At 65.2% G+C, this 57,411-nt stretch carries 52 protein-coding genes and 1 tRNA gene (1 of these 53 only partly in view); 31 read left to right on the top strand and 22 right to left on the bottom strand.

From position 1 onward, the window contains the following. Both V7P99_RS07270 and V7P99_RS07275 read left to right on the top strand, forming a co-directional pair. Nucleotides 1-251 (top strand): hypothetical protein (locus V7P99_RS07270; RefSeq protein WP_333794135.1); only part of this gene is annotated, 251 nt, incomplete at its 5' end. 119 nt (nt 252-370) lie between these two features. Next, nucleotides 371-697, top strand: coding sequence for a DUF1476 domain-containing protein (locus tag V7P99_RS07275; RefSeq protein WP_333794136.1), 327 nt, complete (start codon nt 371-373; stop codon nt 695-697). Between the two features lie 209 nt (nt 698-906). Here the strand turns inward: V7P99_RS07275 and V7P99_RS07280 are convergent, their stop codons facing one another. Next, on the bottom strand, nt 907-3,642 hold the full coding sequence (locus V7P99_RS07280) for a DUF3772 domain-containing protein (protein WP_333794137.1): 2,736 nt from the start codon (nt 3,640-3,642) through the stop codon (nt 907-909). Nucleotides 3,643-3,793: 151 nt separating this feature from the next. Further along, nucleotides 3,794-4,150 carry a hypothetical protein gene (locus V7P99_RS07285; RefSeq protein WP_333794138.1) on the bottom strand — a complete coding sequence of 119 codons (357 nt, stop codon included), beginning with the start codon at nt 4,148-4,150 and terminating at the stop codon, nt 3,794-3,796. Between the two features lie 307 nt (nt 4,151-4,457). On the opposite strand from V7P99_RS07285, the gene V7P99_RS07290 reads away from it, so the two are divergent. Then, nucleotides 4,458-6,929 (top strand): response regulator, encoded by a 2,472-nt coding sequence (locus V7P99_RS07290; protein WP_333794139.1) that lies wholly within the window; start codon nt 4,458-4,460, stop codon nt 6,927-6,929. Between the two features lie 233 nt (nt 6,930-7,162). Here V7P99_RS07290 and V7P99_RS07295 read toward each other — a convergent pair whose 3' ends face one another. The 3 genes from V7P99_RS07295 to V7P99_RS07305 form a co-directional block, all read right to left on the bottom strand. Then, nucleotides 7,163-8,176: a lipid A oxidase gene (locus V7P99_RS07295; RefSeq protein WP_333794140.1), complete on the bottom strand. Its 1,014-nt coding sequence runs from the start codon at nt 8,174-8,176 to the stop codon at nt 7,163-7,165. A 128-nt stretch (nt 8,177-8,304) separates the two neighbouring features. After that, entirely contained in the window at nt 8,305-9,843 is a 1,539-nt protein-coding gene (locus V7P99_RS07300) for a class I adenylate-forming enzyme family protein (protein WP_333794141.1), read from the bottom strand. A gap of 27 nt (nt 9,844-9,870) precedes the next feature. Then, on the bottom strand, nt 9,871-11,670 hold the full coding sequence (locus V7P99_RS07305) for an extracellular solute-binding protein (RefSeq protein ID WP_442909884.1): 1,800 nt from the start codon (nt 11,668-11,670) through the stop codon (nt 9,871-9,873). Nucleotides 11,671-12,010: 340 nt separating this feature from the next. Here V7P99_RS07305 and V7P99_RS07310 point away from each other — a divergent pair, with 340 nt between their 5' ends. Beyond that, the gene (locus tag V7P99_RS07310; protein ID WP_333794142.1) at nt 12,011-12,862 is read left to right on the top strand and encodes an invasion associated locus B family protein; all 852 of its coding nucleotides are present in this window, start codon (nt 12,011-12,013) and stop codon (nt 12,860-12,862) included. Between the two features lie 117 nt (nt 12,863-12,979). On the opposite strand, the gene hspQ is transcribed toward V7P99_RS07310, so the two are convergent. From hspQ to V7P99_RS07330, 4 genes are all read right to left on the bottom strand, one after another. Further along, nucleotides 12,980-13,372 (bottom strand): heat shock protein HspQ, encoded by a 393-nt coding sequence (gene hspQ / locus V7P99_RS07315; RefSeq protein ID WP_333794143.1) that lies wholly within the window; start codon nt 13,370-13,372, stop codon nt 12,980-12,982. An 85-nt stretch (nt 13,373-13,457) separates the two neighbouring features. After that, a complete protein-coding gene (locus V7P99_RS07320; protein ID WP_333794144.1) occupies nt 13,458-14,519 on the bottom strand; it encodes an HpcH/HpaI aldolase/citrate lyase family protein in 1,062 nt (353 codons plus the stop codon). 114 nt (nt 14,520-14,633) lie between these two features. Then, complete coding sequence (locus tag V7P99_RS07325; protein ID WP_333794145.1) at nt 14,634-15,998, bottom strand: polyhydroxyalkanoate depolymerase; 1,365 nt, start codon at nt 15,996-15,998, stop codon at nt 14,634-14,636. 228 nt (nt 15,999-16,226) lie between these two features. Then, nucleotides 16,227-16,664 (bottom strand): universal stress protein, encoded by a 438-nt coding sequence (locus V7P99_RS07330; RefSeq protein ID WP_333794146.1) that lies wholly within the window; start codon nt 16,662-16,664, stop codon nt 16,227-16,229. Between the two features lie 224 nt (nt 16,665-16,888). Between V7P99_RS07330 and V7P99_RS07335 the strand changes: the two genes are divergently transcribed. Then, nucleotides 16,889-16,963: transfer RNA gene (locus V7P99_RS07335), tRNA-Thr, on the top strand. Nucleotides 16,964-17,119: 156 nt separating this feature from the next. Here V7P99_RS07335 and V7P99_RS07340 read toward each other — a convergent pair. Further along, on the bottom strand, nt 17,120-17,539 hold the full coding sequence (locus tag V7P99_RS07340; protein ID WP_333794147.1) for a hypothetical protein: 420 nt from the start codon (nt 17,537-17,539) through the stop codon (nt 17,120-17,122). Between the two features lie 280 nt (nt 17,540-17,819). Between V7P99_RS07340 and V7P99_RS07345 the strand changes: the two genes are divergently transcribed. Next, nucleotides 17,820-18,962 carry a ceramide glucosyltransferase gene (locus V7P99_RS07345; RefSeq protein WP_333794148.1) on the top strand — a complete coding sequence of 381 codons (1,143 nt, stop codon included), beginning with the start codon at nt 17,820-17,822 and terminating at the stop codon, nt 18,960-18,962. Nucleotides 18,963-19,002: 40 nt separating this feature from the next. Here the strand turns inward: V7P99_RS07345 and queF are convergent, their stop codons facing one another. The 3 genes from queF to queE form a co-directional block, all read right to left on the bottom strand. Further along, a complete protein-coding gene (gene queF, locus V7P99_RS07350; RefSeq protein ID WP_333794149.1) occupies nt 19,003-19,464 on the bottom strand; it encodes a preQ(1) synthase in 462 nt (153 codons plus the stop codon). 17 nt (nt 19,465-19,481) lie between these two features. Then, nucleotides 19,482-19,865 carry a 6-pyruvoyl trahydropterin synthase family protein gene (locus V7P99_RS07355; protein ID WP_333794150.1) on the bottom strand — a complete coding sequence of 128 codons (384 nt, stop codon included), beginning with the start codon at nt 19,863-19,865 and terminating at the stop codon, nt 19,482-19,484. Between the two features lie 99 nt (nt 19,866-19,964). Next, nucleotides 19,965-20,594, bottom strand: a complete 630-nt coding sequence (queE, locus tag V7P99_RS07360) for a 7-carboxy-7-deazaguanine synthase (protein WP_333794151.1) — start codon at nt 20,592-20,594, stop codon at nt 19,965-19,967. A gap of 135 nt (nt 20,595-20,729) precedes the next feature. Here queE and V7P99_RS07365 point away from each other — a divergent pair, with 135 nt between their 5' ends. Then, the gene (locus V7P99_RS07365; RefSeq protein WP_333794152.1) at nt 20,730-20,951 is read left to right on the top strand and encodes a hypothetical protein; all 222 of its coding nucleotides are present in this window, start codon (nt 20,730-20,732) and stop codon (nt 20,949-20,951) included. 124 nt (nt 20,952-21,075) lie between these two features. On the opposite strand, the gene V7P99_RS07370 is transcribed toward V7P99_RS07365, so the two are convergent. From V7P99_RS07370 to V7P99_RS07380, 3 genes are all read right to left on the bottom strand, one after another. Next, the gene (locus V7P99_RS07370; protein WP_333794153.1) at nt 21,076-21,603 is read right to left on the bottom strand and encodes a Dps family protein; all 528 of its coding nucleotides are present in this window, start codon (nt 21,601-21,603) and stop codon (nt 21,076-21,078) included. A 101-nt stretch (nt 21,604-21,704) separates the two neighbouring features. Then, entirely contained in the window at nt 21,705-22,442 is a 738-nt protein-coding gene (gene queC, locus V7P99_RS07375) for a 7-cyano-7-deazaguanine synthase QueC (RefSeq protein WP_333794154.1), read from the bottom strand. Beyond that, nucleotides 22,426-22,788 carry a GFA family protein gene (locus V7P99_RS07380; protein ID WP_333794155.1) on the bottom strand — a complete coding sequence of 121 codons (363 nt, stop codon included), beginning with the start codon at nt 22,786-22,788 and terminating at the stop codon, nt 22,426-22,428. The genes queC and V7P99_RS07380 overlap by 17 nt, the downstream gene beginning before the upstream one ends. Nucleotides 22,789-22,957: 169 nt before the next feature. On the opposite strand from V7P99_RS07380, the gene eno reads away from it, so the two are divergent. The 9 genes from eno to V7P99_RS07425 all read left to right on the top strand — a co-directional run bounded on the left by eno (nt 22,958) and on the right by V7P99_RS07425 (nt 30,878). Beyond that, complete coding sequence (eno, locus tag V7P99_RS07385; protein ID WP_333794156.1) at nt 22,958-24,247, top strand: phosphopyruvate hydratase; 1,290 nt, start codon at nt 22,958-22,960, stop codon at nt 24,245-24,247. A gap of 187 nt (nt 24,248-24,434) precedes the next feature. Further along, a complete protein-coding gene (locus V7P99_RS07390) occupies nt 24,435-24,716 on the top strand; it encodes an FtsB family cell division protein (protein ID WP_333794157.1) in 282 nt (93 codons plus the stop codon). A 459-nt stretch (nt 24,717-25,175) separates the two neighbouring features. After that, a complete protein-coding gene (locus tag V7P99_RS07395; RefSeq protein ID WP_333794158.1) occupies nt 25,176-26,174 on the top strand; it encodes a thiamine pyrophosphate-dependent enzyme in 999 nt (332 codons plus the stop codon). A gap of 3 nt (nt 26,175-26,177) precedes the next feature. Beyond that, complete coding sequence (locus V7P99_RS07400) at nt 26,178-27,482, top strand: transketolase C-terminal domain-containing protein (protein WP_333794159.1); 1,305 nt, start codon at nt 26,178-26,180, stop codon at nt 27,480-27,482. 219 nt (nt 27,483-27,701) lie between these two features. Beyond that, nucleotides 27,702-28,136, top strand: coding sequence for a hypothetical protein (locus tag V7P99_RS07405; RefSeq protein ID WP_333794160.1), 435 nt, complete (start codon nt 27,702-27,704; stop codon nt 28,134-28,136). Between the two features lie 136 nt (nt 28,137-28,272). Further along, nucleotides 28,273-28,608, top strand: coding sequence for a hypothetical protein (locus V7P99_RS07410; protein WP_333794161.1), 336 nt, complete (start codon nt 28,273-28,275; stop codon nt 28,606-28,608). Nucleotides 28,609-29,012: 404 nt separating this feature from the next. Then, on the top strand, nt 29,013-29,300 hold the full coding sequence (locus V7P99_RS07415) for a GlsB/YeaQ/YmgE family stress response membrane protein (protein ID WP_333794162.1): 288 nt from the start codon (nt 29,013-29,015) through the stop codon (nt 29,298-29,300). A gap of 151 nt (nt 29,301-29,451) precedes the next feature. Next, on the top strand, nt 29,452-30,408 hold the full coding sequence (gene lipA / locus V7P99_RS07420; RefSeq protein WP_333794163.1) for a lipoyl synthase: 957 nt from the start codon (nt 29,452-29,454) through the stop codon (nt 30,406-30,408). Nucleotides 30,409-30,419: 11 nt separating this feature from the next. Next, nucleotides 30,420-30,878, top strand: a complete 459-nt coding sequence (locus tag V7P99_RS07425; protein ID WP_333794164.1) for a type II toxin-antitoxin system RatA family toxin — start codon at nt 30,420-30,422, stop codon at nt 30,876-30,878. A 31-nt stretch (nt 30,879-30,909) separates the two neighbouring features. Here the strand turns inward: V7P99_RS07425 and V7P99_RS07430 are convergent, their stop codons facing one another. The 4 genes from V7P99_RS07430 to V7P99_RS07445 all read right to left on the bottom strand — a co-directional run bounded on the left by V7P99_RS07430 (nt 30,910) and on the right by V7P99_RS07445 (nt 34,346). Further along, complete coding sequence (locus tag V7P99_RS07430) at nt 30,910-31,719, bottom strand: pentapeptide repeat-containing protein (protein WP_333794165.1); 810 nt, start codon at nt 31,717-31,719, stop codon at nt 30,910-30,912. Nucleotides 31,720-31,878: 159 nt separating this feature from the next. Then, nucleotides 31,879-32,388 carry a CinA family protein gene (locus tag V7P99_RS07435; RefSeq protein WP_333794166.1) on the bottom strand — a complete coding sequence of 170 codons (510 nt, stop codon included), beginning with the start codon at nt 32,386-32,388 and terminating at the stop codon, nt 31,879-31,881. Between the two features lie 128 nt (nt 32,389-32,516). Next, complete coding sequence (locus tag V7P99_RS07440) at nt 32,517-33,017, bottom strand: MarR family winged helix-turn-helix transcriptional regulator (RefSeq protein WP_333794167.1); 501 nt, start codon at nt 33,015-33,017, stop codon at nt 32,517-32,519. A 123-nt stretch (nt 33,018-33,140) separates the two neighbouring features. Continuing rightward, on the bottom strand, nt 33,141-34,346 hold the full coding sequence (locus V7P99_RS07445; protein WP_333794168.1) for a bifunctional 2-C-methyl-D-erythritol 4-phosphate cytidylyltransferase/2-C-methyl-D-erythritol 2,4-cyclodiphosphate synthase: 1,206 nt from the start codon (nt 34,344-34,346) through the stop codon (nt 33,141-33,143). Between the two features lie 183 nt (nt 34,347-34,529). On the opposite strand from V7P99_RS07445, the gene dusB reads away from it, so the two are divergent. From dusB to V7P99_RS07495, 10 genes are all read left to right on the top strand, one after another. Then, nucleotides 34,530-35,561, top strand: a complete 1,032-nt coding sequence (gene dusB, locus V7P99_RS07450; protein WP_333794169.1) for a tRNA dihydrouridine synthase DusB — start codon at nt 34,530-34,532, stop codon at nt 35,559-35,561. Beyond that, the gene (locus V7P99_RS07455; protein WP_333794170.1) at nt 35,558-36,730 is read left to right on the top strand and encodes a two-component system sensor histidine kinase NtrB; all 1,173 of its coding nucleotides are present in this window, start codon (nt 35,558-35,560) and stop codon (nt 36,728-36,730) included. The genes dusB and V7P99_RS07455 overlap by 4 nt, the downstream gene beginning before the upstream one ends. 8 nt (nt 36,731-36,738) lie before the next feature. Further along, nucleotides 36,739-38,184, top strand: coding sequence for a nitrogen regulation protein NR(I) (gene ntrC / locus V7P99_RS07460; RefSeq protein WP_333794171.1), 1,446 nt, complete (start codon nt 36,739-36,741; stop codon nt 38,182-38,184). A 243-nt stretch (nt 38,185-38,427) separates the two neighbouring features. After that, nucleotides 38,428-40,722, top strand: a complete 2,295-nt coding sequence (locus V7P99_RS07465) for a sensor histidine kinase NtrY-like (protein ID WP_333794172.1) — start codon at nt 38,428-38,430, stop codon at nt 40,720-40,722. A gap of 44 nt (nt 40,723-40,766) precedes the next feature. Next, nucleotides 40,767-42,161 (top strand): nitrogen assimilation response regulator NtrX, encoded by a 1,395-nt coding sequence (ntrX, locus tag V7P99_RS07470; protein WP_333794173.1) that lies wholly within the window; start codon nt 40,767-40,769, stop codon nt 42,159-42,161. A 237-nt stretch (nt 42,162-42,398) separates the two neighbouring features. Continuing rightward, nucleotides 42,399-43,274 carry a D-amino-acid transaminase gene (locus V7P99_RS07475; protein ID WP_333794174.1) on the top strand — a complete coding sequence of 292 codons (876 nt, stop codon included), beginning with the start codon at nt 42,399-42,401 and terminating at the stop codon, nt 43,272-43,274. A gap of 165 nt (nt 43,275-43,439) precedes the next feature. Next, on the top strand, nt 43,440-43,691 hold the full coding sequence (gene hfq / locus V7P99_RS07480; RefSeq protein WP_329647836.1) for an RNA chaperone Hfq: 252 nt from the start codon (nt 43,440-43,442) through the stop codon (nt 43,689-43,691). Nucleotides 43,692-43,811: 120 nt separating this feature from the next. After that, complete coding sequence (gene hflX, locus V7P99_RS07485; RefSeq protein WP_442909885.1) at nt 43,812-45,134, top strand: GTPase HflX; 1,323 nt, start codon at nt 43,812-43,814, stop codon at nt 45,132-45,134. A gap of 34 nt (nt 45,135-45,168) precedes the next feature. Next, nucleotides 45,169-46,413 (top strand): FAD-dependent oxidoreductase, encoded by a 1,245-nt coding sequence (locus tag V7P99_RS07490; RefSeq protein WP_333794175.1) that lies wholly within the window; start codon nt 45,169-45,171, stop codon nt 46,411-46,413. Between the two features lie 260 nt (nt 46,414-46,673). Next, on the top strand, nt 46,674-47,597 hold the full coding sequence (locus V7P99_RS07495; protein WP_442909883.1) for a DUF7946 domain-containing protein: 924 nt from the start codon (nt 46,674-46,676) through the stop codon (nt 47,595-47,597). A gap of 167 nt (nt 47,598-47,764) precedes the next feature. Here the strand turns inward: V7P99_RS07495 and mazG are convergent, their stop codons facing one another. Further along, nucleotides 47,765-48,661 carry a nucleoside triphosphate pyrophosphohydrolase gene (gene mazG / locus V7P99_RS07500; protein WP_333794177.1) on the bottom strand — a complete coding sequence of 299 codons (897 nt, stop codon included), beginning with the start codon at nt 48,659-48,661 and terminating at the stop codon, nt 47,765-47,767. A 295-nt stretch (nt 48,662-48,956) separates the two neighbouring features. On the opposite strand from mazG, the gene V7P99_RS07505 reads away from it, so the two are divergent. Further along, nucleotides 48,957-49,712, top strand: a complete 756-nt coding sequence (locus V7P99_RS07505) for a hypothetical protein (protein ID WP_333794178.1) — start codon at nt 48,957-48,959, stop codon at nt 49,710-49,712. A 380-nt stretch (nt 49,713-50,092) separates the two neighbouring features. Here V7P99_RS07505 and V7P99_RS07510 read toward each other — a convergent pair whose 3' ends face one another. After that, nucleotides 50,093-51,658: a leucyl aminopeptidase gene (locus V7P99_RS07510; protein WP_333794179.1), complete on the bottom strand. Its 1,566-nt coding sequence runs from the start codon at nt 51,656-51,658 to the stop codon at nt 50,093-50,095. Between the two features lie 480 nt (nt 51,659-52,138). Here V7P99_RS07510 and lptF point away from each other — a divergent pair, with 480 nt between their 5' ends. The 4 genes from lptF to V7P99_RS07530 all read left to right on the top strand — a co-directional run. Beyond that, on the top strand, nt 52,139-53,371 hold the full coding sequence (gene lptF, locus V7P99_RS07515) for an LPS export ABC transporter permease LptF (RefSeq protein ID WP_333794180.1): 1,233 nt from the start codon (nt 52,139-52,141) through the stop codon (nt 53,369-53,371). A 6-nt stretch (nt 53,372-53,377) separates the two neighbouring features. Beyond that, the gene (gene lptG, locus V7P99_RS07520; protein ID WP_333794181.1) at nt 53,378-54,472 is read left to right on the top strand and encodes an LPS export ABC transporter permease LptG; all 1,095 of its coding nucleotides are present in this window, start codon (nt 53,378-53,380) and stop codon (nt 54,470-54,472) included. A 93-nt stretch (nt 54,473-54,565) separates the two neighbouring features. After that, nucleotides 54,566-56,947 carry an LPS-assembly protein LptD gene (locus V7P99_RS07525; protein ID WP_333794182.1) on the top strand — a complete coding sequence of 794 codons (2,382 nt, stop codon included), beginning with the start codon at nt 54,566-54,568 and terminating at the stop codon, nt 56,945-56,947. 250 nt (nt 56,948-57,197) lie between these two features. After that, a protein-coding gene (locus tag V7P99_RS07530; protein WP_333794183.1) for a peptidylprolyl isomerase crosses the window boundary here: on the top strand, nt 57,198-57,411 show its 5' portion. 992 nt of this gene lie beyond the right edge of the window; only the first 214 of its 1,206 coding nucleotides appear in the window; the start codon lies at nt 57,198-57,200; the stop codon falls past the right edge of the window.

Below are 57,411 nucleotides of genomic sequence, written 5' to 3' on the forward strand. Positions count from 1 at the left end.
GACGCCGCTTGTTCATCGATCCTGGTCCCTTGACGATCACGCTCATGCTCAATCTATCTTTGATAACGCCGAACCTCTCCAACGGGAGCCGACCCATTGATCTTACAGCGAGATTTTTGGGAGTTCTCGTCTTGCTTGGGCCGGCCCAACGCACAGAAATCATGATCTGGACACTAGCTGAAGCAGGGGGCAGAAACAATCTAAACGAGGTGTCGCAGGTGGCCCGCGCCGTGCAGCAAGCAAGCCGTTGATTTGTCAGCACGGTCGCGGTACCGCTCGAGGGCGAGGGGTAAACTCTGGCGCACATGCAACCTTCTGTCTCTGAGAACAAAGCTGGAACATCCGGCACACCATCCTGGCGGAGATCATCATGACCACGTTCGACGATAGAGAGAAAAGCTACGAGAAGAAGTTTGCGCTCGACCAGGATCTCAAGTTCCGAGCGGAAAGCCGGCGCAACAAGAGGCTTGCCGAGTGGGCGGCGGTGAAGCTCGGCATCACTGGCTCTGACGTCGAGGAGTACATCAAGGCCGTGCGCAAGGCGGACCTGGCCGAGGCGGGCGATGCGGACGTGGTGCGCAAGGTGAAGCAGGACTTCGACGACAAAGGGATCGCGGTGGATGAGGCTGAGATCCGAGCCAAGCTCGCCGAGTTTCTCGCCCAGGCCGTGAGTGAGGTCGAGGCCGACAGGTCGTAACGGCGGACACGCGGCGAGAGGGGGGCTCGCGGCCGCAAGGGCCGGCGCGCATCTCTCTCGATCCGTTGCCACAGCTAGAGCCGTTCCGATTTAAGTGGAATCGGGGAACGGCTCTAAGCTTTTGTTCGATCGTGCTTCTCTTCGGAAAACCGGTTCCCCACTTTTCCGGAAGCACTCTAGATCGGCAGCGCGCGGGGCGCGCGCAGGGTTCATCCCCCCGTGCGTGCTCTTTCTTCCGCCATACGGGCTAAGAGCGTGTGGACGGCGTCGAGATCGCGGACGCGCACATCGCGGCGGGGATGAGAGATCTCAATGCCGGCTTCGCGGAACGCTTTCACGATCCGCATGCGCAGGTCCGAACGGGCATCGCCGAGCTTGCCGATGTCGGACACGACGGCGATCAGGATGAACTCCAGGCCGTCCGCGGCGAAGTTGTCGAGGCCCGACCAAGCCGGCGGGTGCTTCTGGACGAGGGGGCAATCCTCGGCGACCTTGAGAAGGGTCTGATGCACGAGCTCCGGGTCCGAGCTATGGGCCACGGTGACCTTGATCAACGCGCGGCCTAGGGCGTTGCGGTGCGTCCAGTTGGTCAGCGTGGTGGTGATGAACTCCGAGTTCGGCACGATCAAGCTCGCGCGATCGAAGGTCTCGATCTCGGTCGAGCGCACGGAGATGCGGCGCACGAAGCCGTCCTGGCCGTTGACCGTCACGCGGTCGCCGACCTTGATCGGGCGCTCGACGAGCAGGATGAGGCCGGACACGAAGTTGTTGATGATCGATTGCAGGCCGAAACCGATACCGACCGAGAGCGCACCGGCGACGATGGCGATGTTCGTGATGTCGAGCCCGCCGTAGGAGATCGCCGCCAGCGTCGCCACGATGAAGCCTGTGTATCCGACGGCCGTGTGGATCGAGTTGGCAATGCCCTGATCCATGCGCTTCGAATGCGATATGCCGCGATCGATCCAGCGCTGAACGATGCGGGTCACGAAGACGAGCAGAAGGAAGAGCCCGGCCGCAAGCAGGATGCGCGCCAGCGAGATGCGGAACTCGCCGATCTGAAAACCGAAGACGGCCTGGCGCATCCAGTACAACGCTTCTTGGCTCGAATACCCCCAAATGATGAGGATCACGGGCACGGCCGAGAGCACCAGCGCCGCGTTGAGCATCACGTAGAGCGTGCGGGAAAGCAGGCCGCTCTGGCCCGCCTCAAGGCCGAGCCGTTCCTGCAGCACGTCATCGAACGGCTTGACGCCGCTCCCAGGGGCGCCGAACAGCGCGCGGATCGCCAGGTGGAAAATCAGGAACACCGCGATAGCGCTGCCGGTAAGGATTACCTGCTGGGTGACGAAGCGGCCGAGACCGACATAGCCGAGGAGAGAGGCGCCGAGAATAATCAGGGCGGCGACCAGGAGCGGCAGCTTGATCAGGTAGGGGCGCAGGCGCGAGCGGGCAATGTTGCCGGCAATTCCTTCCTCATGGACGTTTTGCCCCTGCACCGGGGTCAGCGCGCCTGGCTGGAACGGCGTGCGCACCAGCTTGAGCATCAAAATGCCGATCGCGATGCTGGCGAGCGCGGCCTCCATGATGTTGACGGAGAATGGGAGGAAGAGGCGTCGCACCATCTCCTGCAGGATGATGTCGGCCGCGAAGACCGCGGCGATGAGCGTGATGATGCGCGTGAGCGTTCGCGCCGCTGGCGTCGATAGATCGACCAGGCGCCATGCCGGCCGGCGCGGCTGTAGGATGGCCCGCGCCAGCGCCGCCACGCCGATGAAGACATTGAGGGCCGGGTAGACCTTCTCGGCGATCTGCCCGATCTCCCAGGTCAGCAGCTTGAACTGGTCGAGCCCCATGCCGAGGACCTGAAGGGCCGTCAACGCGGGCAGCGCCAAGAGCGGGGCCACCCAGCCGGCGGTGGCGGCCCGCACGAAGAAGCTCGGGGGCTCGTCCCGCGGCCTGTCGAGGCGCCAGGCGAGGATGCGGTGCGCGAGCCCGCGCAGCAGGACGAACAGCAGCACGACGGCGAGGACCAGCCCCGCCACATCGGTCCACTTCCGCTGGGCGAGCGACATCCAGGTGGAGAAGGTATCGGTGATCTGTCGGCCCGCAGCCGGCGCGTCGCTGATGAGCCGCGTCCATATCGTGGGTGCGACGGGCGACAGCGTGCGCCTGAAGAGCTGATTGGCGAACAGCTCCTGGCGCGCAGTCTGCAGCGTCACCCGAAGCTGGCGGGCGCGCACGAAAAGCAGTTCGGTGTTCTTCAATGCGCCGTCGAACTCGCTCGCCATCGTCTTGAGGCGAGTGCGCTCGGCCGCAACCTCGCTCGATTCAGTCGCGTCCTTCTCCGGTGGCGGGCCGAGCTTCTCGATCTGCTGGGCGATGGCTTCAGATTTGGGCTGTAGGGCGTCGCGTGTCGCCGCCGCGCTGCGGAACACCTCGATGAGATCGCCGCGCAGGCGGGCCAACGCCTCGTCGTCCTCCTTGCTGTGCTCGACCGCCTTCTCCAACCGTTCCAGGTCGGACTTGATCTTCGCGATCGGGCGCACCGCCTCTTCAATCTCCCTCTGTTCGGCGGGCGTCAGCACGGGAGGGGGAGGTGGCGCTGGCTCGGCGGGAGGCGCGGTTTCACCGGCTGAGGGCGCAGCCGGCTGTTGCGGGGCGACGCCGTTCACCGCCGCAGGAGCTTGAACCGGCGGCGCTTGCTGGGCCTGTGGGGCCTGTTCAGGAGACTGGGGAGCCTGCGCACCGGGCGGCGCTGCATTCTGCGCCGGTGCCGCCGGAGCAGGCGCCGCCTGGACGGGTGCAGCTTGTGCCGGAGGAGGCTGTGTCGGCTGCGGTTGGGCCTGACCCCAGGCCGCGGAGCTGCCCACGAAGGCCGCAAACGCGAGGAACGCCGTCTTACGCAACGCCGTCCAGCGAAGTGAGAGCCCATCCGCAATCATCAGTCGTCCCCACGCATCGATCGTTGGTGATCCTCCTGCGGCGCGGGTGCACGCCGCAGGCTGGAAAATGGAATATCATCTGTGCCCACCCCCGACGCCTGGAGCTCGGCCACGCCATTCCGCGAAGCGGATGTCGACGGAAGAGCCCGCCTCACGCGAGCGTCGGATCCACGCGCGGAGCGGCGGTCGCCGCCGGCGCGGGCATGCTTTCGTTGGGCAGCGCGCCGTGCGGCACGGCGATGCCGGTTTCGACCACGAGGTCCACGGGCCCACCCGTCATGATCAGGTGCTCTACGTCGTCACGGCGGACGAGAATGAGGCGGCGCCGATTGTCGAGATTGAATTGCTCGCTAATCGCAAGCCGTCGCACGGGCTTCTGCCTGAACAGCGAGCCGACGGCTCCGGCCGGGTTCGCTCCGCCGAGATAGGTGCGCAGCGCAAAGGCGCCGCCGATCATTGCGACCGCGAGAAACAGCACGATCGCGAGGTAGTAGAGCATATCCCACATGAAATCGTGCCGGGTTGCCCCGCGCCTCCTCTGGAACCGACATCGAAGGCCCGTATAGCGCGGAATTCATGCCATTTTAACCCTATTGATCGAACTGTGGACGCCATGGCGCAGGCGGGGGATACGGCTCCCGGCCTTGCCACTCCCTCACACGGACATAGCGTAGCGTATGAGTATCCGAGCTCCGATGCAGATATCCGAGGCGGCTCCTTCGGAGAATCAGATAGCTTTCGCCTTCATGAGCGAAAGCGAGGCCCGCCACTCAAGATCAGGCCCGATCCCATCCAATACGAAAGACGTCCCGATCGTGAGCGGGGCCCGCGAAACCGGCGCGGGGCCAGTTATCGCGGTGGCGCTGGCGGTGGGTGTGGTGGTGCTGGCGCTCGTCGCTTCGCCTTCACGTGAGCCGCTTCTCCTGACGCTGCTCTCACTGCTCGCCATGATGGGCCTCTTCACCGCCTTCGGCTACGCAGCGGGCCATGTGCGTATCGGTGAGCGTGTGCGCGATGACGATCTTGTGCGCGCCTTTGCCGACAGCCTCGACGACGGCCTGCTCGTTACACGCCGCGACGGCCGGCCTCTCTACGCGAACCGCGCTCTCTCCGACATGGTGGGGGTGACAGCAGCGGGCGAGATCAAGGCGCTCGAAAGCCTCTTCGCCGGCGATCCGCGCGCCGCCGCCGCCTATTTCCGCCTCGAGCGTGCCGCCTCGCGCCGCGAACCGTGGCGCGAGGAGATCGAGATCCGGGCCGATGGGCGCGCGCCTCAGATCTTCCGCGTCGCTCAGCGCCCGTGCTTCGTGCGCGGCCACGACCGCGAGCTCGGGCCGATGTCGCTCTGGACCGTCACCGACGTCACGGCCGAGCGGGCGCGGCAGGTGAGTGCCGTCACCTCGCTCGAGGCGGCGCTCGAGCGTATGGACAGCGTGCCTGCGGGCCTGCTCGAGGTCGATGCGCGCGGCAACGTCCGCCGGCTCAACGCCACGCTGTTGCGCTGGCTCGGGATCGAGCCGCAAAGCTCGACGCAGAAAGCGCTCAAGCTTACGGATATCGTCTCGACAGAGGGGGCGGAGCTGATCGCCAATGCCGCCGCGGCCTTCTACACGACGGGTGAGGGCGTCGACCTCGACGTTCCCGTCGAGAAGGGCGCCTCGGTGCCGCTGCGGTTCTTCGCCCGCCGCGACAACCAGGGCGGATTGCTGATCGCAGTCTTCAGGCGCGCCACTGTCGCGGGAGAGGACGGTCCGGCCGCCGCCGAGATCCGTTTCGCTCGCATCTTCCAGTCGTCGCCGTTCGGTATTGCGACCATTGGGAGCGACGGCCGCCTCGCCAGCACCAACGCTGCCTTCGCGCGCATGATCCCGGATGGCCCCTCCGCGATTGGCGTTCCGGCCGCCGACGTATTGTGCCGCTCGGCTGACGCGGATACGCGCGCGGCGGTCGACGCTGCCATCGCCCGGGTCATTTCGGGCACCGTGAGCACGACGCCGATCGACATCACGGTCGGCGCCGAAAGCGAGTTCTCCCGCCGGCTCTATCTCGCGCCCTTGACCCAGGCTCAGGATGCGCGCGAGGCGGCAATCCTCTACCTGATCGATGCAACCGAGCAGAAGGCGCTGGAAGCCAAGTTCGCGCAGTCGTCCAAGATGGAGGCGGTAGGCAAGCTCGCCGGCGGTATCGCGCACGACTTCAACAACGTGCTGACGGCCATCATCGGCTTCTCGGATCTCCTGCTGCAAACGCACCGGCCGACCGACCCCGCGCACAAGGACATCATGAACATCCGCTCGAGCGCCACGCGCGCGGCGGGTCTCGTGGCCAAGCTGCTCGCGTTCTCGCGCCGGCAGACGCTGCAGACGGAGCCTCTGCAACTTGGCGAAGTTCTCGGCGATCTCGCGCCACTGCTCAAGCGCTCGATCGGCGAGACCATCGAGCTCAAGACGCCGACGGGGCGCGATCTTTGGTACGTCAAGACCGACCGCACGCAGTTCGAACAGGTGGTCATCAATCTGGCGGTCAATGCGCGCGACGCAATGCCGGAGGGTGGAACGCTCTCAATCGCCACGCGCAATGTGACCGAGCGCGAGAGCCAGCGGCTCGGTCTCCATGGCATGCCGGTCGGCGAGTATGTGCTGGTCGAGGTGACCGACACCGGCTCCGGTATGCCGCCCGACGTCATGGCCAAGATCTTCGAGCCGTTCTTCACGACCAAGGGTGTCGGCAAAGGCACGGGGCTCGGCCTTGCGACCGTCTACGGCATCGTCAAGCAGTCTGGCGGCTTCATCTATGCGGACAGCACGCTCGGCAGCGGCACCACGTTCCGCGTGTACATGCCACGCTATATGCCCGACGACGAGGAGGCGCTCGCCACACAGAAGGCGGCGAAGAAGGAGCGCCCGCAGGATCTCACGGGCAGCGGCCGCGTGCTTCTGGTCGAGGACGAGGATGTGGTGCGTTCGTTCGCGGTGCGCGCGCTCAAGCGGCAGGGCTATGAGGTGGTTGAGGCATCCACCGGTATCGAAGCGCTCGAGATGATGGACCTTCACGAGGATCGTATCGATATCGTGGTGTCTGACGTGGTGATGCCGGAGATGGATGGCCCGACGCTGCTCAAGGAGCTGCGCAAGCGGAACCCGGATCTCAAGATCATCTTCGTTTCCGGCTACCCGCACGAGGCGTTCGAGACCAGCCTCGACAAGAACGAGCAGTTCGCATTCCTACCGAAGCCCTTCTCGCTGCCGCAGCTGGCCGCCAAGGTGAAGGAGCAACTCGGGCGATAGCGCCTGATCGGTGGGCGATGCGAGTACTCAGCTCGCGGGATGTGAAACGGTCTCTCAGGGAAAAGCCGGTGCTGACGGCCGCTGGCCGCGCTCGTTCCTCCCCCCTTGTGGGGGAGGTTAGGAGGGGCGGTTTCCAGACCGTCTGCTTTCAGGGCTTCCCCCCACCCCTAAACCCTCCCCACAAGGGGGAGGGGAAGCAATGGCTTCCGATTGGTAGAAGGGTTGGTTCCGGCTCAGGGAGCCGGGGCGGCGCGGCGCGCCTGCCACCAGTAGCCGGCGCCGAAGGCGGCCTGGTGGGCGGTGAGCGTCGTCTCGACGGTGCCGTGGCGCGGAACCTCGCCGCGCCACCAGCGGCCAAGCTGGCGAAGAAGGTCGCCCGGCATGTTGAAGTTCTTCCACGATTCATCGCCGGTCAAAGCGGCCGAGATGTGCGCCCAGCTGAGCTTGTATTCGAGGAAGTAGGAAACCTTGCCGACGCGGAACTCGAGCCCGGCGACGGCCTGCGCGGCGGGGCCGGCGAACTGGTATTCGTTGGTTCGGTCATCCTGGACACCGCCCGGGAACCAGACCTCGACGTGGGGCAGCGCAAAGCCGGCTCCGAGACCGAGATAGGGGCGGATCCGCGACGTGACGGCGACCGGGCGGAGAAGGCCCGTGAACAGCAGCACGTTGTGGCCATGCGTGAACTCGAGGCGCTCGAAAACGTCGGTCAGCTTGACGCGCGGCGCGATGGGCTCGCCGGCCAGCGTGCCCTCGGCATCGACGTCCTCGATCACCGGGTTGGCGAGCTTGCGCCCATGGGCACCTTTGCCGAGCCGGGCCACCGCCTTGTTGTGCAGGAAGTCGATCATGACGCCGACCGAGCCCCACCACTCCATGCTGCGCACGCCGCCATCGATCGGGAAGCGCCACGCGTCGCCGTCCCAGCCGAGCTGCTTGAGCGTGGTGTCAGTGCCGTCCGGGCGCGTGAGGTGCACGTCGCTGCGGCGGTAGAACGGCTGAGACATATAGCCGGCGATCAGGATCTCGCGGCCCGGCCGTGCTTTTTTTGCCTCGGCAGGCGATGCCTCGCTCGCGACGGCAGGCGGTGCCTCATCGGGTGCCGTATCGGTGTTCTCGGAATTGAGGACGGCGACGGAGGCAAGAGCTGCAATGGCCGCGAGGCTCCCGCCCTTGTCGAGGATCGCTCGCCAAGGCGTGTCTATTCCGGTGCGGCGAGGCCATGCCCCCCAAGTCCCGACCTGCATAATGTACCCCGTCCTTTCGCATTGCGCGCGCCTTGTGCTCTATCCCGTCCGGGAGCCATCCGCCAGACTGTGCGATCAAGTCGCGGCGAGGGCGTGGCATCGATGCCGCTTGATCCTCACGCCAGATATCAGGAGTGGAGCAAGAGGCGCGAACGCTGGACCTTGCCGTTTGCGGTGCGCGGAAGCGCGTCCAGAAAGCGCACCTCGCGCGGGCATTTGTAAGCCGCCAACCGCTCGCCGGCGAAGGCGAGAATGGCTTCCCTGTCGCGGGCAGCGCCTGGTCTCGCGACCACGAATGCGCCGACGATGTGCACACCAGGGCGCACGGCGACCTCGGCGCAAGCTACCTCCACGACATCGGGATGGGCGGCCAATACTGTTTCCACTTCGAGCGGAGAGACGCGATAGCCGAGCGCCTTGATGATCTCGTTGCTCCGGCCCGTGTGGGACACGTAGCCATCGGCGTCCATGTGGCCGAGATCGCCACCGACGAACCACTCGCCGCGCACCACGTCCGCCTGTTCCGCCGGGCGGTTCCAGTAACCGAGCATGAGGCCCGGGTCCGAGCGGTGGACGGCGATCCAGCCTTCGTGGCCGGGCTCTACCGGCGCATGCGGGCCCTCGACCGCGAGGATGGCGACGCGCCGGCCGGGCTGCGCCTTGCCGATGGCGCCAGCGCGGCGGGGCACGCTCGGGGCGGTCGAGACATAGGTCGAGATCTCGCTCATCCCGAAGCCCTCGTGAATGTGGCTGCCGGTGCGGACGGCCCAATCCTCGAAGAGGCCGGGGGGCGGCGCCTCTCCGGCGATCAGGCTATGGCGCAGCGTCGGCATCGCCGAAGGTGAGAGGTCGGCATATTTCAGGATCTGGCGCATCAGCCCCGGTACGCCAGCGAAGATCGTCGCGCCCGTGGCGGAGATGAGGCGCGGCCAGATCGTGGGATCCTTCTCGCCGATATGGACGACGGCGGTGGCGCCGTTCGCCCACGGGTCGGTAAGGCCGACACCGAGGGTGAAGGTCCAATTGAAGGCGCCGGCGTGGAGCACGCGGTCGGCGGCCGAGATCTCGAACCAGCCCGGATACATGGGCCTGCGTCCGAGCGTTGCACGTTGGGCATGCAGCACGCCTTTGGGATGCGCCGTGGTGCCGGACGTGTAGATCAGGAAGGCGGGATCCTCGGCACGCGTCGCCGCATAGTCGAGGCGCGGGCCTTCGCGCATCATGCGCGCGACGTCGTCTGGCGAGAGCACGTGAGGAGCACGCGAGAGGCCCGATGTGTCGAGATGCGTCGCGCAGGCGATGGCCGCCGCGCCGCTGTCCTCGAGCAGAAACAGCGCCTCGCGGTCGGTGAGCTGGCTCGAAGCGGGGAGCGCCACGAGCCCCGCGGCCACGGCGCCGAAGAAGAGGATGGCGTAGGCGCTCGTATTGTCGAGGCGGATCATCAGGCGATCGCCCTGGGAAAGCCCCATGGCACGAAGCGCGCCCGCCGTGCGCAGCACCGCGTCTTCGAGATCCGCGTATGTCCACACTTCCGTCGGGCTCGCGCCGGGATCCGCGACGATGAGGAGTGCCGGCTTGTCCCGCGTCGCCGCGGCCGCACGCCCGATGCAGTAGCGGGCCATGTTGAAGGGCGGATTGTCGGCAGGCGTGAAGAGCGGCGTGTACATCGGTTCCTGTTTCGGTCGGCGGCCCGTTCAGTCGGCAGGGCGCATCCACCACGTGTCGAGATTGAAGCCGAACAGCGGGCTGACGCCCGGGTGGGCGAGGCGGCTCCAGGAGGCGACCCACTGGGTGGGGGAATGGAAAAGCGGGATGACATAGTGCCCCGAGAGGAGCACGCGGTCGAGAGCACGGACGGCGGAGACGAAGTCCGCTTCCTCGCGGGCCGCGAGCATCGCTGCGATCATGGCGTCGGCCGCCGGGTTCTTCACGCCGGCGTAATTGTAGGAGCCCGGATCGTCCGCGACGCGGGACGACCAGCGGAAGAGCTGCTCGTTCCCCGGCGAAAGGGAGGATGGCCACGTGAACTGGATCATGTCGTAGTCGTAAGTCTTGAGGCGCGACTGATATTGCGCGCTGTCCACAACGCGGATGCGGGCGGAGATGCCGATCCTCGCGAGATCGGCCCGGAACGCGCCGAGAAGGCGCTCCTGGCTCGTCGTCGCCGCAAGGATCTCGAACGTGAGCGGCCGGCCGGTTTCACTGTGAACGAGGCGCCCGGCCTGCATGGCGTATCCGGCCGCCTCCAGCATTTCGTAGGCCTGGCGCACGTTGGTGCGGTTGTGGGGTGTGCCGTCGCTTTCGGGGACGCGCCAAGTGCCCTCCATAATCGAGGGCAGCACCGCATCCGGAAAGGGGACCAGCAGAGTGCGCTCGCGGGCATCGGCCGGGCGCCCGGATGACGAGAGCATCGAGCGCTCGAAATAGCTCTCGGTGCGCTTGTAGAGCCCGTGGAAGAAGCTTTTGTTCACCCAATCGAAGTTGAAGAGGTGAATGAGGGCTTCGCGCACCCGAGGATCGGCGAAGACGGGGCGGCGCGTGTTGAAAACGAGGCCCGTCATGCCGGCGGGTATCCCGATTGCGATGTCTTCGCGCGCGATGCGCCCATCCCTCGCCGCCGGAAAGTCGTAGCCCTTGGCCCATAGCGCCGGATCGTCCTCCACGCGGATATTGATGGTGCCGGTCTTGAACGCTTCGAACAGCGTCGAGCCTTCGCGATAGTATTCGATGCGGATCTCGTCGAAGTTGAAGCGGCCGCGGTTGACGGGGAGATCGCGCCCCCAATAGTCGGGATCACGGCGATAGGTGATGGACCGCCCTGGATCGACGGCGGCGATGCGATAGGGACCGGAGCCGACGAGGGGGGCGAGCGTCGTCTCCTCGAAGCGCTCGGCATCCACGGCGTGGCGGGGCAGGACGGGCATGAGGCCGAGGATGAGCGGCAGCTCGCGATCCTCGGCATCGGCGAATACGAAGCGGACCTCGTGATCGCTGAGCGCCTCCGCCTGCGCCACCTTCCTGTAGTAGGTGCGGTAGTTCGGCCGGCCCTTGTCGCGTAGAATTTCGAAGGAGAACAGAACGTCGGCGGCCGTCACCGGTGTTCCGTCCGAGAATTTTGCGCGCGGATCGAGCAGGAAGGTGACCTCGCTTCGATCATCCGGCACCGAGATCGATTGTGCGATCAGCCCGTAGAGCGTGAAGGGCTCGTCCTGGCTACGGGCCATCAGGCTTTCGATGACGAACTCGCGTATGCCTTGCACCGGCTCGCCGCGCACGATCATCGGATTGAGATTGTCGAAGGAACCGGAGGAGCCGAGCGTCGCCCTCCCGCCTTTGGGAGCATCTGGCGCCACGTAGGGGAAATGGGGAAAGCCCGGCGGCAGGGCCGGCTCGCCATGCATGGCGATTGCATGAGCCGGCGCGCGCTTCGGGGAAGCGCTCTCCGCCCGCAACCCTGAGGACGGGAGGAGCGCCATGAGCATCGCGAGGATCATGAGGTGCAACGGCTTCATCCTCCAGGACGAGGGCAACGCGTTGGATTTGCTGCCGCCCGACGGATCACGTATCACACGTGGGCGACATAGGAACGGCGGAACGATGCCGCCCCTGCGTGGCCCTATTGCCACGGCTCTGCCGCATCAGCCTGTGCATACTGCTGCGGCGTTTCTCCCGTCACGGGATTGCCGCAATCCGGGCATTACTGCCGGCCGGACGACGTGATAAGCGTCAGGGCGCGCGCCAATGGTCGCCGATCGAGCGCAGCGGATGGGCCGGGCCGCCGGAAGGCGCCAGGCGGCGTATGGACTGACTCATTTACGAAAGGTCGATTTACCGATGTTGCACAGATCTGGCATTGCAACGAGCGTGGGGCGCAGCGTGCTTGCGGGCGGCGCGGCGCTGGCTCTGGTGCTCGGCCTCGCGGCTCACGGCAATCTCGCTTTAGCGCAAGATCAGAAGGCCGCTCCTGCCGCCAAGGACGCCAAGGCGCCGGCGGCCAAGACGGAAGGCGAAACCCAGAAGCAGAGCGCCTGGGTCAAGCTTTGTGAAAAGTCTCCGCTCGTCGCGCATGACAAGGACGGCAAGGAGATCAAGGAAGAGAAGAACATCTGCCTTACCCACCACGAGCGCCTCGACGGTAACTCCGGCATGGTTCTGGTTTCGGCCGCGATCCGCCAGGTCGAGGGGAACGAGCACGATCATCTCATGATCATGGTGCCGCTCGGCATGGCCATTCCGCCCGGCCTCAAGGCCGCCGTCTACACGAAGGAGCAGTGGGACAAGGCCGCAAAGAACGAGAAGGTGGACGACAAGGATCTCAAACCGATCGACCTCAAGTTCTCGCTCTGCCATCCCTCGGGATGCACGGCCGAGACCGAGGCGACCAAGGAGATCGTCGATCAGATGAAGGCCGGCGGCGGCATCATGGTTCTGGCCATGAACGCGCAGGCGCAACCGATCGGCTTCCCGGTTCCGCTCGATGGCTTCACCGAGGCGTTCGCAGGCAAGCCGGTCGACAACGAGGAATATAAGAAGGCCCGCGGCCAGCTCATGGCGCAGATCCGCCAGCGCCAGCAGGAAGCCTACGAGAAGTTCAAGGCCGAGAAGATGAAGGAGCTGCCGCCGCAGCCCGGCGCGGCCGAAGCCGCCGCAGCAGCAGCCAAGAAGAACGGCGAGGCGAAGAAATAATCGTCTTCCGGAACCGAGATCCAGAATTGAAAGGCCGCCCTTCGGGCGGCCTTTTTGTTTGCATATCGCGCCTCAGGGTGGGCGCGGAGTGATGAGGGAGCCCTGCCGCACTCCGGATCAGTGCGGCTGGATATAGACCGCGCGATAGCTGCCGTCCTCGTCCTCGATGAAATAATCGTCGATCTGCGGATGGCGCAGGGGCTCGCCGCTCTCGTCCGGCAGCAGGTTCTGCTCCGAGACGTAGGCGATGTATTCCGTGTCGGCGTTTTCCGCGAGCAGGTGGTAGTAGGGCTGATCTTTGACGGGCCGGCCCTCGGCCGGGATCGCCTGATACCAGTCCTCGGTATTGGAGAACACCGGATCGATATCGAACACGATGCCGCGGAAGGAATGCATCCGGTGGCGCACCACCTGGCCGAGCGCGTACTTCGCCCTGCGGACGGCGTTGGCCGGAGCCTTGCGCTTGGCACGGCGGCGCGGCGTCGGCGGCTGTGTCTGTTTGCGCTGCATGCTTTTCACCCCCCAGACCCATTCGAAAAGAGGGCCGAGCCAAAGTCAACGGAACTATGCTTTATAGTTGATGGTGCGGCGTGCATCAGGATCGGAAACCGTAGGCTTCGGCGCGCTCGGGATCCTTCTCGGCCACGAGGCGGGCGAGATCCACGATCACCTTGGCCTGCTTCCAGGTCGCGTCGTCCTGCATCTTGCCGTCGATCATCACCGCTCCCGTACCATCGGGCATCGCCTCCAGGATGCGCTTCGCAAACGCCACCTCGTTGACATCCGGAGAGAAAACCCGCTTGGCGATGTCGATCTGGCTCGGATGCAGCGACCAGGCGCCCAGGCAACCCTGGATGAAGGCGTTGCGGAACTGCGCCTCGCACCCAGCCGGATCGGAAAAATCGCCGAACGGCCCATAGAACGGCTTCAAGCCATAAGCGAGGCACGCATCCACCATGCGGCCGATGGTGTAGTGCCAGAGATCCTGCTGGGCGCGGGCCCGCCCGGCTCCAGCGGCGGCGCCTGCGTCGGACAGCACGGCATAGTCCGGATGGCCGCCGCCGACGCGCGTCGTCTTCATACCGCGGGAAGCTGAGAGATCGGCCGGGCCGAGGCTCATGCCGTGCATGCGCGGCGAGGCGGCGGCGATCGCCTCCACATTCTTCACGCCCTCCGCCGTCTCGAGAATGGCGTGGATGAGGATCGGCCGTGTGACGGCATGCTTCGCCTCGAGCTGGGCGAGAAGCTGGTCGAGATAGTGAATGTCCCAGGGGCCTTCGACCTTGGGCAGCATGATGACGTCGACCTTATTTCCGGCCTCGCGCACGATCTCGATCACGTCGTCGAGCATCCATGGCGAATTCAGGCAATTGATGCGAACCCATAGGCCAGTCCCGCCGAAATCGGTCTCACGCGCCAGCTGGATGAAGCCCTGGCGCGCCGCCTCCTTGTCGCCTGCCGGGATGGCATCCTCGAGGTTGCCGAGCACGACATCAACCTGGCGTGCGATATCCTTGATCTTGGAGCGGATCTTCTCATTATGCGGCGGCACGAAGTGGATCATGCGCTCAATCCGCACCGGCAGCGCTCGGTAAGGTTCCGGCGCGCCTATGGCCAGGGGGGCGAAATGCTTCGCAGGCGTGCGGACGGCGGACATTTAAGACACTCGGACCGGATTTGGGACGGATGGGATCGCGGCGCACTCTAGTTTGGGCACGCCGAGAGTCAACGCGCCCCAGGCCCGCACGTCCCGGCTCCAGAGGATGCCGGTTCAGTTCGCCGAGCCGCCCGAGGCGGCGTCATCGAGGTCGTGCCAGGCCGCCAGAGGCGCAGGCGCGGCGCCCAGCCGGGGCTGGGAGGCGAGACTTTTCGGCCTCCCTCCATTCTGCCCTCCCTGGCGCCGCTTGAGCTCCACGCTGCGAATCATGGCGCGGATACGTGGTTGAATCTCGCTGCGCCAGCGCGAACCGCTGAAAATGCCGTAATGCCCGACGCCGGGCTGGACGTAGGCGTAGCGCTCATCGTGCGGGATGTTCGGACACAGCTCGTGCGCAGCCTGCGTCTGGCCGAGGCCGCAGATGTCGTCGCGCTCGCCTTCGACCGTCATGAGCGCGGTCCTCGTGATCGCCGAGCAATCGATCAGGCGGCCGTGGTGGGTCAGCTCCCCTTTCGGCAGGGCATGGTCCTGGAACACCGTTTTGACGGTCTCGAGATAGAACTCGGCCGGGAGATCCATGACCGCCAGATATTCCTCATAGAACGCCTTGTGCGCCTTGACGCTCTCGCAGTCGCCTTTGACGAGGTTTTGGAACAGCTTCATGTGCGCTTCGGTATGGCGCTCGAGGTTCATGGTCATGAAGCCGGTGAGCTGGATGAAGCCCGGATAGACGCGCCGGCCAAAGCCCGGGTTCGGAAGCGGAACGTAGTGAATGACGTTGCGCTCAAACCACGAGAGAGGCTTCTCCTTGGCGAGCTCGTTGACCTTGGTCGGGCTGCGGCGCGTGTCGATCGGGCCGCCCATGAGCGTCATGGAGGCAGGCTGGAAGGGATCGTTATCAGCAGCCATGACCGCGGCAGCAACGAGGGCGGGGACGGCCGGCTGGCAGACCGCCATCAGGTGCGTATCGGGCCCGAGAAAGCGCACGAACTCGATGAGGTAATCTACGAAATCATCGAAACCGAAGGAGCCTTCATAGAGCGGGACGTCACGGGCATCGGTCCAGTCCGTGACGTAGGTGTCGTGCTCCTTCACCATCTCCTGCACGGTGCCGCGCAGGAGGGTTGCATAATGGCCCGACATGGGCGCGATGATCAGGACCTTGGGGTCGCGGCGCGACCCCGCCGCCCCGTGCTCACGCTTGAAATGCAGCAGATTGCAGAACGTCTTGCGCAGTACGGTCTCCTCGTACACGGGGACCGCGCGATCGCCGATGATGGTTTCCCGGATGCCGAACTCGGGCTTGCCGTAGCGGCGCGTCACACCCTCGAATACCTCGCAGGCGGCGGAGATGCTTCGGCCAAACTCGGTCAGCGCGAGAGGGTTGAGGGGCGTGTCCACCTGCGCCTTGACGGCTCGCGTCATGAGGCGGACGGGGTGGAGAAGCGCGTGCGCCATCTCATACGTGAAGTAGTCCATTGGTCCCGCTCTCCCGCAAGTGCTCACATGCAGTGCAGCAGCGGGCGCCCGATGCCGTCAAGCATTCCGTCCCGAAAGTATCAAAATTGCCTGGTCGAGGGCAAAAAAGTTACTCTACTTTAGGCGTGCACCATTTGAGATCCGCCGTTCATTCTCGTGTGGTGCCGAGAATGTTGCGGTGCACATCTCACTGAGCTGCGCGTGGGACATGGCAGGCTGAAGGCGCTCTCAGCGGCAGACGAGAACGGGAACGGTGCTGTGCGTCAGGACCTTGATGGCCTGGCTACCGAGCAGGAAACGCATGAGTCCGCGCCGGCCGTGAGAGGCCATGACGATGAGATCGCAGTCATATTTGCCGGCTGTCTCGATGATTCCCTCGGCCGGAAACTGATCCCGGATGTGGATGATCGTGCAGGCGACGCCGCGCTTCTGGGCTTCGTCGGCGACGGCGGACAGGATCTGCGCCGCATTGGCCGCGACGCTTTCATCATAGTCCTTGATCGGGAACGCCATGGCGACCTCACCGGGGGCCACGGCAACCCAGGGTTCGGTAACATTGATGGCCGTGACTTTCGCTCCAAGGCCCTTCGCGATGTCGAGGCCCTGAGCCACGGCCTTGCCCGCGAGCTCCGAGCCGTCCGTCGCAATCAGGATATGCGTAAACATGGGCCGGCTCCTTCGTTCCCGTGAGGAGAGTTTACGCGATCGGCCGGGCAGCGCCAGTTGAGGCTGATCAACAGACATTTGAAGGAACGGGATCGTGTTTTTTCACAGCAGCGAGGTTGCTCTCGGCGCGCGGGTCGGCTAGATGATCGCAGCGCGGGCCGCGCAGCGCTTCAGGCGTGGTTTCGGCCCGGTGCAAGCACATATCCTGAAAATATTTCAATCAGGCTGCCGTAGCTCAGTGGTAGAGCACTCCCTTGGTAAGGGAGAGGTCGCAAGTTCAATCCTCGCCGGCAGCACCATTTTTGATCTCACGCCGTTGCTCGCTGCGCTCGCAGGCCCCGATGGGGCGGCGCTTGCGCCGGCTCGATTTGCTCTCTGATCGCCTTTGGTGATGGAAGAATCCCACGGATCCGAGGTCGAGAGTGCTTCCGGAAAAGCGGGACTGCGGAACGGCTCTAAACCGCGAGTGCGACGAGGGCCGGGAAATCCGGAAGGCTTCCGGCGAAGGAAGCTCCGCCGTAAGCGAGGCAGAGCGCGGCCCCGAGGCCTGCCGCCCAGCCGAGGTGAGCGGCCGAAATCGGAGCGTGCTTACGAGCGGAACCGGATGCGCACGGCGCTGAAGGGGGTTTGCTTATGGCGGCGCCGCGATGGTGGCTTGCGGCGCCGTGCCCACGGGAATTCGCCATGTTGGCATCGATGAGCGTGCAGAGCCGGGCTGCCAGCGCCAGTATCAGGCCAACGAGAAAAGCGGCACCCGTGAGCGCCAAGCCGTTGACGTGCGCCGGATTGGGAGCAACCGCCGCCTGGGCGACCGGCACTGCCGCCAAGCCGGCGATGTTGAGGAGCAGGAGCGCGTTCAGAACGGTCTTCGGCATGACTTATGTCAACCTGTCTGCGACATTTTGCTGCGACAGGATGCGTGGGCTTGAGGAGTCGCGTCTACCTACTCAGGCGATCATGCTCGAAATTGATCCCTCTCTGGTTGTCGGAGGCAGCCTCACGCTCCGTCACTTTCCCCTTCGAGATCCGCCATTCGGTGACTGATCCCACACGAGCTGCCCGTCATCGGCGTGTCATGCGACCGCCATAAGTCCGGTCTGCAACGCGGCCTGCACGCTTTCTGCAGGCGTGAACCTCGGAGGTCACCAACCGGCGATGGAATGGGCTGCATTCGTCTTTCTGGCGATGGCGATCCTTGTGCACATCACGACGGCGGCGATGGCGGCCGTACGGATCCGCAGGGCCTCGGCCCGAATGCCACCCGCCAACGTTCCCCCGACAAGCATTGTGCGCCCCGTGTGCGGGCTCGATCCATTCGACAACATCACGCTGGGCAGCACCTTCCGCGTCGAGCCGGAGAGCCGCCTTGAACTGCTGTTCTGCGCCGCTCACGAGCGGGATGCGGCGGTGCCTCTGGTTCGCCGGCTCATCGCCGAGCGCCCCGACGTGGACGCGCGCCTTCTCCTCGGTGACGACCGAAGCACGTCCAATCCCAAGCTCAACAACGTCATCAAGGGCTGGGATGCGGCGCGGCATGGCTGGGTTGTGATCGCCGACAGCAATGTGCTCATGCCGCCGGACTATCTGGGCCGGCTGTTCGCGGCGATGGCGGACGATACCGGCCTCGTCTGCTCGCCCCCGATCGGCAGCCGCCCGCTCTCGTTCTGGGCTGAGGTCGAGTGCGCCTTCCTCAATACCTATCAGGCGCGCTGGCAGCTCGCTTCCGACAGCGCCGGCTTGGGCTTTGCGCAGGGCAAATCGATGCTCTGGCGGCGCGAGGTGCTCGATCGGGCCGGCGGCATCCGGGCGCTCGGCATCGAAATTGCGGAGGATGCAGCGGCGACCAAGGTGGTGCGGCGGGACGGGCTGCGCGTGCGCCTTGTCGGCGCGCCGTTCGAGCAGCCGCTCGGGGTCCGCTCGTGTCGCGAGGTGCTCGCCCGTCAGGTTCGCTGGGCGCGACTGCGGCGGGCGACGTTCCCAGGCTTCTATGCGCCCGAGGTGCTGACGAGCAGCGTGGGCGCGATGGCGGCCGCGACCGTGGCAGCGCCGCTTATGGGTCTCGAGCCTGGGCTCGCGGCAGGGCTCGTCGCGGCGCTTTGGTTCGGCAGCGAGGCGGTGCTCGCGAAAGCCGCGGGCTGGCACCTAAACCTTGCCTCGCCCTTAGCCTGGATGGTGCGCGACGTGGTGCTGCCGGCCATCTGGCTCAAAGGCTGGATCGGCGACGGCTTCACATGGCGCGGCAACGACATGACCGTGGCGGACGCGGGCGTTGCCGCCGGAGAGCAGGGGCAGCCTTGAGGCATGCGGTTAGCCCCGAATCCGGAAGGGCCCCGAACGATCAGCCGCGCCCGCGATAGGGGGCGACGCCCTGTTCCGGCAGCCACACACCGGAGGGCAGCTTGCCCGTCTGCCAGAAGACGTCGATCGGAATGCCGCCACGGGGATACCAGTAGCCGCCGATGCGCAGGAACTTCGGCTCGATGAGCGATGCGAGGCGCTTGCCGATGGCCACCGTACAGTCCTCGTGAAAGGCGCCATGGTTGCGGAATGACGCGAGAAAAAGCTTGAGCGACTTGCTTTCGACAAGCCAGTCGCCTGGCACGTAGTCCATGACGAGATGCGCGAAATCGGGCTGTCCCGTCACGGGGCACAGCGAGGTGAACTCAGGTGCCGTGAAGCGCGCCACATAATCCGTGTCGGCGTGCGGATTGGCAACGCGCTCGAGCACGGCTTTATCCGGGCTCTCGGGAATTTGCGTGGCGCCGCCGAGGAGCGTGACGCCTGTGATCTCGCGGCCCATGCCGTTCTCCTCCCTGTTCAAGCTGTGAGACGCTTGCCGTGCAGATTGCCGGTATAGATGCAGCCTTCGCGGCAGCTATCGCGCGTGACGTGAATTTCCGCGAGGCCCGGGACGCGGCTTTCGAGCCGGCTCCACAGCCACATCGAGATACGTTCGAGCGTCGGAAGCTCGAGGCCCTCGACCTCGTTCAGGAGACGATGATCAAGCGCGTCGTGCGCCTCGGCCATGGCCTTCGACAGATCGTCGAAATGAAAGACGAGGCCGGTCGTGGCATCGGGTTCGCCGTCGATGACGACGCGCACGCGGAATGAATGGCCATGAATCCGAGAATTCGGATGGCCGGGCGGGGCGGACGGCAGGAAGTGTGCCGCCTCGAAGAGGAATTCCCTATATATGCGCATGCGGGCTCCCATAGGGGATTTTATGCGGCCGCGCCAGCGTTTCGGGCGTACGTGCAAGCCCAATTCCTGGCCCAAGAACGGTGCTTTACGCCTCCGCCCTCACGGAATTCCTATGTGCTTGTGCGTTTGGACCGAGAGGCGCCATTCGGGGTGAGCCTTCACATAGGCCACGGCGGCGGCCGTGTTGCGGGAGAGATCCGGGCCATCCATCGGGCTCAGGAAGCGGCGGGGAAAATCGAGCCCGGCAAGGTTCTCCGGGGCCAGCCCATCCTGCGGAAAGACCAGCTTCAGCTCATCCCCATGGGTCTGGAGGAGCGTGTTGCCGGCCTTGGGGCTGACGCAGATCCAATCTAGCCCTGCAGGCAGAGGAAGCGTGCCGTTGGTTTCGATGGCAACGGCAAAGCCGCGGGTATGCAGCGCGTCGATCAGCGGCGCGTCGACCTGCAGGGCCGGCTCTCCGCCGGTGAGCACCACGAACCGTTCGCCGCCTGCGCCCTGCCAGGCCTCCGCGATGGCCTCCGCAAGCGCAGATGCGCCACGAAACTTGCCACCGCCCGGCCCGTCCGTGCCGACGAAGTTGGTGTCGCAGAAGCGGCAGTCGGCGCCGGCCCGGTCTGCCTCGCGGCCGGACCATAGGTTGCAGCCGGCGAACCGGCAGAAAACCGCCGCGCGGCCGGCGTTCGCGCCTTCGCCCTGGAGAGTGTAGAAGATTTCCTTGACGGCATACATGGCCCGATCCCTTAGGCTGGCGCCCGCCGCTGTCAAGCGCCGCAGCGCCGCTCCGTACCGGGGAACCTCCGGGGCCCGCAACGGGTATCCTTCTCACACCCAAGCGGACACTCAAACGGACGGGCGAGGAACACCATGCAATGCTCGATATGCGGCGCCGAGGCCGCGGATCTCACCCCGGGGGAGTACGACGGGATCGTCGTGCGCTGCAAGCGGTGCGGGGAATACGAGATCGCCGACGATGCCCTCAACAGCTTCCTGCGCCTCGACTATGACACGCGGGTTGCGCTGCTCGAGGAAGCGAAAGGCGCCGCACGGCCCGGGGAGAGACCGGAGATTTCCGTCGGCGCGCTGTGAGGGCGCCAAAGCGGAGACGAAGCCCGTTCACGTCCTCCGGCCAGCCAGACATACACGGCTTTCAAGGCTCCCTTCCCGGGGGGAAGAGAGCCAACCTGCGAGACAACGTGAAAGGGCTGACCGATCAGTGGCGGGTTGCCTCGAAGAGGAACCAGTGCCGCTTCTCCGCCTCGTCGATCCAAACGTCGAGGAGGCTCGATGTGGCGAAATCGTTGTGCTCGTCCGTCAGCTCGTGGACGGTGCGCATGCGCTGGATGAGATCCTTGGTGTCGTCCCGCAGCTCGGCGAGCATGCCTTCGGGATCCACGTAATCGGCGTCGTTGTCCTCGACGCGCTGCAGGCGGGCGATGTGTCCGATGGACCGTAGCGTGGTTCCGCCGAGCTTGCGCACGCGTTCGGCGATCGGATCGGTCATGGCGATAATCTGAGCCGATTGCTCGTCGAGAAGGAGATGATAGTCGCGGAAATGCGGTCCGCTCACGTGCCAGTGGAAGTTCTTCGTCTTGAGGAAAAGGGCGAAGGTATCGGCGAGCAGCTCGTTGAGTGCGCCCGTGAGATCGCGCACAGCATTGTCGCCGAGGTCGCTCGGGGTGGCGAGCGGAGCCTTTCGGCGCTCGGCGGCTTTTTTGAGGTCGCTCTTCGTCTCTGCCATGGGGAAGCTCCATCGGTTCCGGGGGAGAAAGGGACGCCTGTTTAGGTAGGAAGCGCACCTCGCGAAGGGAAGCACCCGGACGAGCGGCAGTGGCGAAGACGTTAACGTAGGCTTTGCTCGCTTTCGTGGTCCCGCCAGGAATACCAGCCGCGGGCGCGAAGCTCGCACGCCGGGCAGTGGCCGCAGCCATAGCCCCACGCATGACGGTGCTCGCGATCGCCGAGATAACAGGTGTGGGTGTGCTCCCGTATGAGCTCGACGAGGGCCGTGCCGCCGAGCGATTGGGCGAGCGCCCAGGTGGCGGCCTTGTCGAGGTGCATCAGGGGTGTTTCGATCGTGATTTCCCGATCGAGACCGAGCGAGATGGCCTCCTCTTGAGCGCGCATGGTTGCGGCGCGGCAGTCGGGATAGCCGGAATAGTCGGTCTCGCACACGCCTGCGACGAGCATCGCGAGCCCGCGACGATAGGCAAGGGCAGCGGCGTAGGTCAGAAACAGAAGATTGCGGCCGGGCACGAAAGTCGAGGGCAGACCGGCCTCGGTCAGCGCGATTTCAGTCTCGCGCGTGAGGGCGGTTTCGCTGATGCGCGCCAGCTCGGGGAGAGCAAGGAGATGATCGGGTCCGAGCGCGCGCCCCCAGGGCGGGAAGGCGGCGCGGACAGCCTCGATCACGACGGTGCGCTGCGCGAGCTCGACGGCGTGGCGCTGACCATAGTCGAATCCGATCGTCTCGACGCGCGGATAGCGCGCCAGCGCCCAGGCAAGGCAGACGGTCGAATCCTGGCCGCCGGAGAAAAGGACGAGCGCACCGCCGGACGCCATCTCAGAAGCTTTTTCCATCGATCTCGTTCACTTTCACGTCGCCCGGCTCGATCTCGTCAAGGCAACGAATGTTGAGCGCGACCATCTCGCCGCCGCCGGTGGCACCGCGGGCGAAGGCCGTGACGCCGCAGGTCTTGCAGAAGAGATGATGGATGGCCTTCTTGCCGAACTGATAGTCGGTGAGCGCGTCGCCGCCCGCTTGCAGAGTGAAATCCGAAGCTGGGATGAACGCGAGCAGCGTGCCCTTGCGCCGGCACATCGAGCAATTGCAGCTCAGGGCCTCGGTGATGGGGACGCTGCGGGCCGCGAAGCGCACGGCACCGCAGTGGCAGGAGCCATGGTAGGTCGTCTGTTGGCTGGTCATGGTGTCGTCTTGCTCCGGTCGGGTCTGCGCTGGCCAGCAGGGTAGATGCTGCTACCCTGCGGGGGCTTTCCGGGAACGTGGAACCCGGCTACAACTCGGCACGCTGCGGCACCGCACGCCCCTCACACATATAGCGTTTTCGTTCACCTGACGTCTCAAGGAAACACTCATGACTGCCATCGTCGACATTCTCGGCCGCGAAATTCTCGACAGCCGCGGCAACCCAACCGTCGAGGTCGACGTCATGCTCGAGGACGGATCGATGGGTCGGGCAGCGGTTCCGTCCGGCGCCTCGACGGGGGCACACGAAGCCATCGAGCTGCGGGACGGAGACGCAACGCGCTATTTCGGCCGGGGCGTGCAGAAGGCCGTCGATGCGGTGACCGGCGAGATCTCGGATGCGCTTCTCGGTCTCGATGCCGAGGACCAGCGCGGTCTCGACGCCGCCATGCTCGCGCTCGACGGCACGGAGAACAAGAGCCGCCTTGGCGCGAACGCCATTCTCGGCGTGTCGCTCGCCGCGGCGAAGGCGGCGGCCGCGGCTTCCGGGCTGCCGCTCTATCGCTACGTCGGCGGCGCTTCGGCCCATGTGCTGCCGGTGCCGATGATGAACATCGTCAACGGCGGCGCCCATGCCGACAATCCGATAGACATTCAGGAGTTCATGATCATGCCGGTCGGCGCCGCGACGTGCGCCGATGCCGTGCGGGTCGGTGCCGAGATCTTCCACACGCTGAAGAAGGCCTTGCAGGATGCCGGGCAGAATACCGGCATCGGCGACGAGGGCGGGTTTGCGCCGAACCTCAAGAGCGCCGACGAAGCTCTCGGCTTTATCGTGAAGTCGATCGAGCGCGCCGGCTACAAGCCTGGCGACGACGTCGTACTCGCGCTCGATTGTGCAGCGACGGAGTTCTACAAAGGCGGCACGTACGAGCTTGCCGGAGAGGGCAAGAGCCTCGATAGCGCCGGCATGGTGCGTTATCTCGAGGACCTCGTGGCGCGCTATCCCATCGTCTCGATCGAGGACGGGATGGGCGAAGACGACTGGGAAGGCTGGAAGGCACTCACGGATGCCATGGGGCGCGACGTGCAACTCGTGGGTGACGATCTCTTCGTCACCAACACGACGCGCCTTTCGCGCGGCATCAAGGCGCGCACCGGCAACTCGATCCTGATCAAGGTCAACCAGATCGGCACGCTGACGGAGACGCTGGACGCGGTCTCCATGGCGCAGCACGCAGGCTACACGGCCGTGATGTCGCATCGCTCCGGCGAGACCGAGGACGCCACCATCGCCGACCTCGCGGTTGCGACCAACTGCGGGCAGATCAAGACCGGCTCGCTCAGCCGCTCCGACCGCCTTGCGAAATACAATCAGCTGATCCGCATCGAGGGCGAGCTTGGCGCCGTTGCGCGCTATGCTGGCCGCAGCGTGTTGCGGGCCAGCCGCGCAGCGTAGCCGTCCCGCTTAGCGAGGCGGTGCCGCGATCCCGACGGTGGCCGGCCCGGACACGGGCGCGGCTTTACCTCGTTTTAAGAGGCGGGGTCCTATAGTCCTCTCGTTCCCGGTTTCAATTAGTGCGTAACGTCGAACACTCGTGCTGCGTAAGCCCATATACGATCGGCGGACCTGGTTAAGGCAGGCAATGGTGTTGCTTTTCTGCCTGGCGTTGACCGCTTATTTCGCCTTTCATGCCGTAAATGGTCGCCATGGCCTCGAGGCTCGGGAGAAATTGCTCGAGCGCGAAAGCGTGCTCCAGTTTGAAATCCAGAGCCTCGAGGCTGTGCGCGCGCACTTGGCGCGCGACGTCGCCTTGCTTCGCCCCGAAATCCCCGATCCCGATTTTGTGGAGGAGATCGCCCGCGAGGTCCTCGGCTTCGCGCATCCGCGCGATCGGGTGATCATGGATGAAGCGTCCTCGGGCTGAGGCTGCCGCGTATGGCTTCGCCCGGTCCTTCACCCGCATGGCTTCGCCCGGTCCTTCACCCGCATGGCTTCGCCTGGTCTTTCACCTGCATGGCTTCGCCATGACCGGCTCCCACTTTTCCGGAAGTACTCCAGCGACACCCATCCACGTACCTTTTTTCCATAAACCACAGCGTCGTATGTCCTCGCTATCGCGCGTCCTCCGACTCGCGCCGCTGATCCGCGTCAACGGCGAGGCGCGGCATTGCCACCATATTCGGAGACGGAAGCGTTGCGTCCAGGGGCGCTAACCGCGTCGGCATGAAGGCGCGCAGCCTCCGTTACGCTGCAATGCAAAAGGCAGGACGCTGGCCTCCCGGCCGCATCGTCGTGTAGATTTCGTCTTTCGGCGTCACGATATCGCGCCGGCGCGGCACGCCGGCCGTCCATTGCGATTCATGATTTTTCAAGAGGAGCGAACATGGCGGCATACGCTCAGGATCCGTCCGGCGCGGAGAGCATCGCGTTCTCCGCCGAGGAGGATATCGCGGCGTATCGCAGCATGCTCCTCATCCGCCGCTTCGAGGAGAAAGCTGGACAGCTCTATGCTCTGGGCGCGATCCACGGCGCCTGCCCGCTCTGCATCGGGCAGGAGGCCTCGGTGGTCGGCACACTGATGGAGGCGCGGCCGACAGATCCCATCATCACCGGCTATCGCACGCACGCGGCGCTGCTGGCACGGGGCGCCGACCTCCACTCCATGATGGCGGAACTCACCGGGCGGCGCACCGGGCTCAACGGAGGCGCTGGCGGCGCGGCGCGCATGTTCGCGCCGGAGCACCGCTTCTATGGCGGGCACGGGAGCGACGGGCTCGGGGCGCCGATCGGAGCAGGCCTGGCTTTCGCATCTCGATATCGCGGCGACGGCGCAGTCACGCTCTCCTTCTTCGGCCAGCGCGCCGCTGCCCGTGGCCGCGTGCTCGAAACCTACAGGCTTGCCGCCCAGCAGGCCTTGCCCATCGTGTTCGTCGTCGACAACAACACGGCGCAACCGGGCGCCAGCGTCGTGCTGGGCTCCGTGCCATCGGCGATTTCGGAAAGCGGCCGCCCCTTTGCCATCCCCGGCGAGCAGGTGGATGGAACGGACGTGCGCTCTGTTCGGGCAGCAGCCCGGCGTGCGATCGTCCGTGCCCGCCAGGGTGGCGGCCCGACGGTTCTCGAGGTGCTCACCTATCGCTACCGTGGCCACGCCGAGTTGGCGGCGATCACAGACGACGGCGATGAGAGCAGCGTACGGCGGGAGGATGCGGACCCCGTCCTCAAAGCGCGGACGCAGATCCTCGCTGCCGGCCATCTCGGCGACCGCGAACTGAGGGCGCTCGAGAAGGACGTGAGAGAGCGCGTCCTCGCGGCGGCATCGGCTGCTCGCTCCGCGCCTCCTCCCGAGCCGGAGGCTCTTCTCGCAATGGCGGAGGGCTGAGCCATGCGCCGCGAGATCCGGATGCCGTCGATCCTGCCATCGATGACGGATGCCAAGGTCGCGCGCTGGCACGTGTCCGAGGGGCAGAGCGTGGCGGAGGGCGACCTGCTGCTCGAGGTGGCGACGCCGACGGCAACCTTCGACATCGAAGCCGACGGGGAGGGGCGCGTCGAGCGGATCCTGGTCCCGGCCGGTACCGAGGGTGTCAAAGTCGATACACCGATCGCTATCCTATTCGGCGACACTCAGCACCAAAGCCGGCCGCTGGCCTTCGCCGCGCTTGAACAGATCTCTCAGCGCGAACGGGCGGCGGTGCACGCTGAAAAGACCGCGCAAAGCTATGCCGAGGCGCTTCGCGACGCACTCGCGGCCGAGATGCGTGCCGACCCCTCGGTTTTCCTGATCGGGCTCGATGCCGCGCGCAATCGCGGCACATCGAAAGTGATGGAGGGCCTGATCGACGAGTTCGGCCCGGCTCGCGTCATCACGGTGGCGGCGTTCGACGAAGCCATGATCGGCATGGCGCTCGGGGCCGCGTTCGCCGGTCTTCGCCCCGTGGTCGAGGTGCCGCACTGGGGCTCCGCCCTGGAGACGCTCTCCCCCTATTTGACGAGCGCGGTTCAGGCGGCGGCTTTGTCGGGCCGTCGCCTCGCAGCGCCGATCGTATTCCGTGGGCCGAACGGATATGTCCCGGGGATGACCGGGAACGCGTCGCGCTGTGCCGCCGCCTCGCTCGCGCATCGGCCCGGTCTCAAGGTCGCGCAACCAGCCACCGCGGCATCGGCCAAGGCGCTCCTCAAGGCCGCCATTCGCGACCCCGGTCCTGTTGCGCTGCTCGAGGACGCGCGCCTCTATCGTGCGCGTGACGCCGGCGATCCGGCGGCCGATGGCGCGTCGGGCCTCGGCACGGCGCGCATCGCCCGCAATGGACGCGATCTCACGCTCACTGCCGCCGGCCACGCGCTTGTGCTGGCGCTCGAAGCGGCGGCCCAACTCGCCCGCGACGGCATCGAAGCCGAGGTCATCGATCTGATGAGCCTGCGGCCGCTTGACCACGACACGATCGTCGCCTCCGTCAGGCGGACGGGACGGCTCGTAACCGTCGAGGAGGGGTGGGGCGAGTACGGGATCGGCGCGGAGATCGCAGCTTCGGTCGCAGTGCATGCCTTCGGTCACCTCAAAAAGCCGCCGGCGCGTATTGCCGGCAGCGGTGTGCCGATGCCGTACGCGCCGGAATTGCAGACCCTCGCGCTGCCAACGACTGATGCGATCATTCGAGCCGCCCGAAATCTCGTGCGGGACGGCTGAGGCCCGATTTCCACTCTCACGGCACTTTTGCTCAGGCTGGCGGACGCATGCATGTGGCGGTCCCGCCACGCGGGCCCCGTTTCCACAGATTCGCCGTTGTCAATAGACGCTGTACACGGTCAATTGCGGGCGGCCTGCTTGTGGGGGCCGGGAGTCGCTCCTAGACCGGAGAAGCGTACAGGCAACATGCGATGCCTCACGTACGGCACGGGGGACACCATGCAGATACCGTCAATGGCACTTCTCCTCACGGCATGCGGCACACTGATGCTCGCTGGATGCTCTTCGGACGGCGGCTTGTTGGGGGGAGCGCTCACAACGCAATCGATCCCGACAGGGTCCGCCGCGGCCTCGGTCGCGACCGCCAAGGCCGATCCGGCATGCCACACGCTCATGCAACGCATCGAGGCCTTGCGCCAGGATGGCCTCACCGAGCGGCTCGAGAAGGCCAGCACCGGAAAGTCGGCAACTGTATCGGTCAAACGCGCCTCGCTCGCCCAAGCGGCGGAACTCGACCGTGCCAATGCCGAATTCCAGGCCAAGTGCTCTACGCTCCCGCGGATGCCCGTGCAGCATACGGCTCAGGTCGCCCCGCACAACGCGTCGCAGGTGGTGCCCGCAGCGGCGCCGCCGGTCATCGTGCAGCAGCGATAAACCGGCGGGACAAACGCAGGACGTGGCGCCGTGCTGTTGTCAGCATTCCGAGCTGCTGCATCGCGGCCACACTTCTCTACGAACGGTGTAGAACGAGCGGAGAGGGGTTCAACTGCGCGCTAGGAGCCTCTAACGTGTGGCTCTGATTTCTTCTCGAGAGGGCTTCCGGACCATGATTGCGGGGGTGCGCGGCGGCGCGTTTCGTCTTGCTATGCTCGGCGCCGCAGGTGTGGCCGTTGTCATCGGCGGCTGTGCATCCGGCAGCGGCAACGGTCCGACGCGGAAGACCCTGGCCAACGGTGAGTCGTGCGGGTCGATCAAATCGCAGCTCAACAAGCTCGATGCGCGCGGCGTTCCCGCCTCCGTGCAGGCGCAGGCCGCCGGGAGGAAGATCAGCGCCCAGCAGAAGGCCGACGCTGATCTCTATAACCGTCTTCTTAACGACTATCTCGGCGCCCGCTGCCACGTGTAAGGCATCACGCGAGGGTCGATGCACCTTCCGGATGCAAGATTTCGTTTTTATTCGCGTCCGACAGGATCGCTCTCGGCTCGCCCTGGCTCCGCATCCGCAAAAAAGCCCGCTTTCCGACCGTCCCTGCGCGCGTGCTTGAGCCTGCAAGCAGGCGGTAAGCCTTTGTTCGACCGTCTTATTCGTGCTCCAGTGGGCGGAGAGTGGCATCCAGCTCAAATGCTCCGGCTCAGGCTGCGGCATGGTAGGGCATTCAGCCCGGCGCGAAGCGTGATATAGGCGCATCCTCGACTAGAGCGCGTTCACTCTTATCGGAATCGGATTGCGCGACGTGAACGCGCGTCCGCATTCACCGAGAACGATCAGGCTCTAGGACGGGCGCTCACGGATTTCAGGGGGCCGTAAATATGGATTACGCGCAGTTCGCGATCGACAACAAGACGTGGATCGTCATGATCGTCAACGGCCTCATCGCAGGCTGGCTGGCGGGATTGCTCCTCGGGGGCGGCGGATTGATCCGCAATCTGCTGGTGGGCTTGATCGGCGCCTTCGTAGGCGGCTATCTAGTGGCCGCCGGACTTCTGGTGCTACCTTTCGACTTCGATTCAATCGTGCCTTACGGCAATCAGATCGTGGTCTCGACCGTCGGCGCTATGCTGGTGGTGATCGTCGCCCGCTTTCTCGGCGGGCGCTGAAGGAGCGGCAGGAGTACGCAGCCGGCGGCACATCGGCTAGAGCCCTTCCAGCACAAGTGGAATCGGGGAATGGCTCTGGGTTCTCGTTTGGGCGTGCGTCTTTCCGGAGAACCGGTTCCCACCTTTCCGGAAGCACTTTAGGCTCTCATCCATGGTCACAGTCATCGATACACGTGCACAGGGCGCCGCTCCGCGTGTGAGGCATCCCGAAAAGGCTCACAAGCCCGATCAGCCGATGCTGCCGAAGCCGCCGTGGATCCGCGTGCGCGCCCCAGGCTCGAGCGGCTTTCTCGCCACGCGCGCCATCGTGCGCGAGCATGGCCTGGCGACGGTGTGCGAGGAGGCGGGCTGCCCCAACATCAGCGAATGCTGGCAGAAGCGGCACGCCACTATGATGATCATGGGCGAGATCTGCACGCGCGCCTGCGCCTTCTGCAACGTGACCACCGGGCGGCCGAATGCGCTGGATCCGGCGGAGCCGCAGCGGGTCGCGGATGCGGTGGCCAAGCTCGGCCTCGAGCACGTCGTCATCACTTCGGTCGACCGCGACGATCTCGACGATGGAGGCGCGGCGCACTTCGCCGCCGTCATCTCGGCCGTGCGCGCAAGCGCGCCGGAGACCAGCGTGGAAGTTCTTATCCCGGATTTCCTGCGCAAGGACGGCGGTCTCGCCCGCGTCGTGGAGGCGGCGCCGGACGTTCTGAACCACAACCTCGAGACGGTGCCTGGGCTCTACCTGCGCATCCGTCCGGGAGCGCGTTACTTCCACTCGCTTCGTCTCCTCCAGCAGGCGAAGGAGATGAACCCGACGCTGTTCACGAAGTCCGGCCTCATGGTCGGCCTCGGGGAGACGCGGGAGGAGATCCTGCAGGTGATGGATGATCTCAGGACAGCGGACGTCGATTTCCTCACCATCGGCCAATACCTGGCGCCGACGCGCAAGCATGCCGAAGTGAAGCGGTATATGCCGCCGGAAGAGTTTGAAGAGCTGAAGCAGATCGCGCTGGCCAAAGGCTTCCTCGTCGTGGCGTCGAGCCCGATGACACGCTCCTCGTATCATGCGGGCGACGATTTTCGCCGTCTCCAGGCGGCGCGGGCCGCGGGTTAGAGCCTCCGTCCTTGCCGAGTTTCCGCACCGTCCGCCACGTCCCCTTCACCCCGCGCGAGATGTTCGAGGTGGTGGCCGACGTCGAGCGCTATCCCGAGTTCCTGCCGCTGTGCGAGGGGCTGACGGTGCTTGAGCGCGTGGACGACGAGCGTGGCAGCAGCCTCACGGCCACGATGACTGTCGGCTACAAGGCGATCACCGAGCGGTTCACGACGCAAGTCCGGCTCGACCCCGAGGCGGGGGAGATCCGCGTGCGCAACATGGACGGCCCATTCAGCCACCTCGAGAACGAGTGGCGCTTCGTCGCCGCGGACAGCGGATGCGACGTGCACTTCTCCATCTCGTATGCCTTCCGCTCGACGATGCTGGCACTCATCGTAGGTGCGGCTTTCGAAAAGGCCGTGCGCAGCTACACCGAAGCCTTCGAAGCGCGCGCGCGTACGCTTTACGGACCGCGCGCTGCGGTCTGAGCCTCGGCTGGGACGGGCGCACTGCGCGCGCTTAGTTGATCGCCTTCTCGCGGTTTCTGACGGTGGCCATTCCCGTGGCGCTCTCCAGGCCCTTGACGCCGGAGAGGCGGGCGCTGTCGAGATCGGCATTGCTCAAGTCGGCGCCGGTGAGATCGGCATCCGTCAGGTCAGCGTGCGAGAGATCGGCGCTCTTGAGGCTCGCGCCGCTCAGGTTGGCTCCCCGCAAGTTGGCGAACCGCAGCGAGACGTGGCCGAGGTTGGCCCCTGAAAGATCCGCCGCAGTCATATCGGCGGCGTCGAGGCGCGAGCGCCAGAACATGTCGATGAAGCCGGTGTCGTTCTCAGGCGCGAGCGTCACGCCGGCCATACGCGCTCCCGCAAAGCTCGCTCCCATGAAGCCGCCGAACATACGCGCTTTGGTGAGGTTCGCCTCGGTGAAGCTCGGCGCTTCATCCAGTTTGGCCTCCACGGACATGGACGTCGTGGGACGCAGAAGGCTTGCGCCGGAGAGATTTGCGCGGTCGAAGCGCGCGCCGATGGCGATGATGCGGTCGAGACGCGCGTCGCTGAGATCCGCCTCGCTCAGATCTGCGCCGCTGAGGTCGGCGCCAAAAAGGTCGCTTTTCACAAGCATGGCCTTTTTGAAGCGGAGGCCCGCGAGGTCGAGGCCCGAAAGGTTGCGCCCGCTGAAGTCGAGCCGGTCGGCTTCGCCAGCCTGATGGAGTTGCTCCGTGACCTGGCGCGCGGTGAGGGAATCAGCGGCGAGCGCGGCCACCGCCGCAGCCATGGTGATGGCTGCGGAGACGATGCAAAGAATGTGCAGAGAGCGGGCGCGAGTCACGGCGCGCCTGAGCGAATATCGGTGGCCGTCATAATGTTCAGCACGCTATCCGAGATGCACCGGAAGATCCACACACAACTTTGTAGCCGTCCGTGTGGACCTGCCTGGGCACCGGAGAGACGGAACGGAGCATTCGTTTTCTTCGGCAGAACCAGCATCTCAAGCGATGAGGTTCTCGTCCGCGAGCCCCGCTTCCAGCATCGCCAAGGCCTCCCTGATCGTTTGCAATCGTACCCCGGCGCGCCCGACGTCGCCGAAGCGAAATTCTTTCGCCTGGGTCGGCGTTCCCGGCATTGCGAGACCAATGTAGACGAGCCCGACGGGCTTGGCAGCCGTTCCGCCGTCAGGACCGGCGATCCCCGTTACAGAGAGCGCCACGTCCGCCGCAGACGCGCGCCGAGCACCGTCCGCCATGGCGTTTGCCACCTCGGCGCTCACGGCGCCGTGCCGCAGCAGCACCTCGAAATCCACATTGAGAACGCCGACTTTCGCCGCGTTGGAATAGGTGACGAAGCCGCGCTCGAAAACATCCGAGACGCCTGGGATGGCGGTGACCAGCCCGGCGATCAGCCCGCCCGTGCAGCTCTCGGCGGTAGCGAGCTTGAGGGACCTCGCGCGCATCGCAACGAGAAGCCGCTCCGCGCGGGAGGTGAGCTCGGATGGAAACATTCACGACATTCCTGCGTCTCGAGGAGGGCCGCCGCCGGCCCCTCCATCAACGCGCGTGTCCCGGAACGGTTCGATCCCGTAGCTGACAGCTCTCCGATTGATCTGACGTGCGGCAGCGCCGCGAGTCATCAGTCGGCAATCAGCTTCTCGGCAAGATGGAGAAGGTCATCCAGCTTGGCGCGCGTCTCGGCGCCCATGGCTGCCGTGGCCCGCCCCTGGGCTGCTTGCCAGACCGGGAAGGCGTCCTTCAGTGCTGTCTGCCCCTTGGGGGTCAGATGCAGTCCGCGGCCGCGGCGGCCGGCCGGCGGATCCATGATGATCATGCCGAGCGCGAGCAGGCGCTTCAAGTTGCGCGAGAGCGTCGACTTCTCGATGTCGAGCTCATGGCCGATCTCGACAGCGGTGATGCCATCGCGGGAAGCGAGCTGAGCGAGCAGCGTGTACTGGCTCGCGGTGATGCCGAGCGGACGCATGGCGTCGTCGTAGATGCGCGTGATGATGCGCGAAAGCTGGCGCACGCGGGTTGCGAGGCAGGTCGCAGCCGTCGCTTCCGCAATGTCCGAAATGTCGGCGCCGCTGGTCTGGCCGGCCTCGGTCTGAGGACGCTCGAGCGTGTGCATCAAGTTCATGGAGAAGTCCCCCGCGAGTCGCTTTTGGTCATACAACCACCTGGGATGGTTGATGCCGCGATTCTGGCAGGAGGGTCAATGCAAGTCAGGCTCTGCTCAGGCGACACGCCATCGAACTGCGTGTTACTCGGCGGACGCATCACTCGGCACCATGACGGTCGCGGATGCGAGCGCAGCGATGCCTTCCTTGCGGCCGGTGAAGCCGAGGCGCTCGGTGGTCGAAGCCTTGACGCCGACGCGCGAGACCTGAATGCCGAGGATCGAGGCAATGGATCGGCGCATGGCGTCGCGATGGGGGCCGATGCGGGGCGCTTCGCAGAGGATCGTCACGTCGACGTTGACGATGCGGCCACCGAGGGCCGCGATCCGCCGCGCAGCATCTTCGAGGAAGAGACGCGACGGGGCGCCTTTCCACGCGGGATCGGACGGAGGAAAATGCTGGCCGATGTCCCCGTCGGCGATGGCTCCGAGGAGCGCATCGGTCAAGGCATGCAGCGGCGCGTCGGCGTCGGAGTGGGCGCTCAGCCCGCGCTCATGGGGAATGCGGACGCCAGCGAGCCAGACATGGTCGCCCTCACAGAACGCGTGCACGTCGAAGCCCGTGCCGGTACGCGGCTCTAAGGCTCCCGGTGACGACGCGAGAAGCTGCTCGGCCATCGTCATGTCCTCCGCGGTCGTGATCTTGAAATTGCGTGCGCTGCCCGGAACCAGCGCCACCTCGATGCCGGCCCATTCGGCGATGGCGGCATCGTCCGTGAACTCCGGCGCGCCAGGATCGGACGCGGCACGCTGGTGCGCGGCGAGAATGTCGCCGAACCGGAACCCCTGCGGAGTTTGAGCTTTCCAGAGGCCGGCACGAGGAAGCGTCGTGCCGATCAATCCACCGCCTGCGTCACGCTTCAGGGTATCGGCCAACGGCTCGGCTGCGATCGCGCCCCGGTGTGTGGAGAGGGCAGCGAGGACACGGGCCACGATATCGCGCGTGACGAGGGGGCGGGCCGCGTCATGGATAAGAACGACGTCCGGCTCGGAGGATGCAAGCGCCTCGAGCCCCAGGCGAACGGAGTCCTGGCGCGTCGCGCCCCCCGGGACGGGAGGGCGGATGCGGGCGTCGTCTGGCACACACGCGTCGTAGAGCGCGCGGTCGTCGGGATGGATGACCACGGTGAGGCTCGTGATGCCAGGCGTGGCCAGATACGTGGACATGGCGCGGGTGAGCGCAGGCCGGCCTGCGAGCGGCGCATATTGCTTCGGCCCATCCCGGAGAAGCGGGCTTTGGCCCGCGCGGGTGCCGCGTCCGGCGGCGACGATCAAGGCGGCGGCTGTCACGAAAAAGCATCCCGTGCATGCGAGTTGGATGAGGCCGACTTAGCGCGTGACGGTGCGGTTCGGCAATTCGGCGTTTGTCCCGTGCAATGGTCTTGCGTCGGACAAAGAGCAAGATTATCGTGCCCAATTCAACGGCATGAGAGATTATTGCCCAATATGCAGGCAGGCAAGGGAGAGCTGTCCTTGGCCCTACTCAAAATCGGTTCTCAGCACCCCTGCAATCCGGTCTTCCTGGCGCCGATGACCGGCGTCAGCGATCTGCCGTTTCGCCGCCTTGCCCATGCCTTTGGCGCGGGGCTCGTTATATCCGAAATGGTGGCGAGCGCCGAGTTGGTTCAGCAGCGACGGGACGTATTGAGACGAGCGGAGGGTGCTGGGCTCACGCCGTTCGTCATGCAACTTGTCGGCAGCGAAGCGCGCTGGATGGCGGAGGGCGCACGCATCGCGGAGGCGAACGGCGCCGATATCATCGACATCAACATGGGCTGTCCTTCCCGGGAGGTAACCGGCAAGGCTTCCGGCTCGGCGTTGATGCGCGATCTCGACCATGCGCTGGTCCTCATCGAGGCGGTCGTCGGCGCCGTCTCGGTTCCCGTCACGCTCAAGATGCGGCTCGGCTGGGATGATCGCTCACGCAACGCTCCGGAGCTCGCGCGCCGCGCAGAGGCGGCCGGCGTCCAGCTCATCACCGTTCACGGGCGTACACGCCAGCAGTTCTTTAAGGGCAACGCCGACTGGTCGGCCGTCCGCACCGTGTGCCAGAGCGTGCGCATTCCCGTGATCGTCAACGGCGATATCCGGACGGCGGAGGACGCACGCGCGGCGCTTGCCGCCTCGGGCGCCGACGGCGTCATGATCGGTCGCGCAGCCTATGGCGCGCCGTGGCTGCTCGGGCGCATTGCGGCGGCACTGGCAGGCGGGGACGATGGCGAGACGGCCGTGCCCGCGCTTGCCGAGCAGAGCCGCATCGCCCGCGGGCATGTAGAAGCGATGCTCACCCACTACGGTGACTTTCTGGGCTTGCGCAACGCACGCAAGCATATGGGCTGGTACCTTGAGACCAGCGGACATCGCTGCGGATCGCTCAAGGCGTGGAGACGCCGGATCTGCACGGAGGAGGACCCCCAGCGCGCGCTGTCGCTGCTCGACGCGTTCTATAGCTCCGCGCCTGAAAGCGACGTGCTCGAGCGGGAGGCATTGGAGGCCGCCGCGTGAGCAAAGCCGCCGCCCAGCATCCGACTGCGATCCGCAAGCCCCTGCTGGATTACGATGTGCTGCTTGCGGCGTTGCCCCATCCGATCCTCGTCATCGGCAACAGCAACCGCATCGTCTACGCCAATGCGGCCGCCGAAGCCTTCCTCTCCGCGGGCGTGCCGCTGCTGACGCGCCTCCACCTCGACGACGTGGTGACGTTCGGCTGCCCGCTGCTGGCGCTCGTCGCGCAGGTGCGGGAGACGGGCGTGACCGTCAACGAGTACGGCATCGAGATGGCGAGCCCGAGATTTGCCGATCCGAAGCTCGTCGATATCTATGCCGGGCCAATGCACGAAAACAGCGAGTTCGTGCTCGTCATGCTGCAGCAGCGGACCATGGCGCAGATGATCGAACGCCAGCTCACGCATCGCGCCGCGGCGCGCACCGTCTCGGGCATGGCGGCCGTGCTCGCCCACGAAATCAAGAATCCGTTGTCCGGGATCAAAGGTGCGGCCCAGCTTCTCGAGCAGAACCTCTCCGACGAGGATCGTGCGCTCTCCCAGCTCATCTGTGCCGAGACGGAGCGCATCCGCACCCTCGTCGACCGCATGGAGATCTTCGGCGACGAGCGGCCGCTCGCGAAAGAGCCGGTCAATATCCACGACGTTCTGGATCACGTGCGGCGGCTCGCCGAGAGCGGCTTTGCACGCGGCGTGCGGATCATCGAGGATTACGATCCGTCGCTGCCGCCGGTCCCCGGCAACCGCGACAAGCTCGTGCAGGCGTTTCTCAACCTGGTCAAGAATGCGGCCGAGGCCATCGGCAACACGGCGGACGGGCAGGGGCGCATCCTCATGCAGACCTCGTTCCGCCCCGGCGTGCGCCTCTCGGTGCCGGGCACGGGGGCTCGCGTCGCACTGCCCTTGATGATCCAGATCGAAGACAACGGCTCGGGTGTGCCCGACCACCTCAAGCCGCACCTGTTCGATCCCTTCGTGACCACCAAGCACAACGGCACGGGTCTCGGGCTCGCGCTCGTCGCCAAGATCATCGGCGATCATGGCGGCATCATCGAATGCCATGGCGAGGCGAGTCGAACCGTTTTCCGCGTGCTCCTGCCGATGCAGGATCAAAGCTCCGAAGATGGCACCCCGCGGCAGCAGACAACCGCCAACGAAAGAAGAAGGTAGCAACACCCATGGCTCGAGGCACCGTTCTCATCGCCGACGACGACAGCGCCATCCGCACCGTGCTGAACCAGGCGCTGGCGCGGGCCGGATACGCTCCCCGCGCAACCGGCAATGCCGCGACGCTCTGGCGTTGGGTGAGTCAGGGGGAAGGAGACGTCGTGATCACCGACGTCGTGATGCCGGACGAAAACGCCTTCGATCTCATACCGCGCATCAAGAAAGTGCGGCCCGAGCTGCCGATCATCGTCATGAGTGCGCAGAACACGCTCATGACGGCGCTGACGGCCGCGGAGAAAGGCGCCTACGAATATCTCCCGAAACCGTTCGATATTTCGGAAGTGGTCGCCGTCGTCGCACGGGCGCTCGCCGGCCAGGGTCGGCGTCCGCGCGGCCCGGCAACCGATGCAGAGAGCGAGGAGCTGCCGCTGATCGGCCGCTCTCCCGCCATGCAGGAGATTTATCGGGCGCTTGCGCGGCTGACGCAGACCGATCTCACGGTGATGATCCAGGGCGAGAGCGGCACCGGCAAGGAGCTGGTGGCGCGGGTGCTGCACGACTACGGCAAGCGGCGCCAGGGCCCGTTCGTCGCCATCAATATGGCGGCCATTCCGCGCGAGCTGATCGAAAGCGAGCTCTTCGGCCACGAGAAGGGCGCGTTCACGGGCGCGCAGGCTCGAAGTCCCGGCCGTTTTGAGCAGGCTGAGGGCGGAACGCTCTTTCTCGATGAGATCGGCGACATGCCGCTCGAAGCGCAGACGCGTCTCCTGCGCGTGCTGCAGCAAGGCGAATATACGACAGTCGGCGGGCGGACGCCGATCCGGACCAACGTGCGCATCGTGGCTGCAACCCATCGCGACCTGCGCGCGCAGATCCAGCAAGGCCTGTTCCGTGAGGATCTCTATTACCGTCTCAATGTCGTGCCGTTGAGGCTGCCGCCGCTGCGTGAGCGCGTCGACGACATCGGCGATCTGGTGCGCCACTTTTTGCGGCAGGCCGCGCGTGAGGGGCTCGGACAGAAGTCGATCGAGACGGCAGCGATCGAGCGCCTCAAGGCGCATCCATGGCCAGGAAACGTGCGCGAGCTCGAAAATTTCGTGCGGCGTGTCGGCGCACTCTACGCCGAGGAAACGCTGACCCGGCAGATCATCGACCAGGAGCTCGCCGACGTGCTGCCGGCGGCAGGCCGCGCAGACGACGGCGAACCGAGCGACCTGTCGGAGCTCGTCGAGCGCCATCTCACGCATTATTTTGCGGGCTTCGGCAAAGACCTGCCGCCGCCGGGGCTCTATGACCGCGTCATCCGTCAGGTCGAGCAACCGCTGCTATCTGCTGCGCTGGTGGCGACGCGCGGCAACCAGATCCGCGCTGCCGAGCTTCTGGGCCTCAACCGCAATACGCTGAGAAGCCGCATTCGGGCGCTGGACATTCGGGTGTTCCGCCCGCCAGCGCCTTAGCGCCGCACGCCGCGCCGCGCGCTGAAATCGTATCCGAATTGCTGCGCGCGTGGCGGACATGCACACGTTTTGACCGCACCGAACCATTTGCGTCGCAGGAATGTCACAGTTACAGTGTGACTTGTTGCCTGGCGTACGCCGCTCCGACTGTCGGAGTTGCGCAGACGCATAACCATGCAGAGCCGCAGTGCTTGGGGAGTTACACTCAAGCGGGCACGCCACGCAGCAGTCGGGAAAGGGTCGATGAGCACCAAAATCTCCCCGGACACCACGGGGTGGACGGACGGCGCGGCTTCTCCGCTACTCGATCTCACGGACCGCGCCTTCTGGATCGGCCTCGTGGTCGTGATCCTGTCGCTCGTCTCCGCGCTGGCAACGTATCTCATCCTGACCGGCCTGACGCCGATCGCGCCGCGCGACGACATCGTGCTGGGCGCGCTGCTGATCAACGTCATCCTGATCGCGGCCATGATCGGGATCATCGCCTGGCAGGGATACGGCATGTGGCGCGCCTGGCGCGCCAAGCTCGCGGGCGCCCGGCTGCACGTGCGCATCGTGCTGCTGTTCTCGATCATCGCGGCGCTGCCCGCCATGCTGCTCGCCGTGGCAGCGACGACGACGTTCTCCCGCTCGCTCGACGGTTGGTTCTCATCGCGCACGCGGGAGATCATCAACAACTCGGTCGAGGTCGCGCAGGCTTACGTGGTGGAGCACGGACAGCTTCTGCGGACCGATCTCGCCAACATGGTCCGCGACATCGATTCCGCGGCAGATCAGATGCCGGCCGGCTCGCCCGAATTCAAGCAGCATGTCATCGCCCAAGCCGGCCTGCGTGATATCCCAGCCGCCTATGTGCTCGACAGCAAGGGCGATCCGGTGGTCGCCGCGCTCGAGGATAAGGAGATGCCGTTCACGCCGGTGCCGAGCTACTATCTGATGCAGGCCAAGGCTGGGCAGATCGCGCTGTTCACGCCCACGGGGTCCTCGCAGGTGTCGGCGGTGGCCAAGCTCAACCGCTATCCCGACCGCTTTCTCTACGTGACGCGGCTGCTCAGCGCCAAAGTCATGGGCCACCTGCAGCGAACGGCGCAAAGCGTGGACGAATACAACCGCCTGCGCGCAGCACGCGGCGGACTGAAGCTCGCGCACGGGCTCATCTACACCATGATCTCGATGACGGCGCTGCTCGCCGCCATATGGGTCGGCCTGTGGTTCGCGAGCCGCTTCGTGGCGCCGATCCGCCGCCTCATCGCGGCCGCCCAGCACGTTTCGCGCGGCAACCTGGCCGTCGAGCTGCCGGAGCGGCGCGGGGAGGGCGATCTCCGGCGCCTATCCTCGACCTTCAACACCATGACGCGCGAGCTCAAGCACCAGCGTGACGCGCTGGTCACCGCCAACGAGCAGCTTCTCGACCGCCGCCGCTTCATGGAGGCGGTGCTCTCCGGCGTCTCGGCCGGCGTCATCGGGCTCGACAGCCAGGACCGCATCACGCTGGTCAGCCGTGCCGCCGAACAGCTTCTCATGACGACGGAGCAGGAGATCGTCGGCAAGAAGCTCGTCGATGTGCTGCCTGTGCTGGCGCCCGCGCTCGAGCGGCGCGAGGAGCAGGGCGTCAAGTCCCGCGGCGCCCATGAGGTCGCGTTCACCGTCGGCGAGGATGAGCGGATCTTTGCCGTGCGTGTCACGCGCGAGAAGGCGGGATCAGGCGAGGTGGGCTCCGTCGTCACTTTCGACGACATCACCGAGCTGGTCTCGGCGCAACGCACCTCGGCCTGGGCTGACGTCGCGCGGCGCATCGCTCACGAGATCAAGAACCCGCTGACGCCGATCATCCTTTCGGCGGAACGCATCCGGCGCAAATATGCGCGCGTCATCGTCGACGACCGCGAGACGTTCGAGAAGCTCACGGCGACGATCGAGCGGCAGGCCGGCGACATCAAGACCATGGTCGACGAGTTCGCCTCGTTCGCACGCATTCCGAAACCGGTGATCGAGCTGCACGATCTGCGCGATGCGATCCAGGATTCGGTGATCCTCTTCCGCGAGAGCCACGGGGGCATCAGCTACCGCCTCGAACTCCCGGATGCGCCGGTCGAGGCCGCATTCGATCGCCGGCTGCTGACGCAGGCGGTTACGAACCTCGTGAAGAACGCGACGGAAGCTGTCGAAACCGCAGCACATGCGGAACCGGGGCGCTCAGGACGGGTGGACGTGGTGCTGCGCATCGGAGAGAACGCGGTCGCGATCGACGTGGTCGACAACGGCCCGGGCTTGCCGAAGCAGAACCGCTCGCGCCTGCTCGAGCCGTACGTCACCACCAAGGGCTACAAGGGCACCGGCCTCGGCCTCGCCATCGTAGCCAAGATCACGGAGCAACACGGGGGCGAGCTGATCCTCGAGGATGCGCCGCCGACACCTGAGCGCCCGAGCGGGGCACGCGTGACGCTTTCGTTTCCGCTTTCCATCCTGGCACCCGAGCCGGCAGGCTCTGCGGCAGGCCCGGACGGCGAGAAGCGTAGGCGCATAGCTGGCGAATAATACGAATTATGACGAACCTGACGAGACTACGAGGGAGTTGAGCGATGGCTGCAGACATCCTGATCGTCGATGACGAAGCGGATATCCGGGAGCTGGTTGCGGGCATTCTGGAAGACGAGGGGCACCGCACGCGGCTTGCGCGCGATAGCGACGAGGCGCTGCGTATTATCGAGGAGCGCCGGCCGCAGCTCGTGATCCTCGACATCTGGCTGCAAGGGAGCCGCCTCGACGGGCTCGAGGTGCTGTCCGTCATCAAGCGGACGTATCCGGACCTGCCGGTCGTGATCATCTCGGGGCACGGCAATATCGAGACGGCGGTGACGGCGATCAAACGCGGCGCCTACGACTACATCGAAAAGCCGTTCAAGGCGGACCGGCTCGTGCTCGTGACCCTGCGCGCGCTCGAGGCCTCCCAGCTGAAGCGCGAGGTGCGCGAGCTCAAGGAACGCTCCACCGTCTCGGCGGAGATGATTGGCAAATCCCCGGCCATCAACCAGCTGAAAGGCGCCATCGATCGCCTAGCGCCGACCAACAGCCGCATCCTGATCCGCGGCGCGTCGGGTGCCGGCAAGGAGCTCGCGGCACGCACCCTGCATCAGAAGTCGCAGCGTGCCGATGGTCCGTTCATCGTGCTCAACGCGGCCTCCATGGCGCCGGACCGTGTCGAGGAGGAACTGTTCGGCACCGAGGACCGCTCGGGCGGCCCGCGCAAGGTGGGCGCGCTCGAGGAAGCCCACGGCGGCACGCTCTATATCGACGAAGTCGCCGACATGCCGCTCGAGACGCAGGGGAAGGTGCTGCGCGTGCTCGTCGAGCAGAAATTCCAGCGGCTCGGCGGCGCGCAGAAGGTCTCCGTTGACGTGCGCATCGTCTCCTCGACGAGCCGCGACCTCGAACGCGACATGAGCGAGGGACGCTTCCGTGAGGATCTCTATCACCGGCTCAATGTGGTGCCGTTGCGCGTGCCCGGCCTTGCCGAGCGGCGTGAGGACATTCCAGACCTCATCCAGTATTTCGTGGGGCAGCTCTCCCAGGCCTCGGGGCTGGCGCCGCGCCGCATCGGCGAGGACGCCATCGCCGTGCTGCAGGCGCACGACTGGCCAGGCAACGTGCGCGAGCTTCGCAACAACATCGAGCGGCTGATGATCCTCGCGGGCGGCGACCCGACGGCGGTGATCACGGCCGACATGCTGCCCGAGGAGATCGGCTCTAACGTGCCGTTGCCGGTCAATGGCGGGGCGGAGCACCTGATGAGTCTGCCGCTGCGCGAAGCCCGCGAGATCTTCGAGCGCGAATATCTGCTGGCGCAGATCAACCGCTTCGGCGGCAACATCTCGCGCACCGCTGAGTTCGTCGGCATGGAGCGTTCGGCGCTGCACCGCAAGCTGCGCGCGCTCGGCGTCTCGTCGGATCAGCGCGTCAGCGAGAAGGTGGGCTGATGCGGATCGCGTGGCGGGTCTGAGTTTTGCCCCCATGCCGTTGAGGTGGCGCTGAGGGGGAGGGGAGGCGAGCGGTTTCCACGTAAAGGGACGTCATCCCGGCGAAGGCCGGGACCCACGCAAATTTCCACGCGCTCGACGCCGAAGGTTTGCCTACAACCCATCTCCCGGGATCTATTGCGTACGTCATGTTTGCGGGGCAACGTGACAGGCATCGCTCCGATCGAAGGACACCTCATGACGCGCGTCGTCTACGTCAACGGACGCTACATGCGATACGCCGAGGCAGGCGTGCATGTGGAGGATCGCGGCTTCCAATTCGCCGATGCCATCTATGAGGTCTGCGAGGTCAGCGAGGGGCGGCTCGTCGACGAAACGCAGCACATGGACCGGCTCGCCCGCTCGCTCGCAGAGCTTCGGATTCCGATGCCGATGTCGCGCCGGGCGCTCGGGCTCGTGCTGCGCGAGACGGTTCGGCGCAACCGCGTGAAAACCGGGCTTGTCTATCTCCAGGTCAGCCGGGGGACTGCTCCGCGCGATTTTCTGATACCCGCCGGCGGCCTCGCGCCGACCGTGGTTTGCCTTGCCCGCCGTGTGGATGCGGCCGGACGCGAGCAGCGCGCCGCCTCGGGCATCGCCGTCAAAACCTTACCGGACATCCGCTGGGGGCGCTGCGACATCAAGACGGTCATGCTGCTGCCGGCGGTGCTGGCGAAGGAGGCGGCAGCGACGGACGGGGCCGGAGAGGCCTGGCTCGTCGACGCCGAGGGCTTCGTCACCGAGGGGGCCTCGAGCAACGCCTGGATCGTCGAGCGCTCGGGCGCACTGGTTACACGGCAGACGGGGGACGCAATTCTGCCCGGCGTTACGCGCAGAACGCTTCTCGACGTGCTCAGCCGGGAAAATATCCCGATCAGCGAGCGTCCATTTCGGGTGGAGGAGGCGCGCGCGGCGCAGGAAGCTTTTATAACGTCGGCCTCAGGTACCGTGATGCCTGTGGTATCGATCGATAAGGTCGCGATCGGGGACGGGCGCCCCGGCGCCCTGACACGCCGCTTGCGCACCCTATTCCATCAGTTTGCCGAACTTTCGGACCAATATCACCCGCGGTAAATTCTCTCGACCTGCCACGCCTGACACACTTCAATTGTTTCCCAATCCAGATATGTTAACTGCTCCTCGGTCACGGGTGTCCGGCACGCCCGTGAGGGGATCGAACCTCAACCCGCGACAGACGACCAGGGTCTAGGAAGAGGTTAATAAAAAGAGGCAATAACGATGGCCGCAGATCGCGCTCAGAACCTTCAGGACACGTTTCTCAACCACGTTCGCAAGAGCAAGACGCCGCTCACGATCTTCCTCGTCAACGGCGTCAAGCTGCAGGGGATCGTGACCTGGTTCGACAACTTTTGTGTGCTCTTGCGCCGCGACGGTCACTCGCAGCTCGTGTATAAGCACGCTATATCGACCATCATGCCGGGCGCTCCCGTCCATCTCATGGAGGCGGAGGCCGACGGTCAGCAAGGGTGAGTGCGTCCCATAGACCATAAGACGAAGCCGGACCAGGATCCGGCCGCCAAGGCCCGGGATAAGTCGGGCGCTGATTTGCAAGGCTCGAACGACGAGCGGATGGCGGCACGGGCGCGCGCGATGCGCACGCTGGTGATCGTGCCTGTGCTGAAGCACGGCCGGGGCCCGGCCTCCGGGGCGGCGGGGCGCGTGCCATCCATGCATTCGCCTGAGGATCGGCTTGCGGAGGCGAGGGGGCTCGCCGAGGCCATCGATCTCCACGTTGCCGATGCGTTTCTGGTCCAGGTGCCGGAACCGAAGCCGGCCACGCTTCTCGGCACCGGCAAGGTGGAGGAGATCCGGCACCGCGTCGCCGACGAGGACATCGGCCTCGTCATCGTGGACCACGCCATCACCCCCGTGCAGCAGCGCAACCTCGAGCGTGCCTGGGAGGCCAAGGTGCTGGATCGCACCGGCCTCATTCTCGAGATCTTCGGGCGGCGCGCGCAGACGCGGGAAGGCCGCCTGCAGGTGGAGCTCGCGCATCTCTCCTACCAGAAGGGCCGCCTTGTGCGCGCCTGGACCCATCTCGAGCGGCAGCGCGGCGGGCGCGGCTTTCTCGGCGGGCCGGGCGAGGCTCAGATCGAGCTCGACCGGCGCATGCTCGACGAGCGTATCATCGCCATCAAGCGGGAGCTTGAAGGCGTGGTGCGGACGCGCGACCTGCACCGCAAGGGGCGGCGCAAGGTGCCGTATCCGATCGTTGCCATCGTCGGCTACACCAACGCCGGCAAGTCGACGCTCTTCAACCGCGTGGCCGGGGCGGGCGTGCTCGCCATGGACCAGGTGTTCGCCACGCTCGATCCCACCATGCGCGAGGTGCGCCTCCCCTCGGGGCGCCGCATCATCCTCTCCGACACGGTGGGCTTCATCTCCGACCTGCCGACACAACTCGTGGCCGCTTTCCGCGCGACGCTCGAAGAAGTGATCGAGGCCGACCTCATCCTGCACGTGCGCGACATCGCTCACGCCGAGACGGAAGCGCAGGCCCAGGACGTCGGCACGGTTCTCGCCGATCTCGGCATCGACAAGGCCGCCGGCGCGGAGCACATCCTCGAGGTCTGGAACAAGGTCGACCTGCTCTCGCCTGAAGCGCGCGGAGAGGCGAAGGCCGCGGCGCGCTTCCGCACGCCGCCCCCGGTCCTGATGTCGGCCGCAACCGGCGAGGGCGTTCCGCGTTTGCTCGATACCATCGATGCGCGGCTCGGTGCCGGCGACGAGATCCTCAGCCTCACCCTGCCGGCGCACGAGGGCCGCCTCTTGGCGTGGATGCACGAGAACGCGGACGTGCTGGCGCAGGAGCCGGATGGCGAAGGGCACTTGGCCATACGCGTGCGCATCGCCTCCGAGAAGAAGATGCGTCTGATGCGCCAGCTCGCGATCGCGGGGCTTTCCGTCTCCTGACGGTCCATCAGGCGGACCACACAGGGAGCGCCTCATGACCGTTGCCAACACCATGTCCACCACACAATGCTGCATTGCCGGCGGTGGCCCGGCCGGGCTGATGCTCGCCTATCTTCTGGCGCGCGCCGGCGTGCGCGTGACCGTGCTCGAGAAGCACGCCGACTTCCTGCGCGACTTCCGTGGCGACACGGTGCACCCCTCGACACTCGAGGTGATGGCCGAACTCGGCCTGATCGACCGCTTCCTCGCGCTGCCGCATCAGAAAGTGTCCAAGGTCGGCGGCTACGTCGGCAAGACGCCGGTGACCATCGCCGACCTCTCCCACCTTCCCGTGCGCGAGCGCTATATCGCGATGATGCCGCAATGGGATTTCCTGAACTTCCTGGAGCGGGAAGCGGCGCACTATCCGGGCTTCACGCTGCACATGCGGACGGAGGCCACCGGCCTCCTGGAAGAGGGCGGACGCGTCGTTGGCATCACGGCGGAGTCGCCCGAAGGCGCGGCGGAGATCCGCGCCGATCTCACCGTGGCCGCCGACGGGCGGAACTCGATCCTGCGCCAGCGCGCGGGCCTTGTGGTCGACGACCTCGGCGCACCGATCGACGTGCTGTGGTTCCGGGTTCCGGCCGCGCCCGGAGACGCCGGCGAAACCATGGGGCGTTTCGGCGCCGGCTCGATCCTGGTCCTGATCTTCCGCGGCGATTACTGGCAGTGCGCCTACGTCATTCCGAAGGGCGCGTTCGCGGGCATCAAGGCGGCGGGACTGGTAGCCTTCCGCGACGCCATCGCCGATGCATCGCCCTTCGCGCGCGCCCGCCTCGACGCCATTGCGTCATGGGACGATGTGAGCCTGCTCACCGTCCGCGTCGACCGGCTGCGGCAGTGGTGTCGCCCGGGCTTCCTCTGCATTGGCGACGCGGCCCACGCCATGAGCCCGATCGGCGGCGTCGGCGTGAACCTCGCAATTCAGGATGCGGTGGCGAGCGCGAATATCCTGGCGGAGGCGCTGAAAGCGGGCCGGGTGAGCCTCGACAATTTGCGAGCGGTGCAGACGCGCCGGATGTTTCCGACGCGCGTGACGCAAGCCATCCAGGTGGCCATGCAGAACAGCATTATCGGCCCGACGCTGACGCTCACCGAAGAGCCGAAACCGCCGTTCGCCCTCCGCCTGTTGCAGTGGTTTCCGCTGCTGCAACGTCTCCCCGCCCGCATCCTCGGCCTCGGCGTCCGCCGCGAGCACGTGGCGGAATTCGTGCGAGGGGGTGGGGTAAAACGATAGGTCCGGTTGTGACCCATAACCGACATTGGCCTCATCGCTACTCAATCATTGCGGATGCTCGTCCGCCGACGATCGCGGGCATGCGGGAAACAATGCATCAAAGCAGCATTTCCTGTGCTTCCTCCATCTCGGTCAATGCGGCACGCCACCGTTCTGGATGTAATCTTGTGCACAAAGGAGAGAAAAGCAGGCCTGCGCGGTTGCTATTAGGAGTTGCACGGAAAATGCTGCAGCATCAATCGTGAGCGGGGCGGGGGGCAGTGGCTAAAGCAAGACCAATCACGCTAATTTACGATGGACGGGACGCGGATCAGCATAGGTTGAACTTGTACGACGCCAGCACGAGCTATTACGGGCTGGCGCGAACGCTTGCAATTATCGGCCACTTTTACATAACCGGAGACATCATCGCTCAGGCGCCTCGAAGTGCGCTTGAACTCTACTTGGTGCCTCCGGAAGAGGGGTCGTTTAAGCAGACCGTTCTCGCGACGGCAGCCGCAACCATCATCGCTGTGCCGTTCACTGTGTTCGCCACGCGAGTCATGGACAATTGGATTCCGCAGTCAAACCCGCAGATGGAACAAATGCTGGAGTTGATGCGCGAGCAAAATGAGTTGCTTCGGGCCCAACAAGGGTTGCCTCGCAACCAGCCCACTAAGAAGGAGGCGGCGGAAGAAGCAGAACTCAAGCATTGCCTAAAAAAATACGAGAAGGAGCTTCAAGCTATCCGCAGCATTACATCGAACTCGTTTAAGAGCATCTTTCGGCCTGTAGGCAGAAGTGCGGATAGGGTGGGAATCGTCGGTGGCCAACCGCAAGCTCCGAAAGCAGCGGTCGATCTCGAGATACTTGCGAAGATCGAAGCCGATGAGGTCGATGACAAGAGCGTCATATTCATGGCGGTAGTTAATTCGTTCAGTCGTAGCTCAAAGACAGGAATCGTATTCTCACGCGACTATGACATGGGCTTCCGGATTGAGTACGAACACAAAGGGCGGCTACCGCGAGAAGACGATTTTTCTTGGAGCCAGTTTACGGGCGAGCCACTTAGGTTGCACGGGCGGTTTGTTCGATTTTTTGATGGGACGATAAAGAAATTTCTGGTCTTCACTGTCGAGCGGGTGACCGACCCGGACGAAGTCAAAGAATACAAGAGCAACCAGCGCGAAATACGCGTGCCGTAGATGCTGGACTACCCCCTCAGCTTGGGAAAGATTGGTTAGGTTTGATCCGCGCGATCACATCGCCCTCAATAGTTGGAGCAGCCGAGCGATTGCGTCCGCTCCTGGCCCTTAGCGAAAACATCCGCCAGGCATCGCTCCACACGCGCCAGTAGCCGCTTCTCCGCTTTCTACCGGTCGCCCTCCCGCTCCTTCGCCTCATCCCAGAGCGCATCCATCTCTTCGAGCGTTGACTCCTCCGGCGTGCGGCCTTGCTCGGCGAGGCGGGCTTCGATGTGGCGGAAGCGGCGCTCGAACTTTCGATTGGCGGAGCGGAGGGCCGTTTCGGGATCGAGCCGAAGATGACGCGCAACGTTGGCCATCACGAAGAGGAGGTCGCCGAACTCCTCTTCGATTTTCGCCATGCGGTCCGGGCTCCGCTCGGCCGCGCCGCGCGGATCGGAGGGGAGGGCCTCGCGCTCCAGCTCGCCAAGCTCTTCGCGCATCTTGTCGAATACGGGCGCGAGCGAGGGCCAGTCGAACCCAACCCTGGCGGCTTTGTCCTGCAACTTTACCGCCCGCGTGAGCGCAGGAAGCGCAAGCGAAACGTCGGCGAGCAAGCCCTCTCCCCGCCGGCTCGTCGGAAGAGGAGAGGACGCAGCGGAGGCGGGCGCTTCGTTGGCGCCGTTGCGCACCGCTTCCTTTGCGGCCCGCTCCTCGGCCTTGATCCGCGACCAGAAACCGGGTTCCGCGCCGGCGGCACGCTCCTCCTCGGTGCCGAACACATGCGGGTGGCGCCGGATCATCTTGGCCGTGATGGCCTCCACGACGTCGCCGAATGCGAAGGCGCCTTCTTCCTCCGCCATGCGCGCGTGATAGACGACTTGCAGGAGGAGGTCGCCCAGCTCATCGCGCAGCTCGGCGCGGTCGCCTGAGGCGATGGCGTCGGCCACCTCATAGGCTTCCTCGATGGTGTAGGGCGCGATGGTCGCGAACGTCTGCTCGAGATCCCAAGGGCACCCGGTGACGGGCGTGCGGAGCGCGGCCATGATCTCGATCAGGCGCGCGATATCTTTGGACGGAGTCATAGGGCCGGCGGTCACTTCTCGTTGCTGTCGGCGCGAACCTAGAGTGCTTCCGAAAAAGTGGGAACCGGTTTCACGACAAGAAGCACGACAAAACAAAATCTTAGAGCCGTTCCTCAGGTCCACACGAACGGGAACGGCTCTAAGCCGGATCATTCGAGATGCGAGCGGCAAAGCCCAACGGAGGCGATTGGAAAACGGTTTCCTGCGCTACACAAGCGATCTACATCTTGAACGGGTCCGCGGCCGAGCGCTGCGGGATGAGGGAAACACCGGTCGAAAGCTCTGAGCACCCATCGTGATCGTTGTCCGCATTCTGCTCAATGGCGTGATCATGGCGGCCGAGATGGCCGCCGTCGCGGCCGTCGCTTGGTTCGGCTTCCACTATCCATTCCTTTTTGCGACCGTGACCGCAGGGCTCAGCTTCGTGCTCGGGTTGCGGCTCGAAACCAAGCGGCTCGCCTTCGAGCTGCCGTTCTATTTCGAAGGCCTGCGCGCGCCGCGGCTGCCGCTGATCGTGCTCGTCGGCAGCGTCGAAGCGCTGCTCAAAGGCGTGCTCGCGGGCCTTGCGGCGCTCTTCACCTTCGCCGGCACGGATAGCGACCGTCTCTTCTGGGTGGCGGTCGTGTTCGGGCTCACGACCTACGCCGGGGCGAGTGCGCTCCGCGCCTTGTCCGTTTCCTTCCGTGTGCAGCCCTGGCGATGGGGTTACTTCCGCCTGGCGGCGCCTTTGGGGCTCGCGTTCTCGGCCGGCATCGCCGTGCTGACGGCGGCGGGTTTATTGTCGACGACGGGCGCGGGGGAGATCGGTTGGAAGCTCGTTTGGGAACTGCCGCAGCGGCCTTCGGTGAGCCAGGTTAGCGAGCTCTTCTTCCAGCTCAAGCAGGCGTTCGATGGGTTCATCGTCACGCTGCTCGAGGCCGTGATGAGCAAAGAGTGGGCACGCCTCGTGGCCATCGCAGTGAGCGTGAACGTGCTTACGGGGTTCGTGGCGTCGCTCTATGCGTCCATGATCGCGGCGGCGGTGCGCACAGCGGAGGAGGGGCTGCCGTAGAAAGCGTCCGGAGTGGGAACCGGGTCATGGCCATGGCGTGGCGTCGAGCCGCCATGCAGGCTCAACCGTCCGAACGGAAGCACGATCAAACGGAAAACCTGGAACCGGTTGCCAGCTCCACCCAAAACGGAATGGCCCTAGGGGCGTTGCCATTGTCGAAGCCGCGCGTATGCGTGCCTGGAGGGCGTGTGACGATGGCCTATGGCTTCGTTGCCCGATTAGTTTTTGCATCGCCACCCGTAGTTCGCATAATATATATTATGGAAAATAAAACTGACTGGAGATTTTAAATCAATATGTTCGAAATAATGGTGCGTTCTGGATATCTGCGCGGCCACCGGACCAGCGCTGGCGCTGGTCCGGTCATGCAGCGGATCGGATTACTTCTCGGGCTTCTCGAAATTGTCGGCGACGAAGCGATCCAGTAGCTGGACGCCCCAGCCCGAGCCCCAGCTCGTATTGATGTCGTTCTTGGGCGCGTCCATCGCCGTGCCCGCGATGTCGAGGTGCGCCCAGGGCACATCCTTCTGGATGAAGCGCTTGAGGAATGCGGCGGCGGTGCACGCTCCGCCCCAGCGGCCACCGATGTTCTTGATGTCCGCGTTCTTGCTCTCCATGAGGCGGTCGTAAGACTTGTCGAGCGGCATGCGCCAAACCTTCTCGCCGGTTGCCTTCGAGGCCGCGAGGAGCTGATCGGCGAGCTTGTCGTCGTTGGCGAAGAGCCCGGCGAAATCCTTGCCGAGCGCCACCATGATCGCGCCCGTGAGCGTCGCGAGGTCGATAACGAGGCGCGGCTTGAAGCGCTCTTGCACGTACCAGAGCGCATCCGCGAGCACGAGCCGGCCCTCGGCGTCCGTGTTGAGGTTCTCGACCGTGATCCCCGACATCGAGACGACGATATCGCCCGGGCGCGTGGCGGTGCCCGACGGCATGTTCTCGACGATGCCGATGACGCCCACGGCATTGACAGGCGCCTTGCGCCGCGCGAGTGCCATCATCAGGCCCGTGACGCAGGCGGCACCGCCCATGTCTCCCTTCATGTCCTCCATGCCCGAGGACGGCTTGATGGAGATGCCGCCGGTGTCGAACACCACGCCCTTGCCGACGAAGGCGAGCGGCTTGGCGCGCTTCGACTTGGTGCCGTGCCACTGCATGACCGCCACACGCGCCGGCCGGGCACTGCCCTGGGCGACGGACAGCAGCGTGTTCATCTTGAGCTCGGTGAGCTCCGCGACGTCGAGGATCTCGACCTCGAGGCCGATGCTTTCGAGCTCCTTGACGCGATCGGCGAACTCGACCGGCCCGAGGACGTTGGCCGGCTCGTTGACGAGATCACGCGCGAGATGCACGCCTTCCGCCACGGCGCGCTTCGCCTCGAACGCGGCGCGGGCCTTGTCGGGATCGGCGCAATGCACGAGGAGCTTTTCCAGCCGGTCGGCGGCGGGCGGCTTCGCCTCGCCGTTGGCTCCATTGGCACCGTTCCCCTCCTCGCCGTTCTTCTTCTTCGTCTGATATTTGCGGAAGGCGTAATGGCGCAGGAGAGCGCCGAAAGCGAGGTTCGCCGCGATGATTTCAGGCTTGGTCTTGTCGGCGCCTGCTACTTGCGCAACGAGACTTGCAGCTGCAGCCTTGCGTGCCGTGATCTGTCCGAGCGCGTAGCCGCCAAGATTGGTCCAATCGCAATCCGCGTGCTCCCCCGCTTTGCCGGCGCCAACGATGACGAGCCGGTCGGTCGCGAGCTTCTGCGGCGCGAGGATCTCGATCGCAGTCTTCTGCTTACCCTTGAACTCGGCGGCTTCGGCGGCCTTGAGCAAGAGGCCCTGGCTGCGCGTATTCAGCGCGTCGACTGCCGGCGACAGGGCAAGATCCTTGGCGACGAGCACGACCGTCGCCGCCTCGTAGGGGGCATCGAGGCGGACGAACGTGATTTCGAGCGGATTGGACATTCTCTTGCTGGTGCTCCTCGAGGAACGGGATGACGTCAGTATGGTGCGGACAGGATTTCTGGCGGGATGGAAGTCAACGCGAAGGCCGGCACCGCAGTGGACGCGCGAGGTCTCCGCGGCTGTTCGCGAGGGCGACTGGGTGCTTTTAGATCTTCGCTGTGGAAATTAAACGCTTGCCGAGGAAGTGCAAGCCGGGACGGCTTAAATCAGGGCGCCCGCCACGGGGTCATTCCGGCCGCGTCCTGCTTCTCGCAGACGCCCGAGCTGGCGTCCGAAGGCGTCGGTTCGGCCGGGCTAGTGGCTTGGAGAACAGCCGAAATTCCGCCATCCTGGCATGGAAGGAGACGGGAAGATCAGGGCAAAGGACGAGATCGTGCGCAGCACAGCGGAACCGGCTGCGGGTGAGAGGCAGCGCTCGAACGGCCCCGCGGTTATCGCCGCGACTGCTGCCGCTATGGAGCGCCGCGTGATCGGCATGGCATGACGACGATATTCTCACGATACGTGTTCCGGCAGACCGGCAGCGCGCTTCTTCTCGTGCTGCTTTCGCTCACGGGTATCGTCTGGATCTCCCTCGCGCTCCGTGAGCTCAACGTGGTGACCGGCCACGGCCAGAGTGCCCTCACCCTCGTCAAGATGACGACACTCGGCCTGCCGAGCTTCGTTGCCGTGATCACGCCCTTCGCGCTCCTGATCACCACCATCCATACGCTGAACCGCCTCAACAGCGACAGCGAGATCATCGTGCTGACGGCGTCCGGGGCCACCGCTTGGACCATCACCAAGCCTTTGACGACCCTCGCGCTTCTCGTGATGGTGTTCGTCGCGTTTGTGAATCATCTGGCGGCGCCGTGGAGCTACCGCCAGCTCCGGGACATGGTCGTGCAGGTGCGGACCGATCTGCTAACGCAGGTCATGCAGCCGGGGCGCTTCTCGACCGCCGAGCGCGGCCTCACGTTCCACATCCGGGAACGCACTCTCGACGGCACCCTGCACGGCCTCCTCATGCACGACGTGCGCAAGGACAAGGAGGTGCAATCCTTCCTGGCCGACAAGGGCGTGCTCGTCGAGGATAACGGCGGCACGTACCTGTTCATGATGGACGGGCACATCCTGCGCCGGAACGGAGGCTTGAGCGAGCCGTCGCAGATCATCGCCTTCGACAAATATGCAGTCGATCTCGACAGCTTCGAGCGCCGCAGCGAAGGCGCAGCGGAGCTGAGGCCACGAGAACGCTATTTGAGCGAGCTTCTCCCTTCCGCCGAGGATGCCGAGGAGGCGAAACCGGCACGGCGAGCGAAAGACGATTCCCCCGGTCGCCTCCGATCCGAGTTGCATGAGCGATTCTCGAGCATGCTCTACCCCCTGGCCTTCGTGCTCCTGGCGGTGGCCATGGTGGGCCAGGCGCAAAGCACACGCCAGAACCGGCATGCGCGCATGGGGGCCTGCTTTTTGGTGGGCGTCGGGCTGCGCCTCGCGGGATTCGCAACGAACAACGTCGTCACCCTGCACGCAGCCGCCGTGCCGGTGCTCTACCTCATTCCCCTCGCCGCCATTGGCGCCTCGATGATCTTGATCGTTCGCGGCACGCGGCAGACGCGAGGGCCGGCGTGGCTCGATCGGGCCATGGACGCTGCCGCCACCCTGGCCGCAGGCTTGCGCCAGAAGCTCAGCCGGCGGCGCATGGCGCCCGCCGCCGGAAGCGGAGGCTAGCCTTCCATGCCGGGCCTCTCGACCCTTTCATTCTACATCGGCACGCGCTTTCTGGTCGCGATCTTTTCGGTGTTCGCGCTCTGCACCGTGCTGATTTTCATGATCGATTTCGTGGAGATGCTGCGCCAGGCCGGCAAGTACGGAAGCGTTCCGGCCTGGATGCTGGCCTGGATCACCTTGCTGCGGCTGCCCGCCTATACGGAGATCCTGCTGCCCTTCGCCGTGCTCGTCGGATCGATCGGGGCGCTGCTCATGCTCGCCCGCAAGAGCGAACTCGCCGTCATGAGAGCCGGCGGTATGTCCGTGTGGCAGTTCCTAAAGCCAGGGATCGTGGTGGCGGCGCTGCTCGGCCTGTTCAGCTCGCTGGTGTTCAATCCCATGGCGGCCGACGCCCGGGACGAGGCCGAGCGGCTCTACTCCGTGGCCTTCGGACGCGAATCGAGCGCACTGACCAAGGGTTCCAAGGAACCCTGGCTGCGCCAAGACGGCCTCGACGGGCAATCGATCCTGAGCGCGGCAACGGCCAGCCAGCGCGGCACCCGCCTCACGTCGGTGAGCGCCTTCGTCTACGACAAGCAGGGCCACTTCACGGAACGGATCGACGCCAAAGCCGCCACCCTGGAGGAGGGCTTCTGGGTGCTCGAGGATGCGGTGGTGTCCGGGCTTGGGCGCGAGCCCGAATCCTTCCAGCGCTATCTGCTCTCGACGTACCTTACTCCGGAGCGCGCCGCAGACGCTTTCGGCAGCCTCATCTCCGTCTCCTTCTGGGAGCTTCCAGATCTCATCTATGTCGCTGATAAAGCCGGACTTTCCACAACTCACTTACGCACCCAATATGAGCTTCTGCTGAGTCGCCCGCTGCTCTGCATCGCAATGGTTTTTTTGGCGGCCACTGTGTCGTTGCGGTCATTCCGCTCGGGTGGCATCCAGACTATGGTTGTGACAGGAATGGTTGGGGGATTTGGTTTCTTCCTTTTCGCGGAAATCTCGAGGCAAATCGGGGCCGCCGGCTTGGCGCCGGTCTGGGCTGCGATCTGGGTCCCCGTGTTTCTCGCCATTCTGTGTTCGGTGACGGTGCTCTTGCACCAGGAGGACGGCTAAGTGATGCGTGTTGCGCGCACATTGCTGGCGACATGCAGAGAGTTCCTCACCCCGTATTCCCGCGGCGCTGCGGAGGATAGGGGGTGTTTGCGCTTGTCCGATCTCACCCTTGCACGGTCCGCACGCAGGGCGCGCGCATTCCCCCGGCTGGCTTGCGGCTTCGGCGCGCTGCTCGTTTCGCTAATCGCTGCCGGGGCAACGGCTCCCGCCTCGGCCGCCTCCCCCAAAACGGCATTCCCCGAGCAGCCCGGCGGCATGTTCGGCAAGCCGCAGAAGCTCGATAAAGGCCTGCCACTCTATCTGCAGGGCGACGAGCTGATCTACGACAACGCTGGAAACCGGGTCATTGCCCGCGGCAATGTCGAAATCTATTACAACAAGAACGTACTGACGGCCGACGAGGTCATCTACGACCGCAGCTCCAATACGCTCACCGCGTCCGGCAATGTCGAGCTCAAGGACGTCAACGGCAACATCATCCGCGCCGACAGCTACACCCTAACCGATGATTTCCGCGACGGCTTCGTGCAATCGCTCTCCGTCGTCACGCGCGACGATTCCCGCATCACGGCCGAGCGCGGCGAGCGGCGCGAAGGCAATGTCACCGAGTTTTCGGAAGCGACCTTCACGGCGTGTAAAAGCGACGGGAACGTGCCGCCCCTGTGGTGCATCGGCGCCAGGCGCATCATCCACGACCAGGCTGCCGCCACCATTTCCTACCAGGACGCCGAGATGAAGATCCTGGGCGTGACGGTCGGCTACCTGCCTTACTTCGAGCACCCCGATCCGTCCGTGAAGCGCAAGAGCGGCTTCCTCGCGCCGACTTACGGCAACTCGAACGATCTCGGCGTGTTCGTCGAGCTGCCCTACTATTTCGCGCTCTCGCCGCAGTACGACTTTACGTTCCGCCCCCGCTACATGAGCGATCAGGGCGTGCTGTGGCAGGGTGACTGGCGCCACAGGCTAGCGAGCGGCGAGTACTCGGTGACGTTTGCTGCCATCGACCAGGATTGGCGCGACCTGCCATCGAGCGCCAACCGGAACCTCGACGGCTGGCGCGGCAGCCTCGAGACGCACGGCCGCTTCTCGCTCTCGAGCTGGTGGAGCTACGGCTGGAACGCGATCATCGAGAGCGACGATTCCTTCCGCCGCTTCTACAAGCTGGACAGCGTGCTCTTGACCGATCGCGTCAATGACATCTGGCTCACGGGCCTGTCGGACCGCAACTACTTCAGCGCCAAGCTGTATCACTTCGGCGGTCTGTTGGTGGAGGACAATGATGAGACGGAATCTCTCGTCCACCCCGTGATCGATCACAGCTACGTGGTCCGTGATCCAGTGCTCGGCGGTGAGCTGTCCTGGAAGGCGAACGCGCTGAGCTTGTCACGTTCCGATACGCGCTCGCCAAGCGCCAAAGACCTCTACTCTCAGGACATGAACCGCGTTGTAGCGGAGGTCAGATGGCGGCGCCGCTTCACCGACGCCGTCGGCATCACGTACACGCCGTTCGGCGAGCTGCGCGGCGACATCTACCAGATCAACTACGAGGATCCGCACGATCCCGCCGTCGCCGGTCTCGACGACACGTTCCTGCGCGGGCTTGCAACGGGCGGAGCGACCATCTCCTATCCGTGGGTGGCCAACGTCGGCGTTACCTCGCACGTCATTGAGCCGATCGGCCAGATCGTGGCACACAATTCCAGCGTCCATCAGGACAACCTGCCCAACGAGGACGCACAGAGCCTGATCTTCGACGACACGAACCTGTTCGATACCTCGAAGTTCTCGGGCTACGATCGGATGGAGACCGGTACGCGCGCCAACGTCGGCATTCAGTACACGTTCCAGGGACCGGTCGGATACGCGCGCGTGCTCGCGGGACAGAGCTTCCATCTTTCCGGCGAGAACGCCTATGCGGAGAATGGCCGGCTGTTCAATCCGAAGAGCGGCCTCGAAACTGATGACTCGGATTACGTGCTCGGCGTCTATCTGGCGCCTACCGACATGTTCCGCATCATCTCGCAATCGCGCTTCGACGAGGACGACCTGTCGCTGCGCCGCGAAGACGTTACCGGCGTATTCAGATATGGCCCCCTCTCGGCGGCAGCGACCTACACCTACGGCCAAATCTATGACTATGAGGATGACTACTATCGCCAGGGTCAGGAGATCCTGACCCAGGCCTCGCTGCGCCTCACCGATCGCTGGACGCTATCTGGATCGCTCCGCTACGACCTCGACAACGAACGGCGGCTCATGGATTCCATCAGCCTCGCCTATCTCGACGAGTGCTTCATGCTGAGCGCTACCTACAGCGAAACCTTCATTCGAGACAAAGACCGCGACATCGAGCCCGATCAGGTCGTCATGCTGCGCTTCGAGTTCAAGCATCTCGGCGGGTTCAACTATCAGACCAATGTCGTCGACTTCCTTGGCGGCGAGGACGCCACATCGGTCAACCAGAGCATCCGGTGACGGCAAAGGTCCGTTGCCGCTCCCGCCTTGGCCATGCCACGGTTGGTGTGGATAAAACGGCTGGCCTTTGCGCCTGCGCTCCGGCGGCCTTATGCTCAAGCTGGCTGGTCCTGTGCGGTGGCAACCTGATCGGATCGCGCAGCCCAGAGTGCTTCCGGAAACTTTGAGCCGTCGCCCAGAGCCCGCGTAACGCGGTACGGCTTTAAGCGACCATGTTTGCGACTCGTGACGCGCTGACGAGACAGCCTTGATGTTCCATCTGACCCGCATCGCCCTTTTCATAGGCTCCGCATTCCTCGCCGGTGGTCCGGCGGCCGCCGATCCCCACGCGCAAGCGCCGACGCATCTCGCGCAGGCAGGCCGCACCGCCAATGCGGAGCCGACGGGCGCCGCCAAGGCGCGCCAGAAAGGCGCCCAGTCCATTGCCATCCTGGTCAACGATGAGCCCATCACCGCATATGAAA

It is taken from the genome of Hyphomicrobium sp., assembly GCF_036780825.1.
Classification (GTDB): Bacteria; Pseudomonadota; Alphaproteobacteria; order Rhizobiales; family Hyphomicrobiaceae; genus Hyphomicrobium_C.

Coding starts and splice junctions, on each gene's coding strand:
- V7P99_RS07275 (WP_333794136.1), top strand. CDS start 371: ATGACCACGTTCGACGATAGAGAGAAAAGCTACGAGAAGAAGTTTGCG.
- V7P99_RS07280 (WP_333794137.1), bottom strand. CDS start 3,642: ATGATTGCGGATGGGCTCTCACTTCGCTGGACGGCGTTGCGTAAGACG.
- V7P99_RS07285 (WP_333794138.1), bottom strand. CDS start 4,150: ATGTGGGATATGCTCTACTACCTCGCGATCGTGCTGTTTCTCGCGGTC.
- V7P99_RS07295 (WP_333794140.1), bottom strand. CDS start 8,176: ATGCAGGTCGGGACTTGGGGGGCATGGCCTCGCCGCACCGGAATAGAC.
- V7P99_RS07300 (WP_333794141.1), bottom strand. CDS start 9,843: ATGTACACGCCGCTCTTCACGCCTGCCGACAATCCGCCCTTCAACATG.
- V7P99_RS07305 (WP_442909884.1), bottom strand. CDS start 11,670: ATGATCCTCGCGATGCTCATGGCGCTCCTCCCGTCCTCAGGGTTGCGG.
- V7P99_RS07310 (WP_333794142.1), top strand. CDS start 12,011: ATGTTGCACAGATCTGGCATTGCAACGAGCGTGGGGCGCAGCGTGCTT.
- hspQ (WP_333794143.1), bottom strand. CDS start 13,372: ATGCAGCGCAAACAGACACAGCCGCCGACGCCGCGCCGCCGTGCCAAG.
- V7P99_RS07320 (WP_333794144.1), bottom strand. CDS start 14,519: ATGTCCGCCGTCCGCACGCCTGCGAAGCATTTCGCCCCCCTGGCCATA.
- V7P99_RS07325 (WP_333794145.1), bottom strand. CDS start 15,998: ATGGACTACTTCACGTATGAGATGGCGCACGCGCTTCTCCACCCCGTC.
- V7P99_RS07330 (WP_333794146.1), bottom strand. CDS start 16,664: ATGTTTACGCATATCCTGATTGCGACGGACGGCTCGGAGCTCGCGGGC.
- V7P99_RS07340 (WP_333794147.1), bottom strand. CDS start 17,539: ATGCCGAAGACCGTTCTGAACGCGCTCCTGCTCCTCAACATCGCCGGC.
- V7P99_RS07345 (WP_333794148.1), top strand. CDS start 17,820: ATGGAATGGGCTGCATTCGTCTTTCTGGCGATGGCGATCCTTGTGCAC.
- queF (WP_333794149.1), bottom strand. CDS start 19,464: ATGGGCCGCGAGATCACAGGCGTCACGCTCCTCGGCGGCGCCACGCAA.
- V7P99_RS07355 (WP_333794150.1), bottom strand. CDS start 19,865: ATGCGCATATATAGGGAATTCCTCTTCGAGGCGGCACACTTCCTGCCG.
- queE (WP_333794151.1), bottom strand. CDS start 20,594: ATGTATGCCGTCAAGGAAATCTTCTACACTCTCCAGGGCGAAGGCGCG.
- V7P99_RS07365 (WP_333794152.1), top strand. CDS start 20,730: ATGCAATGCTCGATATGCGGCGCCGAGGCCGCGGATCTCACCCCGGGG.
- V7P99_RS07370 (WP_333794153.1), bottom strand. CDS start 21,603: ATGGCAGAGACGAAGAGCGACCTCAAAAAAGCCGCCGAGCGCCGAAAG.
- queC (WP_333794154.1), bottom strand. CDS start 22,442: ATGGAAAAAGCTTCTGAGATGGCGTCCGGCGGTGCGCTCGTCCTTTTC.
- V7P99_RS07380 (WP_333794155.1), bottom strand. CDS start 22,788: ATGACCAGCCAACAGACGACCTACCATGGCTCCTGCCACTGCGGTGCC.
- eno (WP_333794156.1), top strand. CDS start 22,958: ATGACTGCCATCGTCGACATTCTCGGCCGCGAAATTCTCGACAGCCGC.
- V7P99_RS07390 (WP_333794157.1), top strand. CDS start 24,435: ATGGTGTTGCTTTTCTGCCTGGCGTTGACCGCTTATTTCGCCTTTCAT.
- V7P99_RS07395 (WP_333794158.1), top strand. CDS start 25,176: ATGGCGGCATACGCTCAGGATCCGTCCGGCGCGGAGAGCATCGCGTTC.
- V7P99_RS07400 (WP_333794159.1), top strand. CDS start 26,178: ATGCGCCGCGAGATCCGGATGCCGTCGATCCTGCCATCGATGACGGAT.
- V7P99_RS07405 (WP_333794160.1), top strand. CDS start 27,702: ATGCAGATACCGTCAATGGCACTTCTCCTCACGGCATGCGGCACACTG.
- V7P99_RS07415 (WP_333794162.1), top strand. CDS start 29,013: ATGGATTACGCGCAGTTCGCGATCGACAACAAGACGTGGATCGTCATG.
- lipA (WP_333794163.1), top strand. CDS start 29,452: ATGGTCACAGTCATCGATACACGTGCACAGGGCGCCGCTCCGCGTGTG.
- V7P99_RS07435 (WP_333794166.1), bottom strand. CDS start 32,388: ATGTTTCCATCCGAGCTCACCTCCCGCGCGGAGCGGCTTCTCGTTGCG.
- V7P99_RS07440 (WP_333794167.1), bottom strand. CDS start 33,017: ATGAACTTGATGCACACGCTCGAGCGTCCTCAGACCGAGGCCGGCCAG.
- ntrC (WP_333794171.1), top strand. CDS start 36,739: ATGGCTCGAGGCACCGTTCTCATCGCCGACGACGACAGCGCCATCCGC.
- V7P99_RS07465 (WP_333794172.1), top strand. CDS start 38,428: ATGAGCACCAAAATCTCCCCGGACACCACGGGGTGGACGGACGGCGCG.
- ntrX (WP_333794173.1), top strand. CDS start 40,767: ATGGCTGCAGACATCCTGATCGTCGATGACGAAGCGGATATCCGGGAG.
- V7P99_RS07475 (WP_333794174.1), top strand. CDS start 42,399: ATGACGCGCGTCGTCTACGTCAACGGACGCTACATGCGATACGCCGAG.
- hfq (WP_329647836.1), top strand. CDS start 43,440: ATGGCCGCAGATCGCGCTCAGAACCTTCAGGACACGTTTCTCAACCAC.
- hflX (WP_442909885.1), top strand. CDS start 43,812: ATGCGCACGCTGGTGATCGTGCCTGTGCTGAAGCACGGCCGGGGCCCG.
- V7P99_RS07490 (WP_333794175.1), top strand. CDS start 45,169: ATGACCGTTGCCAACACCATGTCCACCACACAATGCTGCATTGCCGGC.
- mazG (WP_333794177.1), bottom strand. CDS start 48,661: ATGACTCCGTCCAAAGATATCGCGCGCCTGATCGAGATCATGGCCGCG.
- V7P99_RS07510 (WP_333794179.1), bottom strand. CDS start 51,658: ATGTCCAATCCGCTCGAAATCACGTTCGTCCGCCTCGATGCCCCCTAC.
- lptF (WP_333794180.1), top strand. CDS start 52,139: ATGACGACGATATTCTCACGATACGTGTTCCGGCAGACCGGCAGCGCG.
- lptG (WP_333794181.1), top strand. CDS start 53,378: ATGCCGGGCCTCTCGACCCTTTCATTCTACATCGGCACGCGCTTTCTG.